Source organism: Limosilactobacillus albertensis (genome assembly GCF_014145555.1).
Taxonomy (GTDB): Bacteria; Bacillota; Bacilli; order Lactobacillales; family Lactobacillaceae; genus Limosilactobacillus; species Limosilactobacillus albertensis.
In genome coordinates, this window is record NZ_JACIVD010000055.1 from 115,344 (window position 1) to 156,218 (window position 40,875).

Annotated in this window: 46 protein-coding genes (1 of these 46 cut by a window edge); 9 read left to right on the forward strand and 37 right to left on the reverse strand. The window is 38.0% G+C overall.

What is annotated here, in order from left to right; genetic code table 11:
- Nucleotides 1-904, reverse strand: the 5' portion of a protein-coding gene (cobD, locus tag H5S41_RS03875; protein ID WP_182602409.1) for a threonine-phosphate decarboxylase CobD. It extends 185 nt beyond the left edge of the window; 904 of the gene's 1,089 nt are visible here — the first part of the coding sequence; it begins with the start codon at nt 902-904; the stop codon falls past the left edge of the window.
- A gap of 357 nt (nt 905-1,261) precedes the next feature.
- Between cobD and H5S41_RS03880 the strand changes: the two genes are divergently transcribed.
- On the forward strand, nt 1,262-1,828 hold the full coding sequence (locus H5S41_RS03880) for a cob(I)yrinic acid a,c-diamide adenosyltransferase (protein ID WP_182602410.1): 567 nt from the start codon (nt 1,262-1,264) through the stop codon (nt 1,826-1,828).
- A gap of 59 nt (nt 1,829-1,887) precedes the next feature.
- Here H5S41_RS03880 and H5S41_RS03885 read toward each other — a convergent pair whose 3' ends face one another.
- Entirely contained in the window at nt 1,888-2,727 is an 840-nt protein-coding gene (locus tag H5S41_RS03885) for a GNAT family N-acetyltransferase (protein WP_182602411.1), read from the reverse strand.
- Nucleotides 2,728-2,750: 23 nt separating this feature from the next.
- Nucleotides 2,751-3,200: a flavodoxin gene (locus H5S41_RS03890; RefSeq protein WP_003669920.1), complete on the reverse strand. Its 450-nt coding sequence runs from the start codon at nt 3,198-3,200 to the stop codon at nt 2,751-2,753.
- A gap of 107 nt (nt 3,201-3,307) precedes the next feature.
- Between H5S41_RS03890 and H5S41_RS03895 the strand changes: the two genes are divergently transcribed.
- Nucleotides 3,308-3,736 (forward strand): EutP/PduV family microcompartment system protein, encoded by a 429-nt coding sequence (locus H5S41_RS03895; protein WP_003669919.1) that lies wholly within the window; start codon nt 3,308-3,310, stop codon nt 3,734-3,736.
- Here H5S41_RS03895 and H5S41_RS03900 read toward each other — a convergent pair.
- The 21 genes from H5S41_RS03900 to H5S41_RS04000 all read right to left on the reverse strand — a co-directional run bounded on the left by H5S41_RS03900 (nt 3,729) and on the right by H5S41_RS04000 (nt 19,768).
- Complete coding sequence (locus H5S41_RS03900; protein ID WP_182598117.1) at nt 3,729-4,286, reverse strand: cadmium resistance transporter; 558 nt, start codon at nt 4,284-4,286, stop codon at nt 3,729-3,731. The genes H5S41_RS03895 and H5S41_RS03900 overlap by 8 nt on opposite strands.
- Nucleotides 4,283-4,915, reverse strand: coding sequence for a histidine phosphatase family protein (locus tag H5S41_RS03905; protein ID WP_182598118.1), 633 nt, complete (start codon nt 4,913-4,915; stop codon nt 4,283-4,285). Before H5S41_RS03905 ends, H5S41_RS03900 begins: the two co-directional genes overlap by 4 nt.
- A gap of 147 nt (nt 4,916-5,062) precedes the next feature.
- The gene (locus H5S41_RS03910) at nt 5,063-5,857 is read right to left on the reverse strand and encodes a tyrosine-protein phosphatase (protein WP_182602412.1); all 795 of its coding nucleotides are present in this window, start codon (nt 5,855-5,857) and stop codon (nt 5,063-5,065) included.
- 69 nt (nt 5,858-5,926) lie between these two features.
- The gene (locus H5S41_RS03915; RefSeq protein WP_003675166.1) at nt 5,927-6,274 is read right to left on the reverse strand and encodes a BMC domain-containing protein; all 348 of its coding nucleotides are present in this window, start codon (nt 6,272-6,274) and stop codon (nt 5,927-5,929) included.
- 15 nt (nt 6,275-6,289) lie between these two features.
- Nucleotides 6,290-7,477 (reverse strand): acetate/propionate family kinase, encoded by a 1,188-nt coding sequence (locus tag H5S41_RS03920; RefSeq protein WP_182602413.1) that lies wholly within the window; start codon nt 7,475-7,477, stop codon nt 6,290-6,292.
- 23 nt (nt 7,478-7,500) lie between these two features.
- Complete coding sequence (locus H5S41_RS03925) at nt 7,501-8,622, reverse strand: 1-propanol dehydrogenase PduQ (RefSeq protein WP_182602414.1); 1,122 nt, start codon at nt 8,620-8,622, stop codon at nt 7,501-7,503.
- Nucleotides 8,623-8,639: 17 nt separating this feature from the next.
- Nucleotides 8,640-10,067 (reverse strand): CoA-acylating propionaldehyde dehydrogenase PduP, encoded by a 1,428-nt coding sequence (gene pduP / locus H5S41_RS03930; RefSeq protein WP_182602415.1) that lies wholly within the window; start codon nt 10,065-10,067, stop codon nt 8,640-8,642.
- Between the two features lie 2 nt (nt 10,068-10,069).
- Nucleotides 10,070-10,543, reverse strand: a complete 474-nt coding sequence (locus H5S41_RS03935; protein ID WP_153709185.1) for a GlcG/HbpS family heme-binding protein — start codon at nt 10,541-10,543, stop codon at nt 10,070-10,072.
- 2 nt (nt 10,544-10,545) lie between these two features.
- Nucleotides 10,546-11,133 carry a cob(I)yrinic acid a,c-diamide adenosyltransferase gene (locus H5S41_RS03940; protein ID WP_153709186.1) on the reverse strand — a complete coding sequence of 196 codons (588 nt, stop codon included), beginning with the start codon at nt 11,131-11,133 and terminating at the stop codon, nt 10,546-10,548.
- A 20-nt stretch (nt 11,134-11,153) separates the two neighbouring features.
- Complete coding sequence (locus H5S41_RS03945; RefSeq protein ID WP_488168355.1) at nt 11,154-11,432, reverse strand: EutN/CcmL family microcompartment protein; 279 nt, start codon at nt 11,430-11,432, stop codon at nt 11,154-11,156.
- Complete coding sequence (gene pduM / locus H5S41_RS03950; protein WP_182602416.1) at nt 11,414-11,917, reverse strand: PduM family microcompartment protein; 504 nt, start codon at nt 11,915-11,917, stop codon at nt 11,414-11,416. The genes H5S41_RS03945 and pduM overlap by 19 nt, the downstream gene beginning before the upstream one ends.
- A gap of 29 nt (nt 11,918-11,946) precedes the next feature.
- A complete protein-coding gene (locus tag H5S41_RS03955; protein ID WP_153709189.1) occupies nt 11,947-12,591 on the reverse strand; it encodes a phosphate propanoyltransferase in 645 nt (214 codons plus the stop codon).
- 22 nt (nt 12,592-12,613) lie between these two features.
- A complete protein-coding gene (locus tag H5S41_RS03960; protein WP_308738375.1) occupies nt 12,614-12,904 on the reverse strand; it encodes a BMC domain-containing protein in 291 nt (96 codons plus the stop codon).
- Nucleotides 12,905-12,913: 9 nt separating this feature from the next.
- Entirely contained in the window at nt 12,914-13,489 is a 576-nt protein-coding gene (locus H5S41_RS03965) for a BMC domain-containing protein (protein WP_182602417.1), read from the reverse strand.
- A 7-nt stretch (nt 13,490-13,496) separates the two neighbouring features.
- Nucleotides 13,497-13,877: a glycerol dehydratase reactivase beta/small subunit family protein gene (locus tag H5S41_RS03970; RefSeq protein ID WP_153709192.1), complete on the reverse strand. Its 381-nt coding sequence runs from the start codon at nt 13,875-13,877 to the stop codon at nt 13,497-13,499.
- Nucleotides 13,843-15,690: a diol dehydratase reactivase subunit alpha gene (locus H5S41_RS03975; protein WP_182598125.1), complete on the reverse strand. Its 1,848-nt coding sequence runs from the start codon at nt 15,688-15,690 to the stop codon at nt 13,843-13,845. The genes H5S41_RS03970 and H5S41_RS03975 overlap by 35 nt, the downstream gene beginning before the upstream one ends.
- Before the next feature lie 27 nt (nt 15,691-15,717).
- Complete coding sequence (locus H5S41_RS03980; RefSeq protein ID WP_182598126.1) at nt 15,718-16,233, reverse strand: diol dehydratase small subunit; 516 nt, start codon at nt 16,231-16,233, stop codon at nt 15,718-15,720.
- A 13-nt stretch (nt 16,234-16,246) separates the two neighbouring features.
- On the reverse strand, nt 16,247-16,957 hold the full coding sequence (locus tag H5S41_RS03985) for a propanediol/glycerol family dehydratase medium subunit (RefSeq protein WP_153709195.1): 711 nt from the start codon (nt 16,955-16,957) through the stop codon (nt 16,247-16,249).
- A gap of 17 nt (nt 16,958-16,974) precedes the next feature.
- Nucleotides 16,975-18,651, reverse strand: coding sequence for a propanediol/glycerol family dehydratase large subunit (locus H5S41_RS03990; protein WP_153709196.1), 1,677 nt, complete (start codon nt 18,649-18,651; stop codon nt 16,975-16,977).
- A gap of 24 nt (nt 18,652-18,675) precedes the next feature.
- The gene (pduB, locus tag H5S41_RS03995) at nt 18,676-19,392 is read right to left on the reverse strand and encodes a propanediol utilization microcompartment protein PduB (RefSeq protein WP_003669200.1); all 717 of its coding nucleotides are present in this window, start codon (nt 19,390-19,392) and stop codon (nt 18,676-18,678) included.
- A gap of 97 nt (nt 19,393-19,489) precedes the next feature.
- Nucleotides 19,490-19,768 carry a BMC domain-containing protein gene (locus H5S41_RS04000; protein WP_003669890.1) on the reverse strand — a complete coding sequence of 93 codons (279 nt, stop codon included), beginning with the start codon at nt 19,766-19,768 and terminating at the stop codon, nt 19,490-19,492.
- Nucleotides 19,769-20,022: 254 nt separating this feature from the next.
- On the opposite strand from H5S41_RS04000, the gene H5S41_RS04005 reads away from it, so the two are divergent.
- A complete protein-coding gene (locus H5S41_RS04005) occupies nt 20,023-21,117 on the forward strand; it encodes a helix-turn-helix domain-containing protein (RefSeq protein ID WP_182602418.1) in 1,095 nt (364 codons plus the stop codon).
- Between the two features lie 80 nt (nt 21,118-21,197).
- On the opposite strand, the gene eutJ is transcribed toward H5S41_RS04005, so the two are convergent.
- The 3 genes from eutJ to H5S41_RS04020 all read right to left on the reverse strand — a co-directional run bounded on the left by eutJ (nt 21,198) and on the right by H5S41_RS04020 (nt 23,897).
- On the reverse strand, nt 21,198-22,031 hold the full coding sequence (eutJ, locus tag H5S41_RS04010) for an ethanolamine utilization protein EutJ (RefSeq protein WP_182602419.1): 834 nt from the start codon (nt 22,029-22,031) through the stop codon (nt 21,198-21,200).
- A gap of 72 nt (nt 22,032-22,103) precedes the next feature.
- Nucleotides 22,104-22,811: an MIP/aquaporin family protein gene (locus H5S41_RS04015; RefSeq protein WP_003675189.1), complete on the reverse strand. Its 708-nt coding sequence runs from the start codon at nt 22,809-22,811 to the stop codon at nt 22,104-22,106.
- 177 nt (nt 22,812-22,988) lie between these two features.
- Nucleotides 22,989-23,897, reverse strand: coding sequence for a hypothetical protein (locus tag H5S41_RS04020; RefSeq protein WP_182602420.1), 909 nt, complete (start codon nt 23,895-23,897; stop codon nt 22,989-22,991).
- A 98-nt stretch (nt 23,898-23,995) separates the two neighbouring features.
- Between H5S41_RS04020 and H5S41_RS04025 the strand changes: the two genes are divergently transcribed.
- Nucleotides 23,996-24,826: a sugar phosphate isomerase/epimerase family protein gene (locus H5S41_RS04025; RefSeq protein ID WP_182602421.1), complete on the forward strand. Its 831-nt coding sequence runs from the start codon at nt 23,996-23,998 to the stop codon at nt 24,824-24,826.
- An 11-nt stretch (nt 24,827-24,837) separates the two neighbouring features.
- A complete protein-coding gene (locus H5S41_RS04030; protein WP_182602422.1) occupies nt 24,838-25,932 on the forward strand; it encodes an AI-2E family transporter in 1,095 nt (364 codons plus the stop codon).
- Between the two features lie 100 nt (nt 25,933-26,032).
- Here H5S41_RS04030 and H5S41_RS04035 read toward each other — a convergent pair whose 3' ends face one another.
- From H5S41_RS04035 to H5S41_RS04070, 8 genes are all read right to left on the reverse strand, one after another.
- Nucleotides 26,033-27,820: an ABC transporter ATP-binding protein gene (locus H5S41_RS04035; protein WP_182602423.1), complete on the reverse strand. Its 1,788-nt coding sequence runs from the start codon at nt 27,818-27,820 to the stop codon at nt 26,033-26,035.
- Entirely contained in the window at nt 27,813-29,546 is a 1,734-nt protein-coding gene (locus H5S41_RS04040) for an ABC transporter ATP-binding protein (RefSeq protein ID WP_231833107.1), read from the reverse strand. Before H5S41_RS04040 ends, H5S41_RS04035 begins: the two co-directional genes overlap by 8 nt.
- Nucleotides 29,543-29,986, reverse strand: a complete 444-nt coding sequence (locus H5S41_RS04045) for a MarR family winged helix-turn-helix transcriptional regulator (RefSeq protein WP_231833106.1) — start codon at nt 29,984-29,986, stop codon at nt 29,543-29,545. Before H5S41_RS04045 ends, H5S41_RS04040 begins: the two co-directional genes overlap by 4 nt.
- 242 nt (nt 29,987-30,228) lie before the next feature.
- The gene (locus H5S41_RS04050; protein WP_182602424.1) at nt 30,229-30,954 is read right to left on the reverse strand and encodes a B3/B4 domain-containing protein; all 726 of its coding nucleotides are present in this window, start codon (nt 30,952-30,954) and stop codon (nt 30,229-30,231) included.
- 20 nt (nt 30,955-30,974) lie between these two features.
- Nucleotides 30,975-31,427 (reverse strand): MarR family winged helix-turn-helix transcriptional regulator, encoded by a 453-nt coding sequence (locus H5S41_RS04055; RefSeq protein WP_153709204.1) that lies wholly within the window; start codon nt 31,425-31,427, stop codon nt 30,975-30,977.
- Between the two features lie 67 nt (nt 31,428-31,494).
- Entirely contained in the window at nt 31,495-32,076 is a 582-nt protein-coding gene (locus H5S41_RS04060; RefSeq protein ID WP_182602425.1) for a DUF1836 domain-containing protein, read from the reverse strand.
- Nucleotides 32,039-32,563: an NAD(P)H-binding protein gene (locus H5S41_RS04065; protein WP_182602426.1), complete on the reverse strand. Its 525-nt coding sequence runs from the start codon at nt 32,561-32,563 to the stop codon at nt 32,039-32,041. The genes H5S41_RS04060 and H5S41_RS04065 overlap by 38 nt, the downstream gene beginning before the upstream one ends.
- A 19-nt stretch (nt 32,564-32,582) precedes the next feature.
- Nucleotides 32,583-33,446: a P-loop NTPase family protein gene (locus tag H5S41_RS04070; protein ID WP_182602434.1), complete on the reverse strand. Its 864-nt coding sequence runs from the start codon at nt 33,444-33,446 to the stop codon at nt 32,583-32,585.
- 172 nt (nt 33,447-33,618) lie between these two features.
- Here H5S41_RS04070 and H5S41_RS04075 point away from each other — a divergent pair, with 172 nt between their 5' ends.
- Together H5S41_RS04075 and nrdI are read left to right on the forward strand one after the other, a co-directional pair.
- Entirely contained in the window at nt 33,619-34,947 is a 1,329-nt protein-coding gene (locus H5S41_RS04075) for a hemolysin family protein (protein ID WP_182602427.1), read from the forward strand.
- A 119-nt stretch (nt 34,948-35,066) separates the two neighbouring features.
- A complete protein-coding gene (gene nrdI, locus H5S41_RS04080; RefSeq protein WP_153709209.1) occupies nt 35,067-35,534 on the forward strand; it encodes a class Ib ribonucleoside-diphosphate reductase assembly flavoprotein NrdI in 468 nt (155 codons plus the stop codon).
- Nucleotides 35,535-35,625: 91 nt separating this feature from the next.
- Here nrdI and H5S41_RS04085 read toward each other — a convergent pair whose 3' ends face one another.
- Nucleotides 35,626-36,051 carry a VOC family protein gene (locus tag H5S41_RS04085; RefSeq protein ID WP_182598136.1) on the reverse strand — a complete coding sequence of 142 codons (426 nt, stop codon included), beginning with the start codon at nt 36,049-36,051 and terminating at the stop codon, nt 35,626-35,628.
- Between the two features lie 168 nt (nt 36,052-36,219).
- Here H5S41_RS04085 and H5S41_RS04090 point away from each other — a divergent pair, with 168 nt between their 5' ends.
- Together H5S41_RS04090 and zwf are read left to right on the forward strand one after the other, a co-directional pair.
- Nucleotides 36,220-37,398, forward strand: a complete 1,179-nt coding sequence (locus H5S41_RS04090; protein ID WP_182602428.1) for a CynX/NimT family MFS transporter — start codon at nt 36,220-36,222, stop codon at nt 37,396-37,398.
- Between the two features lie 285 nt (nt 37,399-37,683).
- On the forward strand, nt 37,684-39,165 hold the full coding sequence (gene zwf / locus H5S41_RS04095; protein WP_153709212.1) for a glucose-6-phosphate dehydrogenase: 1,482 nt from the start codon (nt 37,684-37,686) through the stop codon (nt 39,163-39,165).
- Nucleotides 39,166-39,194: 29 nt separating this feature from the next.
- Here zwf and H5S41_RS04100 read toward each other — a convergent pair whose 3' ends face one another.
- Nucleotides 39,195-40,808: an IS1182 family transposase gene (locus H5S41_RS04100; RefSeq protein WP_231833099.1), complete on the reverse strand. Its 1,614-nt coding sequence runs from the start codon at nt 40,806-40,808 to the stop codon at nt 39,195-39,197.
- Nucleotides 40,809-40,875: the final 67 nt, after the last annotated feature.

Below are 40,875 nucleotides of genomic sequence, written 5' to 3' on the forward strand. Positions count from 1 at the left end.
AGAAATTGGTAACACTAGGAAAGACTTTTATTGCTTTAATTTTTCTAAGTGCTTCATATAACGCCGGTTGTTGTACATCCAGCCATTGGTGAGTTAATTCTATATATCTCTTAGCCCTAAACATATTTTGACCAAATACATCAGCGATTCCATTAACCGACCATGTATTTTCTTGGACCTTCATTAAAGCTTTCAACTTGTTATTTTTTGTAATTCCATAGCCTAGCCTTAATCCTGGTATTGCAAAAAACTTAGTTGCAGCACGAACAATGTATACTCGGTCTTGATCCGTCAACTCGGTAACAAAGCTTTGCTGGCTACCAACTGTCAAATCGATAAAAGATTCATCTAAAATTAACAATCGATGATGCTTATTGCAGAAATCGGTAAGCATCCTCAAATCTTTAGGAGAAATTACCTGACCGGTAGGATTATTAGGACTGGTTAAACAAATGACGGTTATTTCATGATGGGCCCTTAGCAAATCAAGAAGGTTATCCATCTTAAGGGTAAAATCATTCTTCTCTTGTAACTGATAATGGTGGACTTTTACTCCCGTCCGCTTAAATAAACGTTCATATTCGCCAAACGTTGGTGCTAATATTAATGCATCAGTCGCTTTTTCAGCCCTAATAGCTTCATCCAATATTTCAGTAGCGCCATTTCCAACAAATACATCATCTGCATCTACATCAAGCTGCCCTGCAATTGCCTTCTTTAATTCAGGATACTTCGGATTAGGGTATACTTCGATGTTAGCAAATGACTGTACTAATACATTCCAAAGGTCAGAAGGAAAACCTAGTGGATTAATATTTGCACTAAAGTCCTTAATCTCTTCAACAGGGACATTTAATTTTTCCGCTACTTCCTCAATATTTCCGCCATGATGAATTTTACTCACAATACCACCGCCAGTTCTATAGTAAGCGTTTTCTTATACGCTTATTAGATTACGATGTTCAATTCACAAGTTCAATAGTTAACAACAGATATGACAAAGAAAGATTAATCATATTTGGATTAGTTAAGAAAAAATAATTATTAGTTTCTTGCAGTCCCTATTTTTGTCTTTTTTTGCAAATCTATTAGTATATTTTTGTAATTTTCGTTAACCACCCTTTTATTTCGATATGATAGCATTATTTTTTTGAGCTTTTTGGTTGCTTTTAGTATTATTTAGTCTACTATTGAAAAATCAGCCGACTCATTATTGTTTAAGTAGTAAAATTAGAGCAAAATAGTGAAAGGATTAATCCAAATGAAAATCTACACCAAGAATGGCGACAAGGGTCAAACAAGAATCATTGGAAAGCAAATTCTATTCAAAAGCGATCCACGCGTTGAGGCCTATGGAGAAATCGATGAGCTTAATTCATGGGTCGGTTATACCATATCACTTTTAACCTCGCAAACAGCAAAGTTATCTAATGAACTGGAAGAAATACAACAACTACTATTTGATTGCGGTCACGATTTGGCGACTCCTGCTGAAGATGAACGACATTCATTTGAATTTCATCAAAAAGAGCCAACAGCTTGGCTTGAACAAAAGATTGACACTTATACAGAAGTGGTTCCAGCAGTTAAAAAGTTTATTCTTCCTGGTGGCAGTCAGGTAGCTTCTGCACTTCATATTGCACGAACAACTACTCGTCGCGCAGAAAGACGCATCGTTCTATTGATGCAGGAAGAAGAAATAAATCAAGATGTTTTGACCTTCATTAACCGCCTTTCTGATTACTTCTTTGCAGCCGCCCGATATGCCAACTACCTTGATCAACAACAGGATGTACTCTATCGCAACAGTAAAGACGTGTTTCATTAGTCCAACAAAAAAAGAGAAATTACACTTCAGAATTAATTAATCTGAGTGTAGTTTCTCTTTTACTTTACAAAGATATTTTGAAATTGCGGATGTGTTTCTAAATAGCTTTTAGCAAATGGGCAATTAGCCTTTACCTGGTGATCCGCCCCTTCAACAAGCCACATTAGCGTTGTCATTATCTTATTTGCAAGTCCTTGACCGCGATATTCAGAAGCCACTGTAACTTCTTCAATCACTACCGTTTTTCCCTCTGAATTATCCAGTGTGATTGTCGCAATCTTAGCTCCTGAACCATCTAATAATGCCAATTCATTGGGCGAATAACAGAAATTATGCCCCATATCAATACATGCTTGATATGGCAAGTTGCTTTCACCAATAAATTTGGCAAAATCTTTAATATCCTGAGCTAAACGTCTTGCAAGTTTTGCATCATGATTACGGCCGTCTTTGAAGACTGATTGGACATTACCAATCGCAATTGTACAATTCATTACCCTCATCCCCAAGTAGCGTAATACCTGGTGAAGGTGTGCATTAGCAATAATTCCTCCCTTTTCGCCTGCAGAATCTGTCATTGCTAATACCGGCTTTCCTATCAAATGCTGGTTGGGCGAAGGAACTGAAAGAACATCCAATGCGTTTTTCAATCCCCCTGGAATCGAATAATTATACTCCTGTGTCACAATCAGTAATGCATCAACACTATCTGTTGCTTTTCTAAATGCTTGCCATTCGATTGGCGGCTTTTTCTCTAAATCCGGATTATAGAACGGTAAGATCGAGTAATTCAACTCTACAAACTCGAGACTAGTAGGAAGAGCAGTAAAATAATCAGCTACCTTTCGACTGTATGAATCTTTACTTAAGCTACCAATTAATACCCCAACTCTTGCCATTATAACCATTCCTTTCAAACTACTTACTTAGTCGCAGTTTCAACCAATCCTTTTGCAAATGTATTTAAACGTTCAATATCTTCTTCATAAGGTTCTAAATCGATCTTCACCTTTTCAGCTCCTGATGTTGCCCCTGCCTTTTTAAATGCTTCATCAAAGTGATCTACGGTTGTATTAAAATATTCACCATAAAATTTATCACCTGAGCCTGCAACTCCATATACCTTGCCCGTTAAATCCGTTTCCTGGAGGTCATCATAGAAATCAAGTCCCTCTTCGGGCATTGCGCCTTCGTCATATGTATATGCGCATACAACTAAAATGTCCGCCTTAGCAAACTCAGTAACATCTGTCTGAGAAATCTCTGACTCAATCACCTTTACGTTTAAATTTGTTAAGCTATCACAAACAATATTTGCAACTTCCTCATTATTGCCAGTCATTGTGGCATAAACTACATGTGCCGTTAACATTTTGTATTCCTCACTTAATTATCTAATATTCCATGGCTATGTGTAACCGCTTTTATTATAATACAGTTAAATAGTATAATTTTATAGAATTTACTGGAGGTAGTAACATGAAAAGGACTATGTTTATTGGAGCCATTGCTTGTGGAAAAACGACACTTACTCAACGGTTAGAACATCAGCAAATTAGATATAACAAAACCCAAGCTGTTGAGTTCACTTCAAACATCATCGACACACCAGGTGAATACATGGAACACCACAATATGATGAGCACGCTCCGTGTAACTTCAATGGATGCGGATATCGTGGTTTTATTACAGAGTGCTGTTGATAAGCGGTTAGTTTTCCCTGCTGGTTTCTGCTCAATGTTTAGTAAGCCAACGATCGGCGTTATTACTAAGATTGATTTGGTAAATGACCCAGCTGATATTGAATATTCAAAAAAACTATTGCTTAGCGCCGGAGTCAAAAAGGTTATCCCCATCTCCGCTGTTAAAAATATTAATATCGATAAATTGCTTGCAGAACTTAATTAATCAATATCCATAAGTGATTTATTAAATGACTATTCCAAATTATATATAATCCGGCTAAAACATATACGATCTTACTTCCATAATTACCATATTTTTCTAGTAATCCTGCAATCGGGCCAAATGAAATAATTGTTTTTCCTAATAAAATAAGAATAACTGAACAAATCGTAAAAATTATTCCAATCTGGATTATTTCCAGCCACGACAAATTTACCGCCCAAGGAATATAAACAGCTAAGTTATCACCGCCAAGACTTAAGCAAAACAAGAATAATGATGTAAAACCAGTGTTAATATTCTCATTATCATCATTTTGACCGAATACTGCTAGAAAAATTAAAACAATTCCCATAAAACCTGTAATCCAGTCAGGAAAAAGCGCCGCTAACCCTTTTCCTAACACTACTCCTAGAATCCATAACGTAATTGTTGCCGTAACAAAAGCAGTAATCGGCAATCGATAGTTATAGTTTCGTAAAACGAATAATAAGGCAATGAAAGTATCAATGTTCAACCCGATAAAAATCATTAGGACTGCCAAAAGATTCATAATTTACCAATTCCTTTAAGTGGCCTGTTATAATAACATACCTTCTGCTTTCCAATCACCGGATCAACTTGAATTTTGCTAACACTCAAGTTTTGCGGGTTCTTAAAAGCAGTACCATCTGTGTTATTCAAACACAAAGAGATAATATTTTTAATTACCCAGCCGTGTGTCACAACTAGGATCGTTTGACTAGGGTATTTTCGTGAGATTTCAGTAACAAACGTCCAGACTCTCTTCCGTGCATGTGCGAAGCTTTCACCATTATTAATTTCAATCGAGTGCGGATAAACATCATTGGTCTCCGAATCAAAATACGTTGTGTACTGCCTTTTCAAGTCATCAATTGCCGTTCCGTTCCACTGTCCATATGAAATTTCTGACAGTCGTGAATCAACCCGCACATTAATATTGGTGTGATTACAAATAATTTTACTGGTTGCTAATGCCCGCTTTAACGGACTAGTGTAAGCAAAATCAATTTGGTTGTGTTTTAACACTTCTTGATAGGCTTTTGCATCTGCAATCCCACGCTCTGTCAGTGTTGCAAGCCTATTATTTAGTGTTCCCTGAATATAATTTAGCCGATTCGCATAAGTTTCACCATGGCGGATTAAAAGAAGAGTTGTCATTACTATCACCTAAAATAATTATGTATAAGTAAAGCAGTTAATAATGTTACCGCTTTACTTATTTTAATCATATCGTAAGATGGGCAAAAGCTTAACCGTAAAATTAAGCTTTTGCCCATCTTTACTCAAGTATTCAAACAACTTAAATTACTTTTCTAAGTACAGATACTTTAACTGTTCAACCATTGAATTACTAATTTGCAATACATCATGTAAATAATTTTGCATTCCGCCATATTTAGAATTGATTAGAGAGATTGCCTGATCATAATAACACTTGTTAGCTGTTGAAAGATCATAAATTGAGTGCAAGTAATTCTCACCCAAATCAGCCTCCACAGCAAAGCGCAACCGTTCCTTTATTCTTTTAACAGAAGTCTTATTAGTTAAAATATAATCCTCATAAATTGTGGATTCTGGAACACCTAACAAACTTAGCAAGTAAATAGCTGCTAACCCTGTTCGATCTTTTCCTGCCGAACAATGGAACAAAATTCCGCCTTGCGTTGAATGCAGGCATAGTTTTTTTATAAATTGATGAAAAGCTTCCTGCGCCTGCTCATCAGTAACAAATTGGCGATATACAGATAGCATCCGATTAAATCCCGCTCGCGGATCTTTGGAAAATACTTTCCGCGCTTCAATAATATCAACGTTGCTTTCAGTAATATCATTATCAAATACTGGTATTCGAATATACTTTATCAATGATGTTAATTGGTCTGGATACAATGCAACTTCTGATGTTGAGCGAAAATCAATCACTGCCCTTATACCATACCTATAAAGTTCTCGTTGCTCAAATCGATCAAAATAGGAGAGATGCGCAGAACGAACGAGATTATTCCATTTTAAGACCTGACCGTTTAGCGTCTTATACCCGCCAAGATCACGGAAATTAAAACCATTATTAAACGTCAAGATCCGCTGGTGCATCGTCATTTTGCATCCCCCTCCTTTCTAAAGAAGTGTATCCATTCATATGATTTACTGAATGAATACACTTCTAAACTATGTTCGTGTAATCTCAGGAACATCAAAACCTAGTAATGCATGTAGTTTATCAACAACATGACGCAATGCCGATTCAACCTCGGAAACTTCACCGACGATAACAACTGACCCACTAAAACGATCAATAAAGCCTAACGTAACGTTACTAGATTTTGTTGCAATATCACCAGCAATAATTGATGCTTCACTAGGCGTAATTGTTAGAATCCCAAGTGCATTTTTAGGTGTCTGAATTCCCAATTTTTCGTAAATATCTGGCGTAGGATTGGCTACAATATGGGCTAATGTCACCTGCTTACCTGGAACATATTCTTGAATTGTTCGTTGAATATCCTGTCTAGCCATAACACCATCCCTATCCTAATGTTGCTGAGTTACATTCATTACATCACGAGCAATAATGATTTCTTCGTTTGTCGGAATAACTGCAACCTTAACTTTACTATCCGGTGCTTCAATGCTAAGTGCATTCTGCTTATTCTTTTCTTCATCAATCTTAACCCCGAGATAATCAAGGTTTTTACAAATTTGACTACGAATATAAGCAGCATGTTCGCCAATTCCCGCAGTAAATACTAAGGTGTCTAATCCATCAAGGTCAGTTGTATAAGCACCAATATATTGCTGAATCGAGTGAACAAATACATCTAATGCTAACTGAGCACGTTCATTGCCATTTTTAGCCGCACTTTCAATTTCTCGTTCATCATTAGAAATCCCTGATAATCCCTTTAAACCGGAATCTTCATTCATGATTCGGCGCATTTCGTGAGAATCAATATTAAGTTCTTCTTCTAAAAATGGAATTATTTCTGGATCAATATCCCCACAACGGGTTCCCATTACAACCCCTGCTAAAGGCGTAAAGCCCATTGATGAGTTAACTGACTTCCCGTCTAAAATTGCTGAAACGCTCGATCCATTACCCAAATGGCATGTAATCATGCGGCGCGTCTTTTCTTTTCCAAATAATTCCCGTGCCTTTTCAGAAACATATTGATGGGAAGGAGCATGGAAACCATAACGACGAATTTGATATTTTTCATAAAACTCATATGGCAAAGCATACATATAAGCCTTTTTAGGAATCGTATGATGGAACGAATTATCAAAAGTAACAACTTCCTTAGCATCTGGAAGAAATTTCTCAAAAGCCTTTATTCCCGCTAAACCATTTGGATTATGGAGAGGAGATAATACCTTTAATTCATCAATTCGTTTTTCTACTTCTGGAGTGACCGCTACTGCATGTGTATAGTAGCTCCCACCATGAGAGATACGGTGCCCGACACCGTAAATTTCAGACTTATCCTTGACAACACCGCTTGTCATCAGAACATCAATTATATGGTCAATTGCTTCTGAATGATTTTTTAATGGTAGTTGTCTGGTTTCTCCAGTTTTTTCAGTTTTGTATGAAAGCTGACTTGTTGAAGAACCGAGATTTTCTGCAGAGCCGCTAATTAATAATTTTTCTTCTGGCATCAAATAAAGTTTAAATTTGATTGATGAACTACCAGAATTAATTGCAAGTATTTTTTTAGACATCTAATCACTCCAAATAAACTAAGTTAACGAATTATTGCTTCGTAAATCATCTTCAGATCATCATCTGAAGGAACAACTGGATTGCCAGGGAATGTTGCATCCTTCTTCGCATTAGCAACAACTGTATCAGCGGCTGCTTCTGCTTTTGCGTGATCAACTCCAAATGCTTGGAGGGTCATTGGACAATTCATTTGCCGTGCCATTTCACGAATCTTTGCAATCAGGCGTTTAACAGCCAAACGGTCACCAACCCCAGGTGCAGCAATTCCGGCTTTCTTAGCAGCAACTGCAAACTTATGCAAAGCCTCTTCACAGTGTTCAGCATTATATGCAACAACATATGGTAATAACATTGTGTTTGCTAAACCATGAGGAACGTGGAAGTTAGCACCCAATTGGTGGGCAATTGAATGACAAATGCCAAGTCCAGCAATATTAAAGGCTGTTCCGGCAATATTAGACGCTTCATGAACAATCTTACGTGCGTCAACATTGTCACTATGACGGTAACATTCAACAAGACATTTAGTTACCGCATCAATTGCTTCTTCTGATAATGCAACGGTAAATAAATTAGCGTCCTTAGCAACTAATGATTCAAGGGCATGAGTTAAAACATCCATTCCCGAATAAGCAGTAACACTCTTTGGTGCAGTCATAACCAATTTAGGATCAAGCAAAGCACAGTCTGGTGTCAAGTAGTCTTCAAGAATTGGAATCTTACGATGTTCTTTAGTATCAGAAATAACCGCAGTATTAGTAACTTCTGAACCAGTTCCACTTGTTGTTGGAATTGCAATATACTCATTAATCTTGCACTTACCAAGCTTTTCACCAAAGAAGCGAATTCCTTTACCGGTGTCCATTGCAGAACCACCACCGATACCAATTACAATTGTTGGTTTCAGCTTTAAGAATTGTTGAACCCCTTCCATAATCTTATCCAGCGGTGGATCTGGGACAACATCAGAGAAAATTTCGCATTTATTACTATCATTAATATGGCTTTCAATTTCCTTTAATGTGTCACTGCCTGGTAAGAATGAATCACAAACTAATAAAATTCGTTCATTATGAAGAGTTTCTAACTCTTTCAAACTATCTGTTCCCGAATAAATACGGGTTGGCATACTAAATTTTTCCATCGGCATTATGCCTCCCATTAGTACCAATTACGGACTGAGAACCCTTGTGGCGAATTCAAACGAACACGGCGAGTAAAGGTTCTTGCAGTACATGTTCCTTCACCAGTTGGCGTGGCAATTGTTAATGCTGAAGCACCTGAGTGAGCACCATTATCAGCAACACCTGTTCCAACATAGGATGGACCATTAACAACAAAGATTGAACATTGCATCCGGTGAGCAGCATTATTGATATGCTTCAAATTATTAGAATGAATAGTTGCAGTATGGTGGTTGCCTTGCTCTACTTCAACAGCAGTATTTAAGACATCGTCAAACGTTGGGCAAGAAACAACTGGCAAGATTGGCATTAACATTTCTGTCATTACTAATGGGTGTTCCTTTGGTAATTCACAGATAATTTCTACTGGATGGCCAGTGTATGGAATATTAGCTTGGTCTAAGATGTAGGTTGCATCCTTACCAACAAACTTCCGATCAGGAGCACCATTATCTTGAATGCACATATCAGCAAGTTTATCAGCCTGCTCACGGTTAACAACAAAAGCACCTTCATCTTGCATCTTCCGGATTAATTCATCCTTAATGCTGCTTTCTGCAACAACTTCCTTTTCAGCAGTACATAAAATATCATTATCAAATGAAGCTGAAGTAATAATATTATGCGCAGCTAGGTCGATATCAGCTGTAGCATCAACCATTGCTGGAGGATTACCTGGACCAGCACCAACAGCCTTCTTACCACTAGTCATTGCTTGGTGAACAACAGCAGGTCCACCGGTTACAGCAAGCATAGCAATATCTGGATGCTGCATCATCTGTTGAACGGATTCAATTGTTGGCGTTTCGATACTTACAACTAAATTGTGAAGACCAGTTGCATCAGCAATGAAGTCGTTCATCTTTTCAATCGTCCAACGAGTTATGTTCTTAGCACCAGGGTGAGCACCAAAGTATAGCGTATTTCCACCAGCAAGCATCATAATTGCATTTGCAATAACTGTTTCAGAAGGATTTGTACTTGGGCCAACAGCACCAATAACACCGTATGGTAACCGTTCATACATAACCATTCCGCCATCGCCGTTTTCAGTGACTGGTTCAAGAATTTCTGGGCCTGGAGTGTTGTATAGAGCATTATGCAATTTAGCAATCTTTGCTTCTACCGTTCCCATTCCAGTTTCTTCTTTGATATCCTTTGCCATCTTTTCAATATATGGACGGAAGCCTTCCTTGATGGCATCAATTACTTGTTGCCGAACCGCAATTGGCTTGTCACGGTATACTTCTTGGGCAGCTTTAGCAGCGACAATTGCATCATTAACATTGGTAAAAATACCGCGATGTCCATCATCGTTAGTAACTGCTGCATTATTAGAACTAGCATTATCTAATTCTTCTGCTAGGATCTTGCGAACAGCACTTTCAATATCATTGATCTGCATATCTATTTACTCTCCTTCAAGAATTCTGCAACAGCAGCTTCACAAATTGATTGATCTTCTTCAACCAATCCACCGCTAACACCAATTGAACCAATGATTTCATCATTAATCTTCAATGGAATACCACCAGCAAATGATGCTAAGCGACCATCAAGCATTGTTTCCATTTGATATAATCCGGCACCAGGTTGGATGTCTTTACTGATATCTTTTGTTGGTTCCTTCATTGCAAGTGCAGACCATGCCTTTTTAGGAGCAAGCGTACAACTTACTAAGTTAGCATTTGGCATATGGTAACTCATTTGAAGTACTTGATCAGCCTTCATAATTGCAATTGTTACGCCTACGCCAAGCTCATTAGCACGGGCAACAGCTGCATCAATTACCTTTTCCATTTTATGACGATCAAATAAGTTCTTAGAATTATTGCTATTGATTACGCTTTCAACAATCTTACTAATTTGTTCTTCATTCATTCTTAACGCACGTCCTTTTCTTCCTGATAACGTTGATAGATTTTAATTACATTATCAGTAACAGTATTTAATAAATCCTCGTAGTCCTCATCACGAGCCACAATATACAAGAAATCAGATAATCGGTTTACGTATCGCTCTAACTCAGGACGAAACTTAACATCTTTTGATAATCTGACAAATAATCTTTCGGCTCGTCGACAAATCGTCCGACAAACATGGAGTTGTGCACCAGCAGTACTTGACCCCGGTAAGATAAAGCTATGAACTGGCGGCAACTTAGCTGTATATTCATCGATTATTTTTTCTAATCGACGAGTATCTTCATCGGTAATAATTTTACTTTTGTCTGTAAAATATTGCCTTTTTTCGGTAGCTATCTCACCTTGAAGAAAAAACATCTTATATTCAACTTCTTGCAAAAGTTTTTTATTACGTTTACTCTCGCAAAATTTATCTGCCAAACTGATATTGGCATTCAATTCATCAAAAGTTCCGTAAGTTTCAACCCGCAAAGAGTCTTTAGGCACCCTTGTACCATCAAATAAGCTTGTTTCTCCTTTGTCACCACCTTTTGTGTAAATAGCCATTTTAATTCCTCCAATGTGTACTACTTATCAAAACGGTCAATTATTCCTACAATAGTACAATCATTAACATCCCTAGGTTGGTCCTCATCACGTTCTCTATCAGCACGTCTTGCACCAGCGCCTCTTACGATTAATACATTGTCACCAATCCCAGCATTTACCGTATCGGCTGCGACCTGTTCAAATCTCACCGGCTGCTGGTCTGAATTAATCTGCTGGACAATCATTAGCTTTTTCCCAACTAGAGATGGATCCTTTTGGGTTGCAACAACACTACCTACTACTCTCGCCATATACAATTTTCTTCAGTCCTAATCTTAATTTTTATTTTTTTGTAGTTACAAATATCAATCGCTTCATCAGTAATGAACTGCTTTTGATATCTGACAAGAATTGATTTATCTGGTTTAGCAGCTATTTCTCCTCTTGTAATAATTCGATTATGACTGGCAATCACTGGCGATTCATTATCAACAACAAAGAGGATTGGCCAGTCTAAAATCATCATTCGTGGAATAAAATTAACCATTTGTTCGTTAATCAAAAAATAAAATTTAACATCATAGCTAATTCCTTCTAACACCCAGTTAACCCAAGCATTAGTTTTTTCCATTGAATACAAATCCTTTACTAGACTAATTGATATATTTCTAAGAATAACTTTTCCGTTCCGCAAAAAAATTTGTTCACTAGGCGGGGCAACCTGCTGATCAAAAGAAACATCCGTACTAGTACGCTTTCGTTCTTCTAATCGGTGCATAACCTGTTGTAATAGGCTATCCATTTATTCACCCCCTCGTAATCCTTAAAGAGTTAATCTTTTTTCTTAATGATAACTTTTCCGTAAGAATTGTTACCTAGTCCAACATTTGCAGCATTGGCTTCGTCTGTATCAATATGCATTTCAAGAACGAAATCTTCACGTGGACGGGCAACAACGTCATCAAAAATTGTCTTACGTCCACCATCGCCATCAACTTCAACCTGCATGGAGTCGCCAAGCTTAACACCGAAACGTTTAGCATCTTCAAGGCTCATGTGGATGTGTCGTTTAGCAACAATTACACCTTGAATTTCAATCTCAGCGTATGGTGATCGAACCTTAATTGACGGCGTACCATCAAGATCACCTGACATCCTAATTGGCGCATCTATTCCAAGCGTAAAGTTTTCAGAACGAGCGATTTCAACTTGTGAATGTGAACGATATGGTCCCATTAATCGAACATTCTTGATTGTTCCCTTTGGTCCGATTAAATCCACTGTCTGTTTTGCAGCAAAATCAGCATGTTGCCGCAACTTCTTAAGCATTTCTATTTTCTGCCCAGGGAAGAGTTTTTGAAAATCTTCTTCGGTTAAGTGAACATGGTGATTTGAAACACCAATCGGAACGAGATTAGGATTAAGGGTTTCCTTAATAATCGCCCGAATAAGCGTCCTTAAATGTTCTTCATCCATAAATAATCTTCCTTTATTTTAACTATTCAGCGTCACTGCCTGATACTGGTAAGATCTTTTCAACTTCTTCGTGAGGACGTGGAATTACGTAAGATGATACAACTTCACCAACGCCTTCAGCAGCTTGAACCCCAGCATCAACAGCGGCTTTTACAGCACCAACATCACCACGGATCATAACAGTTACTAATCCGCTACCAATTTTTTCTTGACCTGTTAATGTAACATTAGCTGCCTTTACCATTTGATCAGCTGCTTCAATTGATGCAACTAAACCTTTAGTTTCAATCATTCCTAAAGCGTTATTCATAATATATTCCTCCTATTTTTTCTTTAATTCGTTGTAATGAATGCACTTTTTATGTGGTTCACCTAATTTTCGTGGACATTTTGGATCACCGCACATGTTGCATGTGACCTTTTCATTAGAACTTACATCCTGTTCATTATCAGGACCGTCTACTGTTTTAGAATTATCTGATGACAGTGGCTCCTCATCTTTATTAGAAGATTCTTCGACCTGTTCATCTACTTTTTCATTAATGCTATCTCTAACTGGCTCCGGTTTAATAGTCACTGTTTTCTCCATCGGTTTTTGATTAGACTCTTTCTTCTTAGGACCCTGATTTAATAAATCTGTCTTTCCTAAAGAACTTAATCCCGAAGCAGGACGACCAATAACTACTGACGTTACATACACATTCGGCAAATAATCCTTAACGGCTTCAACAGCAACCGTTACAGCAGATAGTTCACCGCTAACTTGTAATGTAACCCAGCCATTTCCCTTTGTATTTTGAATACTACTAAGGTCAACATCCGCAGTCTTTAGCATTCGATCAGCAGCAACAATAGCACCAGATAATCCATTACATTCTACATAGCCTAAAGACTTCATAACTAAATCACCTGTTTACCATTTCCTTAAAGGGAATTCCCTTTACTAATCGCGCTGCATTTGCTCCTAGAATTCGTAATTGCTTACCATCGCTAATTGTTTCATCGAATAGCGGTTTATCTTCTTTTAAATTTTTATAGTGAACGATAAAACGATCACCATCAAAAGCAATCCCAACCGATAATCGCGATGCAAGCGCCGATTGATATGCTCGGCTTACAACGTTATCAATATCGATTTCTCTGACCGCTACTGGTATTTGTTCTTCTTCAATCCCGTTGAATAGTGGTGTAGCACTCTTGGGAATAGCAGTTCCATTTTCAACACCCACGATGATTGAAGGACGCTCTGAATCATTGTTCATATTGCTTCCTTCTTTCTTCGCCATAACGGAGAATCAATCCTGTCGCAACGGCATTCCTTGGTCCTTCTATTCCACGAACATTTCCACGACCAGCAACTAAATTAAAATGCGCTAATTCATCTGTTACTAATTGTGGTATCTCGAAGTCTAAGGCAGAACCACCAACAATTACGACAAATGGAATATCACGAATGTTACCTGTCGGGCTAACGTACCTAAGAGCTCGCAATGCATTTGTTACAAACACACGCTTTTTTGCACTTTGTCGAACCAGCTTGATCTTCTCAATGCTTGGATTTCCGGTAACCGGTTCATACCCATCTGGTTTAATTACAACGACACGGGCAAACAATGACGACGGAAGCGGATCTTCAAAGAACTGTACTGATCCGTCTTCATGCCGAATTTGAAATAGGTTTTCAACTTTAGCTAATGGATAGCGTTTAATATCTTCTGCTAAGTGAATATCATTTAAGCCTAATTCAGAATTGATAATCATTGTAACCATGTCGCCGGCACCAGCTAGGTGAATTGCAACTGTCCGATCTTCATTATTAATAATTGAAGCATCAGTTGATCCGGCACCTAAGTCAAGAATTGCAATCGGTTTATCTGTTCCTGGCGTTGTTAAAGCACCACGAATTGCAGATTCAACTTCAGCACCACCAATCTCAACCTTCGTATGGAATTCATCTTCAATTAACTTAGCAATTACTTCCATTTGAAGGTGATCAGACTTAACCATCGCAGCAATTCCAACTGCCGATTCATTAGAGAACTCACCAGCTAAACCGCCACGAACTTCTACAGGTACCTGTGTATCTACAGCCAGCAAATCTTGAATAGCGATTTCACTATTCTTCTTCCCAGTTAAGTCAGCCATTGTCTGGCGAACATTTTCAAGCATTCCACCAACATTAGTCCCAGATTCCCCGGTAATATCATTAATATGACGGAAACTAGAAACCTTCTTCATAATGGCATCAGCACCCTCTGAAACTCCGACTTCTTCTTTCCCGGTATCACCGTTAATAATAATATTACCCGCTGGGATTACACGTGCTTTAACATCCCCTGCTGGGGTCTTAATAACAACGGCAGAGCGGTTACCAATTAGCGCACGTGAGACTGGAACAATGTTTTTAGTTTCTTCAGAATTTAATCCAAATAAGGTAGCAATACCATATGGATTTGAAAGCTGCGAGATAACTTGTCCAGGACCAGCAACCTCAACAGCTGCCAGCATGTCTAACGGAACTTTATCAATCATGGCAACTTCATCAACAATCGGGATTGGCTTATTCAATCGATTATCAACTAACACACCATCATCATTTTTTAAAATTGCAGCTGTAATCTTATAACCTGAAGCAACATATGCATTAATCAATTTAGCAACGTCTTCAAAATCAATATCTTTAGGAACAACAACAATATAGTTTTTATTTTTATCAGTCTTTTTTACAAGATCTAATAGTTTAACCGTTATTCCTGCTCCTGTCCCAATACCGCCTGGAGTATCAGGATTGTGCCCGATCATGGTTGACTCAGTTACGACAGTTTCAGTAATTGTTTCCATCGCTACGTCACCAATAACCGGTGTTGCCTCATTAATCCTAATAAGATCAATATCATTAATTGTTAAATTAGCCTTATTAAGAACTTGATTGATGGAATCTCTAATTCCAACTAGGTTTTGCTTTGTACCCTTGATACCAGTAGTAGGGGCTATTCCAGAGCCAATAAAGTTAATTGTTCCATTATCGGCAACATCAGCTAACGCTACTTCAGTGGAAGAATTACCAATATCAACACCAATTACCTTTTCAGTTGCCATACAAAAAACTCCCTACTTTATCAAATACTAGTTATCACCCTTGAGCTTCTTTCGGCTCTCATAGTAATCTGCAGCTTCTTCAAACCAAGCCGCACATACTTCAGCGTGATATTTATCACGAAGCTCTTTAGCAATATCTAATAATTCTTGCTTTGTCGAACGGAATGGCCGTAATGCGTCATACATTTGTAAGACACGATCATCTGGCACACGTGTTAATTCAGCAGCCCGTTGCAGGTTCTTTTGAATTGCTGGTCGACCGGCATTTGCGGCAATCTCACCTTGGAGTTTTAGAGCTTCTGGAGTAATACGTAATTCTTTTGGATCAACTTGGTTATTTACAACCTTTTGTAAGGTAATGTCATCAAGGTTTGATCCCTTTGGCGTCTTTACTAAATTACGGTGTTTTTGGTAAAGAGGATAGTCATCCGCTGTCATTTCCTTACCATTATTTACTGAAGTAGCACTTGCTGAACTGTCAGAAGATGAGCTATTTCCCATCTGTGCCATGATCTTTGCTACTAAATCATCAACTTCACTCATCTGTTATGCCTCCTTAATCGAACGTAACTTTGATTTCTTCTTCAGGCTTTCCAACAACAACTTGGTGAGTTTCACGAATATGCATAATTGCTGAAATAGCTTGGTAGTGAATACGAGCAAGTTGATCGTTCTTAGCTGGAACTGGTTCTGGAGATTCGCCTTTAGCATACATTGCTGCATTTTTACCAATTGCCCGGAAGGTTTCTGGTGTAAGAACAGGAGCCTGTGGGAATAGTTCAAGATTACCTAATGGGTCTTGATCCTTTTGGTGAATAACAGTTGTTCCTTTAGATTGGATACCAATTGCAATTCCTGAACCAGATAAGTGATCACCTTGAACAGCACAGAAAGCAACATCTGAGGTCCGGTATACCTTGATTACCCGAGCCTTAAGTCCTTCTTCTTCAATACCGGCAATTACCTGTCGAAGAACTTCTTTATGTGGAATACCAGTTTCAGTTTTATCTAAAACTGTCGCAAATGCAGGTGCAACGGCAATTACAACTTCATCCTTTGAGTAACCTGGTTTTGCTTCACCAATTGGTTGGAACCAATCAAGTTTCTTTTCAGGAACCGCCTTACTATTTGGTTGTTGAACTTCTTCGGTAGCAGTTGCAGTGCTGTTATTATCCTTGTCAAAATTGATTTTAGTATCAATTTGATTAGTCTCGTTTAAAACTTCTTTAACGATCTTACGAAGTAAATTTTCATCGATATCAGCCATAAGAGATTACCTCCTCTCTATAGTTCCAAGTGTTCTGGATCAAGTGCGAATGGAAGATCTTTAATCCGATCCCATTCTTCCTTGTCTTCATATAGACGGTATCCAGTACCTGGACCTTGGTAGTCATTTCCGTCATTTACAGCAGAAGTGATGTTCCAATTCTTATCAAAGATTGATGAAGTTTGAAGGTAATCACCAACAACCTTTTGCTTTTGAAGGTTCAATACGGCTTCAGCAACGTCCTTAAATCCGTGGTTATAAAGAGCTTTAATAATATCAACAGCAGTAATACCACGGTCCATCATATCTTGAGCGGCTTTCATATCTGCAACCATGTCACGTTTTGGCATGTCATCGTGAGTGTTAGCATATGTAGCAGCCTCAACTTCTTCATCAGTAATCTTAGGTAGTCCAAGATCTTCAAATACAGCTTGTAATGCCTTGGCAGCCTTATTACGAGCCTTAATAATTGTTTCTTCTTGAACTGGATGAATACCATAGTATTGACCTAAGTCACGTTCCATAACATACATGTCGTCATAGTCCATTGCATCAGTGTTTGAACCAGCGAATGTGTTATCGTAGTTAGGAGTTGATGAATAACCAGAGTTAATGTAATCAGTACCGGCAATAAATTGACCAATAAACCGTTCAGTCCGCCGCATATCTGAGTGTGAGTATGCTTGGTCACAACCAGAAGCACATTCAATATCACACATCATACATAATAGGTTTTCACCAAGAACTTCCCGGATACCGTTAGGAACAGCACCTGGAATTTCAATACAACTTACGGCACCGTTTTGCAATCCTTGAACACCTGAAGCCTTGGTAAGTAAAATACAACGTGCTTCAAGATATAACATTGACTTACCTTCTGGGTAACCCATCAAAACTTCTGAACCGGCACCTGAAGTAAACCGCATCTTCAAACCACGTGATGCATAACATGATGCAAGGAATCCTTTAGACCATGGTGTATCATCACCGTCAGTAAATACCCGGTCAGTACCATAAACTGAAATAGTTTCAGCATAAGCGGTAAAACCACGCATTCCCAATTGCAATTCGGTTGCTTCTTCAACAGAACATTGTGTTAATACACCAGGACGACCAGTTTGAGCACCAATCAAAATTGAAATAGCATTAAATGGTGCGTAACGGGCAACGGCAGTAGTAGTTTCTTGTTCTGGGAAGCCACGAAGTGCAGCATCGGCAGCATCGGCAGCAATTTGAACAGGGTTATCAACCGTGTTAGTAACGTGACATTGGTTATCTGGTTTCCGACGCGGACGCATCTTCTTGATAGCCATAATCATTTCACCAAAGTCAAGCTTACTGATAATTTCTTCGGCTTTCGCTGGAGTTAGTGCAGAAGTAATTTCAATAATGGATTCACGTGATACATTTGGATCAACTAACATCCGTGCAATCTTAGTTGAGTCCATATTGATAACCTTTTCAACATTGTCAACGTTAATTCCATACTTAGCAATGTAGAGGTCAATTAGGTCAAAGTCTTCCCGCTTCTTGCCATCCATTTCGACAATCTTACCGTTCTCAACTTTTACACTTGGCTTAGGGTCATTTGGACCCATCATTGCAACGAAACCTTCTTCAGGCCATTCCTTAACAAATGTATCTTGATGAATTGGTCGCTTTTCTAGTTCTTCAAAACGTTTTTGACGTTTCATAATAAAGTAGTCCTCCTTCCAGATCTACTTAATGTATGATGGGAAATCATTAACTGGTTCTTCACCAAACTGTGACAACAACTTTAATCCAACTTCTCGTCCAGCCATAACAGCTTGACGAACGGCACCTGAATCACCGGTAATGGTCAAGCATCCCTCATTTGAGAAACTTGTTCCGTGACTAGGAGAAGTAAAGTTTAGTGGTTCTACACCAGCAGTCTTCAATGCTTTATCTCCCATAACAACACCAATACCTGAAGGACAACCGCAGATTAATCCAAAAGCTTTTCCTTCAACTGCGCCTAAGCCAAGATGAGCAGCACCGGCAGCACGAGCTGTAAATTGTAGTTCAAGGTGCCCGGCTTTCGCATTATAAACATCCCCAAATGTTCGATGAAGATTATCAAGAGCAACACGAATTGCTTGGCGTGCATCAGCTGGATCGTCACCACCAATGATGATTAAACATCCGTGACCACCGCCGCCTTTGGTATCACGTGGCCATTCAACATCAATACATTCCATATTAGTAGCCTTGATACCTTCATCCATTGCCATGATTTGTGGACCAGCACCAGTACGATCACTCAAAATTCCTAGTGTCTTATATTGTTTTGTAACATGCAATTTATCTAGTAATTGTTGGTCAACACGTGGAATCACCATTCCGATAGTGTCACCAATTTCACTAGCACCGACAAATTCGGGAACTGTGCTAGTAGAATTTAGAAAGTCATTCATTTTTTTGCCTCCTGCTTATAAAAGCTCCTAATAATAAAGCTCTTATTACAGATATTTGTATCTTGCAGTCTGTATAAGGGCTTTAACCTTTAAAAACTTATTCTTTATTTGGTAAGAGCTTTTCGACTTCAGATTGAGGACGTGGAATTACGTAGTTAGAAACAACTTCCCCAATATTTTCAGCAGCCTGAACACCAGCGTCAACTGATGCTTTAACAGCACCAACATCACCACGAACCATAACAGTTACTAATCCGTGACCAATTTTTTCTTGACCGATCAATTTAACATTAGCTGCCTTAACCATTGCATCGGCAGCTTCAATTGATGCTACAAGTCCTTTAGTTTCAATTAAACCAAGTGCTTCTTGTCCCATAAAAATTGCCTCCTAAAGTATAAACACAATCAGCGATGAAAGAAATCGCTTACAATTTGGTACATGTTCATTCTATAACATGGCGTTTATAATATATTATCTTAAAAATCTGTATATTAGATAGAAAGACAAAAAAGCATAATTATATGTTACTAAATTGACAAAATAGCGCTTACTTTGCATAAATATATGCTAGTATGGTAGGGGTATAGTTGATAATAACCTCTAAATAAGATAAGTTAGGTGGATTTTTTATGTACGAATATTCATCAAAGTTTCTTAACGACATCCAAAGAGTTACTAAAACTTTTCAAGATCTCACTAAGAATAATATTGTTTTCACAAGTGTGACTGGCACTGTTGTAGATTGTAATACGCTTCTTTTTGATTCAAATGTATCCCTAGATTATTTAAGGAAACTAGGATTCAAAAACTACTTTCTTTTTCCACTGGCTGTTAATTGTTCTTTGAGCGGATTTTTTATTCTTGATGCCTCACATATTGATGTTGACTTTATTAAATTGTGTGGAAAATATATCGAAACATCACTCAAAGAAATCATTAGCGATAAATCCAATCAAATTATTATCTTAGATCCAATTGAGGCTTCTAAGGCTTCCTCATTAGCTCAATCCCTTAACAGTATTTTAAGTATCTCTGAGTCTCCAACTGGTGCTGGCGTCTATCCGCTTCCAACGAATTTCACAGTTAATGGCAATAATGCAGGAGATTCGTCACCATCTGATATTGAAAAAAATATCATGATGGCATTAAAATATATCAACTCCAATCTCGAAAAATCATTAACCCTCGAAAACGTTTCCCAAAAAATATATTTATCTCCTTCGTACTTAAGTCGAATCTTTAAGAACTACTTTAATGACAACTTCATCAATTACATTAATTTGCAAAAGATTGCTCTTGCACAAGAAAAGCTTATTTTTACAAATACGCCAATAAATAAATTAGCTCATTCGGTTGGGTTCTCACAAACAAGTTACTTTACTAAGATTTTCAAACAGAAAGTTGGAATGACACCTTCAAAATATCGCAAATATAATTCTGCAATTAAGAAAATTTATACCATCCCGCGAAATCTCCAATGGCGATCTAATAAATCTGTTTATGAAATTTCAAAAGACTTCTTTAATAAGAACGAAATTTCATTTAAAGCCCGCGATTTAAACGGGTATCCTTATATCTATTCAATCAATGATTTAAACGATGTCCGTAACAAAGCCGGTTGGGTTTATACAGTAGATTGCTCACAACCAATTATTCCTGCAAGTGAAATAAACGTTTTTGACTGTTCCGTAATACAATGGATTTATACTGAAAAAATTATTTAAAGACAGCAAAAGCTCTTTCATGTCGGCCCGAAAGTCGATTTGAGAGAGCTTTTTACGTGTATTTCACTTTACTTATTATTTTAATCGTCAAACATTGCAATACCCAATGGCGTTACAAATTGTGGATAAAGCGGCTTATAAACTTTACGTTTTAAAGTCTTACTGAATGTATTTGTAAATTCCGTAAAGTTAGTAGCACCGCCCACAACGATTACTGGGTCGATAACTTCCGCACCCATGTTTTGAACAATTGCTGCCATCTTTTCTACAACTGGTTTAATAACGGCATATACTTCAGCTTCCTTATCTTTATCACGCTTTAGTTGTTCTGCTTCGTCATTCTTAATCTTATAGCGTCCGCCCAGAACAAGCGTCATGTGGAAACCACCCGTTGCTTCATCAATAACATGAATGAGCTTATTATTCTTGAAAACACTAATTCCAGTGGTTCCTCCACCAATATCAACAACCGTACCATTAGCTAATCGCAGAAATTTAGCTGCCGCTGTTGGTTCATCTTCAATACCTGTACAAATCATACCAGTTTCTTCAATAACATTAGCAACCACTTTAGCACTTTTTTCACCAGTCTTCGGAGGAATTGCACCACAGGCTGTCTTAAGCTCACATCCTAGCACTTTCTCAGCCTTTTCCTTTAGGCGCCTTAAAATATTAACTGATTCCATAAAGTTAACTACGATACCGTCTTGAACTGCATGGTCATATTCATATGCTCCATACACAATTCTATTTTTAGAATCAAGGACCGTTAAAACAATTGAAGAAGTTCCTAAATCTACTCCTGCCTTTAGTTTTTCTTCAGGCTTAACTTTGCGCATGGGCTTATCGCCGTTAACAATCATCGCAAATTTTTTTAATTGTTCATTACTATTCTTTAATATTTCTTTTTCCATTAGCTTTCTCCTACGGGCTACCACATTTAAACTAAATAAAGAGGCTGCTTAGCCTCCTCTTTTCTATCATCATTAAACAAGTGCTGTTTGTAAAGCACATGCAAGAAGGCCCCCAACAATTGGGCCACACATTGGAACCCAAGCATACCACCATTCTGCAGCACCCTTATTTGGAACTGGCAAAATAGTATATGCCAAACGTGGTGACCAGTCACGAGCCGGATTTAAGGCAAAACCTGTTGTCGTACCAAGACATGTACCAACAACAGCAATAACCAACCCGACAATAAATGGCTTCATTCCTTGAGTAAAGTTACCAAGATTTAAAAGTACAAAAATAAATGCAAAGGTTGCAATCACTTCTGAGAGAAAGTTAAAAATTGGACTATTCACCGCTGGACGGGTAGCAAAAATACCAACACTATTTCCTTCTTCTTCATTTGGAGTTGCTTTAAATTGTGGATAAAATTGAATAATTACTAATACTGCACCAACAAATGCACCGAGGAATTGACCAAGTAAATAAGGTACCACATTACTCCATGGGAACAAGCCAAAGATAGCAAACGGAATTGTTACTGCTGGATTTAAATGTCCCAATGAACCGAGAAAACCTGCAACATAGACCCCCATCGTAACTGCTAATCCCCAGGAAATACAAATGAACCACCAGCCACTTTGTTTACCATATGTTTTGTTTAAACTATTACCAGCACAACACCCAGCTCCCAATAGGATAAGAACCATTGTGCCAAAGAATTCGCCAATAAATCCATGCATACCACAACACCAACCTTTTTAAGTTATTCCCAAATTGTATGCGCTTTCTATACAAGTATAATGTTAGCACACCTATCATATATTTTATTGTCTTTATAAGATTATTTGTTTATTAACAGCAATATTTTACAATTTAGTCTGCAATAATTTAATGTTCTTACTAGAAATAATTTTCAATTAAGCTGCCAGATAAAATCCAGCGACAATAAAAATAACTGTTATCATCATCCCACAGCAAATATACCGTTGCGGTTTTCCTTTAACGTGTCCATAGCGATAATCATTATTATAACGTTGAAGAGCACTAATCAGCAGGCCGCTTATCCCGTTAATAGGAAGACTAATTACAAAGCAATAGAGGCTAAAGATAAACCTCCGTTCAATCATACTAAAAACAAAAAATAGCACTCCGCTAATAATAGCAAGCATTGCAGACGCGAGATTTATTCCAACCAGCAATTCATACATTATGCTATTATTCACCGAACCTTTACTAAGTATCCCTGGTAAATTTTGCCAAGTTTCCCAAGTAAAATAAATTAGCAAACTACAACCACATCCCCAAAGCGGCAGTTGCCAACTATCATGCACGTTAACGCAAGCAGGAATAATAAGGCCAGATAAACATAAAGTTACTGTCGGCAAATACATTGAAGCAAGCTTTCGCCTTGTAACGGGCCGCTCAAAAAGAGTAAAGAACTCACCAAGAAGTGCTTGCAAAAAATTCAAAATAATAAAAGCGGCCACAAAAAAGTTTAAACGATTCGGTACTAAAATTGCTTTTGGCTGCCCCCATGCCATGACAATGGAAACAATTAGGACAATTGCTAATAATAATGTTCGCGGACCATACGTTGAATAATCACGGTACTGTTCAATTCGCTGAGATATTAAGAGTAAATTATAGATATTAGCTACTAAAATTGCGGCTGACATAAGTAAGATTGACTCCTGTAGTTGGACCGAATAAGGTGGCTGAATTCCTAAAACGATATAGGCAGATGCCATGCAAGCCCAGCCAGTCGTCCACATTAACGGAATAATCGGCGTTAGTATAAGCGGTTGACTTGGTAACCATTGTTTCATGTGAAACACCTCTTCCCTCAATAAGGTATCTTACCACAGCGATTGGTTAAAAATCTGGTAAGATATAACAATAGATAGTTTAATCAGGAGGCTTTTTCATGTTTCAACCACAATTAGGATTAAAGGGAAGCAGTCAGCAATCACAAATTGACAATCGGCTAAAATACAAGCCAACGACTTACGAGTTCTTTACCGCCAGTGGTGATTTTACTACAGAAGGGTATCACCGCCTATATGATGCAGTCCAACATGTTAAGGATAGCGGAATTACGCATATCGTTCTCCACCATCCAATGAATTTCCATGAGCATCATTCAGAAGTTGTTGCTCCAGAAAGACTATACCCTGACCTATATCGCTTTATTGAGATGACGACAGAAAAACTCCTCTATCTTGCAGATGATTTAGACGTTCAAGTTTTAATCCACGGCGGATATGCCGGCCCTGAATCACACTATTTTGTTTCACTTTATCCAAACGTCGAAACAGCACGAGAAACAGTCTATCAGCGTTTAGACCGTTTTGCAGCAGCTGGTGGCGATCACATTATGTTTGAAAATTCAATTGCACCAGTCTTTGCTTACGGAGATCCTGTCCAAGAAGACGAGATCCTTGCTCATAATTACAGGTTGGCTTTCGATACTTCTCATTGTTTTATTGAGCTTCACGGTGACAATCAGGGACTCCAGCAATCTTTAGAGCATCTGAAGAATAATATTGTTCATTATCATCTGGTTGATTCGATGGGGGAAACTCATGACAGCCTTACGTTAGGAACTGGTAAAATTGATTGGGCAGCTGTATTGCCTCGTCTGAACACATCTGCAACAAGTATTTATGAAATCAACCTAAAAGATCAAAATGATTGTCGTGAACAGCTTGAAAGTCACGAATATTTGCTAAATCTCTATAATAAACTTACCAACTAAGGAGCCGCGCTTTGAAACGTTATATTAATCATCACCATCTTTCTTTGGTCCTTGCCCTGTTTATTTTTTACCTAGCAATTACTTATTGGGGCAATATTGCTAAAATTATTCAAACTATTTTTTCAGCCGCAATACCACTATTAATTGGCTGCTTGATCGCTTATGTCGTTAACTTGCTATTGAATCAGTATGAGCGTTTATATACACATTTATTTTCAAAAAGTAACCAGCAAAAATTCAAACGACCTTTTGGAATCATAATGTCGTATTTAACAATCATCTTATTAGTTGCGATTGTTTTTTCGCTTGTTATTCCTGAGTTAGTCACCTGTGTTAAATTGTTAATTGCAAATCATAGTCACGTAATTAATAACTTCATTGATTATTTTGAACATAACAATGACTTTAAGGGACTTCTCAATAACTTTAACACGCGCAATATTCAATGGGAAAAGATCGGGAAATACCTTACAACTGGTGTAGGCGGCACCTTTAGAACTGTTATTTCGACAGCTTCTTCTGTTTTCTCAGCTGCTACAACTGCCGTAATCGCTATCTTCTTCTCAATCTATCTCCTGATTTATAAAGAAATGCTGCACCATCAATTTTTAAAGCTGCTTACAACATATTGCAGTCGTTATCAGGCGCAGATAATTAAGGTAGTAAGGGTGTTTGATGAAAGTTATAGCAACTACATCATTGGTCAGTGCAAAGATGCTGCCATTCTAGGAATCTCATGTTTTATTGGAATGACGATCTTAAGGATGCCCTATGCCTCAATGATTGGTGTTGTAACTGCGTTTGGCGCTTTGATTCCAATAATTGGCGCAATTCTTGGTGCAAGTATTGGTGTTATTATCATATTTGCCATCTCACCGCTTCAAGCCGGTATCTTCTTAATCTTTATTATTCTTTTACAGCAATTAGATAATCGGATCACCTATCCATTAGTCGTTGGTAAGTCAATTGGCTTACCAAGCGTATGGGTGTTTGCAGCAGTTATTATTGGTGGTGGAATTTCTGGAATCCTTGGAATGATGTTTACCGTTCCTTTCTTTGCCGCAATTTACAAATTAATACGGACTGACGCGCAAAAACGCGCATAATAAAAATAAATAAAGGGTAAAATGAGTAGTATCTTTGAGATATTTGCTTCATCTTACCCTTTTTGAGTACCTTCAAATTTTAGTATTAAATAATTTAGTTTTATTCAAATGTCATTTGACTGGTGTAAAGTTCATAATAAAAACCTTGCTCTGCCAATAACTGCTGATGTGTTCCTTGTTCAATTACCTGACCATCTTTTAGAACTACAATTTGATCAGCAGTTAATATTGTTTTTAAGCGGTGAGCGATTATGAAGCTTGTCCTTCCTGCAATTACTGTATCCATTGCCTTTTGAATTTTAGCCTCGGTTACCGTATCAACATTTGATGTTGCCTCATCCAAGATCAAGAAGACTGGGTCGGTTAAGATCGTCCGCGCAATTGAAAGCAATTGTTTTTGTCCCGTTGAAAATATTGATTGTTCATCGGAAATTTTAGTAGCATAACCATTCGGTAAACTAACAATAAAGTCATGAATTTGAGCTTCTTTCGCTACTGCTTCGACTTCCTCCTGACTAGCGGTTGGCTTACCATATTTAATATTATCTGCAATCGTTCCAGAAAAAAGTACCGAATCCTGTAAAACGATGCCAACATTATTTCTTAACGATTTTAAAGTAATATTACGCACGTCAATACCATCAAATTCAACATGCCCAGAGTTGACATCATAGAAACGATTAATTAAATTCATAATCGTCGTCTTTCCAGATCCTGTTGGTCCAACAATTGCCACGGACTTTCCCTTCTGCACAGCAATATTTATCCCGTGTAAAATCTCATGATCAGGCTGGTAGCCAAAATGAGCATCTTTAAGTTGAACATTCTCTTGTAAGCCAGTCAAGACATGACCGCTTTCTTCCTGTTTTTCTTCTGGTTGTTCTTCTATAGCATTCAATCGTCGAGCACCAGTGAGAGCTAATTGAAGCATCGAATAGATAGAAGTTAATTGCGTTAATGGTTGAAAGTAAGTTTGTGAATATGAAACAAAGGTAATAATTAATCCAAAACCAACTGCACGATCGACTTGGCCAGTGACGATCATCCATGAACCACCGGCAATTACAATTGCAAGGTTGAGTAGCGATAAACCTTGAAGAAGCGGAAAAAGCATCCCGGAGTAGAACTGCCCCTTAAACATTGCATTGCGCACCCGGTTATTATATTTCCTAAAGCTGGATACTGACTCTTGTCGCAAGCCGTTGGCAATAATTACCTGTTGACCGTTGAGTTGCTCGTTAATGTATCCATTTAACTCACCGATTCTATTCTGCTGATTATCCAGATATATTCGCGCTTTTTGCATAATAACAAGACTGATAATAAGAATCACCGGAGTTGTAGCAATTGTTAAAAACGCCATTGTGGTATTAGCATAGAACATAATGATAAGCGTACCAATAAAAAGCGTCCCTTGCGAAATAATCTCAAATACTGCTTCATTCAATGCATTAAAGATATTATCTAAGTCTGAAGTGAATAGTGAAAGAAGTTTTCCATCTTGGTGGTTATCAAAATACCGAACCGTCATCCGTTGAAACTTACTAAAAAGGTTTCCCCGCATATCATTAGTGGAATTAGCGTTAAAGCGGGACATAACCATCCAAGCAATGAAGAGCGCGATTATTCCTAAAACATACGCGCCTAGCATTAGGCCTAATGAATGGTAGAAGTACATCAAGTGCCGCTGACCATGAAAGGCAGCTGTTACAAACTGCGTTAGACTGGTTACTGCTCTCCCCATAAAAAGTGGTGCTAATATTTGTGAAAGAGTTGAAATTAAACTTAAAACTACTACAATAACTATCCCTTTCCAATAGGGTTTCAAGTAGCGATAAAAGTAATTTAACGCCTGCTTAGTAGCGCTTTTTTCTGGCTTTTTATTCATCTAGATCCGGCCTCCTTTCATTAGCCTTTTGAGTTCGATAAATTTCTTGATAAATTGGTGAAATCTTAAGCAGCTCTTCATGAGTACCTTGAGCCACTAATTTTCCCTGGTCAAGCACAAGAATTGTATCAGCATGCCGAATGGAACTAATCTTTTCTGCAATCATCAATGTCGTAGTATTGGGGAGATCGTGTTCAAGTGCTTGCTGAACTATTTTTTCTGATTCTGCATCTAAGGCTGAAGTCGAGTCATCTAAAATGAGAATTGGTGGCTGACCAATTACTCCTCGAGCAATCGAAAGCCGTTGTTTCTGTCCTCCAGAGAAGTTGGCCGACCGTTCTTCAACTTGATGATTAAAAAGTTCTGGATACTGATCAATAAACTCTTCTGCACGGGCAATCGTAGCAGCTCGTTCCAGTTCCTGAATACTTGCTGTCCTTTTTCCTTGTCTTAAATTATCAGCAATAGTTCCTGAGAAAAGAAGGGACTTTTGTAAAACAAATGCAACTGTTTGACGTAAAGTTGGTTCGCTCAATGTTTTAATATCATAACCACCAACTTTAACCGTTCCTACGGTAGGATCATAAAGACGAGAAACCAATTGAGCTAATGTTGACTTCCCCGCACCAGTAGCACCAACAATGCCAACCATCTGATGCGGTGCAATCTTAAACGAAATATCTTTTAATGTTTCTTCTGTGCTACCTGGATAAGTAAATGATACATTGTCAAACTCAATTGAACCCTCTAACTGGCCAAATTGATCCTTAGCTGGATAAATGACCGTTGGTTCAGTATTAAGAATTTCGCCAATTCGCCGTACAGAAACCATTCCCCGTGAAAATGTCATAATTACCATTCCACCAATCATGATGGCAAAAAGTAGGGTCGTGATATAAGAAACATACGGACTAATCACCGTAACATCTGTTGGATGATTGCTGATTGTAACTCCAATCAGATAAATTACAAGACTAATTACTAAGTATGTGATCAACTGGAACATTGGCATTACCGATGAGAACCAATAGCCGATTTGGATATTGGATTTATTTAATTGATCTGAGGCCTGATTAAACCGGCGAATTTCATTTTCTCCTTGATTAAACGACTTCACAACGCGTATTCCCTGTAAATTTTCCTTAACCTTCGTTGAAATTCGATCTAACTGTACTTGGTACTTAGCAAAGAGACTATTCATATTCTTTACTATCCAGACACCTGTACCAATAATTAACACCACCATTACAATTGGTGCCCACCAGTAACGAGGAATCGTAACAATTGCTAAGATAAAAGAACCAATAAGGATAATCGGAATTCGTAACAACATCATAAAAATTGTCATCATCATATTCATCACTTGGTTCATATCATTTATCAACCGGGTTGTTAATGATCCAGACGAGAAATGTTCAATATTTGCCAGTGAAAACTGCTGAATCTTAGCATAAGTTTCTTCTCGCAAATCACTCGTCACTCCTTGAGCGATGCGCACCGCAAAATACACATTAAAAATTCCCGCAATTATTGCTATCAACCCCAAGCCGACTAACCAGATTCCATTACTAAAAACTGCGTCCTGTTGATTAGCTAACAAAGCTTTTTGAATATTCTCCAATAAGCGTGGTTGCCATAATGATGCCAAAGCTGTAACCACAATGGAAAACAATGCACCAACAACATCACATTTATAGCGCCTTAAACGTTGCAATAAAATCTTCACTTATTAATTTTCTCCTTTTGTAAATTATTCCAGAAGAGTTGCCCCCACTGCTCTTGTAAATGTACCAATTGATTCATTTTTTCAGTTCCAAACTGTTTAACCGTCTTCTCTTCAAGTTCAAATAGGGGCGTTAACTTATTCTCGGCAAAAGTTCGCCCAAGCGGTGTCAGCGTACAACGCTTAACCCTTTTATCTTCAGCAACCATAGTCATGGTTAAATAATTTTTATTCAATAACTGTTTAATCGCTTTATTGACTGATTGTTTGGGATAACCAGTATGGTCGATTAACTGGTGCTGACTTTGTCCAGGGTTAAGATAGAGTTCACATAAAACAGTACTAAAGCATTCATTCATTCCGTGCTCTGCACTCCAAGTTGCATATCCCTTGCCAGCTAGGGTAATTGCTAACCATAATTTTTCAATTTTCATGTTTGACATAATATCCTCCTAAAAAGTCCCTGTGTAGACTTTTATTAAAGTAGTCTATTCAGGGACTTTTGTCAAGCTATTTTATTACTGAAATTATTCGAGAAACAACAAAAAGAGTTAAAAACGCAAATAGGGTTCTAGAGTTCGGCAAAGCCGAACTCTAGAACCCTATTTATGCACTGCTCTGTTCATATTTTATCTAAGTAAGAGGGATTATATCCCATTTTCCCTTAGGTTACTAATTTTTATTATTATAAATTCTCTGGCACTTCAGCAACCGGATGCTCTTTAGTTAAATGATAAACCTTTGATGCTTCAACACCAAAATAATGGTTAATCAGTTCGCTTAATTTTTCCATTGCTTCATTGGCCCGCTCAATCTGTTCTGAATTGGTAGCTTCCATTACAGCAACAACATCTTGTGAATCCTGCGTTAGCATAGTCCGCTGAGCTTCACGCCAATTCAAACAACGGCAAACTGCACCCTCATCATCATAATAAATTACTTCTCCTTCAAGAGCTGGCTCATCGTCTTCTGCACCAACTGGACGGAATTCTTCACCACCCTTAGCTACACCAAGATGAAGGTCCCCAGCAATTTTATTACGATCTTCAATTCCAACCGGAACACCATAGCTTAATGAAATACTGTTATATACATCAACCAGGGGTTCAATCGGTTCAAATTGCCGGCCTTGATTAGCACGTTTTAACAATGCCTCAACGGAGGAACGAGCACCCTTTTTCTTCTTAAATTGTTGGAAAGTTTTACGCCATTGGTCAACAACAGGATTTAAACGAAAAGTTTCATTAGTTAAGAATTTATCAGCTTCATGAGTAGCATCTGCTAATAATTTTTTACGTTCAGAATATGTATCCTCGTTATCATGGTTATCAATCCCATTAGCAAATAGAATATTAATTTGTACATCAGGAAAAAGTTCCCAAAAACTTGGATCAATCGTTACTTGCTTCATAAAATGATCTCCTCATTTAATTAATATTGACGTTTGCCACCATGCTTAACCGTGTCCCAATCGCCATCAATATTTTGGCGGATCCGAACAAGGTAATCATGAACTTGCTGGGCCTCTTTTTCTGAAAAACCCTTTAAAGCTTCACTATTAGAATATTGATTTTCACGAATAATGAATGGGTAAATGTCTTTCCCTTTTTGGGTTACATATAACCGCTTAATCTTCTTATTCGTTTGATCGCTTTTTCTTTCAATAAAGCCGTTCTTTTCAAGTTTCTTTACAGCACGGGCAATCGTTGTACGGTCTACCTTTATCAAGTTCGATAATTGTTCTGAAATAATCCCTGGGTGTTCATAAATCCGGACAACATAGAGATATTGACCACGTGCCAAATCAATTTGTTTAAATTCGATATTAGCAATTGAGTCTAACGCACGATCAATCATCCCGATTTCACGTAGAATATCAATCATTGATAAAAATTCTCCTTAGCATCATATTAAATCCTTTTTGTTGTAATTGCAACAAAAAAATATAAGATCATTTCTCCTCTAATGGAGCTGGCTGGGCAATTTTTTGCATTGCATTCAATAGCTGGGCAGCGTGCATTCGCGATAATACAGACTTTAATGCTAGTGTCATTAGCCGATCACTTTCCGGGTTAATCACGTTATCACTTGGAATTTCTTTTCCAGCCAGTAGTGCATTTAATATTTCAACAAAACGATCATAAGCAGCCTGTGGGTATGAATTTATTGTCACCTGTGCGATTCCTGCACGAATATCGTCTAAGGAAAAGTTAGATTTTAAGAGTCCAATAAGTAATAAGTCCACTAATTGATTTACCGCATATTTCTTTTTTATCGGTGCTTGGATGACCTTCTTTTTAACATAATTATTTACCATTGACTTCGTAAGCGGTTCAATCCCTAAATGGCTTAGCTGCTCATTTACAATTGCTACTACCTGGTCAACATACAAGCCCAGCGTCGGAAGCTCTTTCCACCGTGGAAACCGCACTCGTGCCAGGTTATTTTGCCATCTTTGATATTCCTCTAATTTATCCATATCTTTACCCACCTTTTTACGGCGCAATCCCAATCGACTGATTCTTAAAATCATCGGTAGTGACTGCTCGTTTAATCACTTGCGCTACCTGTGCCATTCCAATTCTTTCACCCTGTAATGATTTACCCTCGTCAACGATTTTCAATGTCGTTTCATCGCTAATAATTGGCAATGCTCGAACAATCGTATATGGTAATTCAAATTCATCAATCATTTTTATTGCATATTGATGCGCAAATACTATTTGGGTTGCTTGTTTCCCATACCACTCTTGCAATTGCTGATTCGTCGCATCGTCTGCTGTTCCGGCAATCGAAAGCATCACAATCTTGGCTGGCAGAAACAGTGAATGGTCAAGCAAAGCAGCTAATTCCTGTACTTCATCATCTACAGCTTCATTAACAGTAGGCAGCCAGCATAAAACATCCCCGTTTTGAATTTCAAATTTAAAATTAGTAAGTGCAACTGCTTCTGGAACCTTTTTCATAACTGTTGATACTAATTTGTCATGACGGCGGCTAACAATAACTATACGACTCATCATAACCTCCTAAGTTAAATTAATATGCCATTAGTTCATCTTCAATTGTTGCGTCCTCAATTCGGACATCAGTTATCGTGCTTTGTTCTAACAGCGGAAGCAGTGCTTGAATATTACCCGTGAAAAGGAACCTTGTTTCATCACTTGCTTCTTCCAACATATGGGCACCTAATTTTACGGCATTATCAATTGGAAAACCGGTTCCCATTACAGTAACCGTGCAGTCAACCCCGTCATTCATCGATAAGTCACGAGCAGAAGTTAAATGACTACCGCTAAAGTAATATAAAGTATCCGCAAAACGCATTAATGTCGAGACATTCTTACTTGTAAATAAGACTAACGCGTTGACTTTCTGAGTATAATCTTTGACAAGGCTACCAAGAAGCTGACGGCGGTCTTCTTCAATCTCATCAAACGCATTACTTAAAATAACAATTGGGCGTTGCCAAGCGAGCAAGATAATTACTCGCAATTCAAGCTGTTGGGATTCACTCAACTCTCCTACTACTTGATCAGGTTTTAAATTCAGCGCCTTAATCATCTCGAAAGTTTGCTCTGGTGTTAAAGCATTTTCTTTATGATGCAATGCATGTTTGACTGCCTTTTCAATTGTTTTCCCTTTTAGGACTACATCATCAATTCGGCCGATCTCATTTTTGCTTTGGCGCTTATACTTTTTGAATGGTACCCCGTTAATTGTGACATCCCCATTCAAAATTTTTCCGCGGACTGCTAGTAAATCCTCTAAAGCTGTTGCAGCCCCTGTATCATTACTACATATCCCTACTACTTGTGGTGACTTCAACTCTAATGAAACATTATCTAACTGATCTCCTGACTTGGCATCAAAAATCAAGTCGTTAATTGTAATACTACTCAACATGCGACCTCTTCTCTTAAGTTCTTTATCTTTATTAATCTTATCATTTTTTAGTTAATGAACGAAATAATCCAATATTTCTTTTTAGTTTTCTTTAACTGGTAACCTCTTCGGCGAATGGTAAAATAATACACAGGAATTATACTCATTTATCGAAACGAGGAATGTTATTTTGAATGACAGCCAGTTGTTAACTAATTTTATAATTATTATCATTACCTTTATTTTTGCGGCTTTCTTTGTTGCAGCGGAATTTGCCCTTGTTCAGGCGAGAGTTACCGCCTTAGAAGAAATGCAGGAAAAACGTGATAAACCGTCACCAAAAATCAACCGGGCAATTAAGATGGTTACCAATTTGACCGAATACCTATCAACTACCCAGGTTGGGGTTTCGATTTGCGGGATCATTCTTGGTTGGGTCGGTGAAGATACAATCGAATTTCTTTTGGCAAATGCTTTATCTTTACCAAATTGGCCATTAAATAATAGCGCCATTCATGTTATCAGTGCGATTGTCGGTGTTTTACTTCTAACATACTTTGAAGTGGTATTAACTGAAATCGTGCCAAAAAACATTAGTATCGACTTGCCAATTAAAACACTGATGTTTGTTACCACGCCGCTCCATTATTTCCACATTACTTTTTACCCATTTGTTTGGTTACTTAATTCTTCAGCCAATGGAATTGTTAAAATGCTTGGAATGAAACCAGCCGATGAAAGTCAAGACGTTTTATCGCAAAGTGAGATTATCAGTCTATCACGCAATGCCGTAAAAGGCGGTGAATTAGAACATAACGACCTGTTATACATGGAACGGGCATTTGACTTCAATGACAAAGTTGCTAAAGATATTATGATTGATCGTACCCAGCTAACGGTTATTGACATAAGCGAGACTGTTGATGACGCAATCCAGCTATACTTAAAAACAAAATATAGCCGATTGCCCGTTGTTGCCGACAATGATAAAGATAAGATTCTAGGCTATGTCTTTAACTATGATCTGATTCGGCAAAAGCAGATTAACGGCAACGTATCGCTTGCCAAAGTTCTCCGTCATTTACCCACCACTCCTGAGACGACTCCTATTACCGAAGTTCTTAAATTAATGATTAGGACACGGGTACCAATGGTCGTTGTCGTCGATGAATACGGTGGTACTAGCGGCATTATTACTGATAAAGACATTTATGAAGAACTGTTTGGAACTGTTCGTGATGAAATTGATAACGTATCAGACAATATGATTTCAAAAATTAGCGAAAACCAGTATCGGGTTGATGGTAAAACAACTGTTTATGACTTTGAAAGATTTTTTAACGTTGAGCTAAAGATTCCCGAAGACAATGATGTCGTAACATTATCAGGCTATATTTTAGATAATTATCATAACGTTCATGAGGGAGAAACCATTAAATTGGCTAGTCTATCCTTAAAAATTAAAGACTACCACCATTCTTATATCGATAGCTTTATTGTTACTACCCCGGCTCAGTAAAATTTTACATTTTGACAACAATAAGGGAATTGTTCTTTTATTTAGCACCAGATTCCACTAAAATAGTCTTTGTAAATTTTACAATTAAATTAAATCTAATCTAGAAGGAAGAAAAAAGTATGGCACCAATGAATATTATTTATATCTCACTTGAGGGAAATACCCGTTCCTTCTTAACGCGGATGCAAGGTTATGCTAAACAGCAGCACAGTATTAGCGCTGACCGACCATTACTCGAATTAAAAGAAGTTAGCGATCAGACCATTCCTGCTGACGAAACAGAGCCATTTTTCGCTTTTGTTCCTACATACTTAAATGGGGGAAATGGGATTGATTCTGGCTTTACCGAAATCATGACAAACGCATTGGGAGAATATATTTCTTACAACGACAACGCTAAGCAATGTATCGGTGTCGTTGGTAGTGGTAATAAAAACTTCAACGAACAATACTGTTTAACTGCCCGTAAGTATTCACGAGAATTTGACGCACCATTTCTCGCTGATTATGAATTACGGGGAACATCCCAAGATATTGAAAGAATTTACACTATTCTTTCAAAACGTTGGAGCGAAATTAACGCTTAAAAAGAGAGACTTGGAAAAATAAAATTTTTCCAAGTCTCTTTTCGTTTATGCAACAGGAAATTGGAAATAAATTCATTCCCTTTTACATCTGTCATCCCTGTTTACTAGCACTTATCAGCCAGGTTATCCCGTACCTATCCACTATTTGACCCATCACATTACCTAATACCCAATCGCCAAAAGGCACCGTAACTCGTTGACTTTCAGAATTCGCCAAACGATTAAACAAATCTCGCGCTTTATCTTCTTCATTCTCAAAATCAAGCAAAATAGAAATTAAAGTAGATGTCTGGGGATTTCCCATCGTTGCATCTGCACAAATAATCTTTTGCCCTGCAATTAAAAATTCGCCGCGTAACGTTGTCTGATTCAATTGGTCAATCGGCAATCCGAGATTCTCTGCTTGTTCCTTAGTTAAGGGTTCGTGATATGTAACTTGAGCGCCAAATTCTTGCTCGTAATAAGACATGGCTTCCTTAGCATTTTCAAATGTCAGGTATGGGTATATCGCCGTCATAGTGTTCCTCCGAAAAAATATTCACTGTTGATTATATGTTTTGAATCGGTTTCAGTCAAACTGGTTCTTAAATTGGATTAACTACTTCTAACCGTATATTAATCATAACTGAAAGAACATTATGATATAATTGTCTAGTCTATTATCAGGCCGATATAAAATGAAAGGATGAATTTTTTGGAAAAAGTCAAAAAGCATAGTCCGTTGTTAATCCTTGGCTTATTGCTCCTCGGTGTCTGTATGCGGATGCCGATTACAGCAATTCCCTCTGTTGTTAAAGACATTGCAGGCACATTTAATGTTGAAACAACCAGCCTTGGAATCTTAACAACAATTCCATTACTTTGTTTTGGATTATTATCTTCTCTTGTCTCTGCCCTTGCTCAACGGATCGGTAATGAATTAACAATTGAATTAGCAATGATTTTAATGTTTGTCGGTTCATACCTCCGAATTTTAAATTTCTCATCGTTAATGATCGGGACAATTTTAGTAGGGGCAGCGATTACTTGTATTAATGTATTATTACCCGCAATTATTTCCGATAAGCTGCCTAACCGTATCGGTAGTGTTACGGGAATGTACAATGTTGCCATGACCCTGTTTGCAGCAATTGGTGCTTATGCTATTACGCCAATTACTCACGCTACAAGCTGGGAAACCGCTGTGATTATCATTAGTATCATTGCCCTAATTGCAGCAGTCGTTTGGGTACCTAACCTACGATATAATCAACGAGCTGCTAGCGATGATACTGCTAACGAGCCTGAAACAAATATGTGGAAAAATGCTAATGCTTGGTGGTTGCTCTTGTTCTTCGGGGGACAATGTTTTGTATTCTATAGCATTGTTGCATGGTTACCAACAATCGCAATGGATGCCGGCTTATCCAGCGACCAAGCAAGCCTAGTAGCCGGATTGTTACAGTTATTCTCAATGCCATTTGCATTCTTGGTACCTGTAATCGCTACTAAGATGAAAAATCGTCAGCCTATTATGTTATTCGCAGGTATTGTTTCGCTTATTGGAACGGGGATGATGTTCTTCCCTGTTAATTCCTTTGTTTATTATGCATTTGTTGCGCTTTTCCTTGGAATGGGTACAACGACAACATTTGTCCTTGCCATGACCCTATTTGGACTTAAGACAAAGAGCGCCGCTGATACGCGAAACCTTTCAGGAATGGTTCAATCAATTGGTTACTTGATTGCAGCGTTAGGACCAATTGTAGTTGGTAACCTATATTCTCAAACCCATAATTGGATTGCTAGTTTAATTGTAATTGCAATTGCTGCTATCTTCTTTACAGTTTGTGGAGTTATCGCCGAACGAAAACAATTTGTTTAACTTTTTGAAGAGCGTCTAATTAGCTCTTCTTTTTCTTTTTTATTAGGTTTTTAGCAGTTAGCCTAATTAATCACAAATTTATTTTAAAAGTTTTTTGATCTAGACCACTTATTGATAATCGCTTGCCAACCACTTATTAATAAGCCATTTATCATCAATGGTCCATTTGGGTTTTCTAAGAATTCATCTCAGAAAACGTTTCCTTTACTAGTGCAGATTGTGCTTTAAGAGTATATAATTGTCACGGTATAAGAATTTTCTGAAATTTCAGAAGGAGTGAACATTTTGGCTACAGAAAATAAGGCTGTCATTACATTATTTGGTGCTACTGGTGACCTTGCAAAGCGTAAACTTTATACTGCTTTGTTCAAGTTATATCAAAAAGGCTACCTAGCTGACCACTTTGCATTATTAGGAACTTCACGTCGTCCATTAACCGACGAAGAATTCCAAAAGATTGTTCGTGAATCAATTAGTAACATTCCTGAAACTGAGAATGGTCAAGCAGATGCATTCTCAAAGCACTTTTTCTACAAATCTCATGATGTTACTAAGCCTGAACACTACGAAATTCTCAAGCAACGTCTCGCTGAATTGGATGAACAATTCGGTACTGAAGGCAACCGCCTCTTCTACATGTCAATGGCCCCACAATTCTTTGGTACTATTGCACTAAACTTGAAGAAGCAAGGATTATTAACTGACAATGGCTTCAACCGTCTTGTTATCGAAAAGCCATTTGGTCGTGACTTTGAATCTGCTAAAAAGCTTAATGATGAATTGTCACAAACATTTAGCGAAAATCAAATTTTCCGGATTGACCACTACCTTGGTAAGGAAATGGTTCAAAACATTCAAGCATTACGTTTTGGTAATACAATGATTGAATCTCTCTGGAATAACCGTTACATCGACAACATCCAGGTAACATTAAGCGAAAAGCTTGGTGTTGAAGAACGTGCTGGTTACTATGACCAATCTGGTGCTTTACGTGATATGGTACAAAACCACATCATGCAAATCGTTGCTCAATTAGCAATGGAACAACCTGTTGCATTTACTGATGCTGATGTTCGGGTTGAAAAGATTAAGGCGCTTCGTAGTCTTCGTCTTTACACTCCATCCGAAGCAGCTGCTAACTTTGTTCGTGGACAATATGATGCTGGTGAAGGAACTAACGCTTACCGTCATGAAGATGGCGTTGATCCAGAATCTGGCACTGAAACATTTGTTGCTGCTAAGTTAATGTTCGATAACTATCGTTGGTCTGGTGTACCATTCTACGTTCGGACTGGTAAGAAGTTAGCTGACAAATTTACTCGTATTGACGTTGTCTTCAAGAAACCATTAATCGATATTTTTGCCAACCCTCGTTCTGAAAGTGATCAATCCCTTAACTCCAACGTATTGACTATCTTTGTTGAACCTAACTCAGGTTTCGCAATTCAATTAAACGCCAAGCGCGCCGGTCAAGGTTTCACTACTGAACCCGTTGACTTACAATTCTTACAAAGTGATTCTGACAAGAAGGAATCTCCAGAACCATACGAACGTCTCTTCCACGATGCACTTGAAGGAAACCACACTAACTTTGCTTCATGGGCAGAAATTGCTTACGCATGGAAATTCGTTGATGTTATTCGGAAGCTTTGGGACATTGAAAAGCCTCAATTCCCTAACTACACACCAGGTTCAATGGGACCAGCAGCTTCAGATGAACTGTTAGCCCGTGATGGTCGCAAGTGGGTTTACCGTTTAAATCATTAATCATTTCAAGGGGCTGTGACATAAGTCCTTTAAATTAAGAGAACCGTTCGGAATTTCATTTGAAATTCTGAGCGGTTCTTCCTTTTCTTAAAATTAATACTAAATATGGACAGCCTCCCGGCGATCTTTTTCATATTCAGTGCCATTAGGGCAATTCCAATCTGACTTTTGGCTTTCTTGAGACCACGCACCGTGAACCTCTTGAAACCCAAATAAGCTTTCAAATTTCCAAAAACAGTTTCTACATCGTACTTGCGACGAGAATACGTAGTGGACTTTGAAAGCGACTTACGTGCTTTAGCTTTAAAATACTCCCATTGTGGATTAACCATAATATACTTAGTATTTCCACGTGGCGTTAATGCCTGAGGAATAACTTGGTGATTTTCATCGTACTTTTCGGCTTGATATACCTTAAAGTCGCGATGGAACTTATATTTATCGTTTCGGTAAGCGTATCGTTTAAAATTAAAGCGGACTCCAGCTGGATTGACATAGTAATCATCGTCTTCATGGTATTCCCAATTCATAACCTTTCGATCATCAGAGCGCCATTTGCGACTATTCTCTTTAATCATCGTGCTATAAGGAATTAGGGCGGTGCAATCAGGCAACTCATCTTCAAGATATTTATAATTACGTTCAGACCCATAACCAGCATCGGCTACAATTTCTCGTCCCAAAACTTCGTTCTGGGCGAGCTGCTTAAGAAATGGAATTAGTGTTCTCGTATCAGTGGGGTTTTGCATTAAGTCATAACCAAGCGTAAATTGCGAATTAGTCATAATTTGAAGATTATATGCCGGCTTAGTTTGTCCATTACGCATTGGATCTTCTTTAACGCGCATAAAAGTAGCTGCGTGATCTGTTTTAGAGTAGCTATTCCGTGAACCAGCGATCTGCATTTGAGTACGATATTCTAAATTTTTTTGGCGACAGTGTTCTAAAGCGCGGCGATATTTTTTGGCGTGGCGTCGTTCTTGTTTGGCCGGATTAGGCGAAACCTTAGCGGTTTCGCTTACCTGTTGATTCAATTCTTCGATACGTTGTTCAAGAAGCGCAATAATAGTATCGAGCTGATCAACGTCAAAGTTATTCTCGTCAACGTCGATTTTAACTTCAGCTTGCTTGATTTCTTGAAGCAGTTTACGGGCTTTTTCAACGTTTAATTCACTATATTTGATCGTACGCTTCTTCCAAACAAAGGAGTACTTATTTGCGTTAGCCAGAATTTTAGTGCCATCAATAAATGAAGCCTCATCAATCATTCCTTGAGCTTTCAAGTAGTCATGAAACTCCTTAAAACTGCTTTGGATCATTTCTTCTAAGTCCTTAGAAATCACAAAGCGAGCAATCGTACGGTAAGTTGGTCGCTGTTCTTGAGTTAACCACATTGCGACAATATTTTCACGAGCAAAGCGTTCAATTTTCCGACAGGAAATAATACCGTAACTGTAGGCTAAAAGGACCAATTTTAATAACATTCTCGGATCGTATTCCCTTGGTCGCCCCATAATATTAGGCTTGCGGATCGCAAGGCCTTCAACTAATTGGTTAATATAACGAGCAGGATGGTTTAATTCAGGTTCATAGGCAGTAGGTATGTTCAAACTAAGTTGATTCATGTTATAATTAGTTTCCAATGTTTTATATATCCTTTCGAGGGTATTTTGAAGACATCGACGGGCTGGTCGGTGTCTTTTTCTTTTA

Coding starts and splice junctions, on each gene's coding strand:
- H5S41_RS03880 (WP_182602410.1), top strand. CDS start 1,262: ATGAAAATCTACACCAAGAATGGCGACAAGGGTCAAACAAGAATCATT.
- H5S41_RS03885 (WP_182602411.1), bottom strand. CDS start 2,727: ATGGCAAGAGTTGGGGTATTAATTGGTAGCTTAAGTAAAGATTCATAC.
- H5S41_RS03890 (WP_003669920.1), bottom strand. CDS start 3,200: ATGTTAACGGCACATGTAGTTTATGCCACAATGACTGGCAATAATGAG.
- H5S41_RS03895 (WP_003669919.1), top strand. CDS start 3,308: ATGAAAAGGACTATGTTTATTGGAGCCATTGCTTGTGGAAAAACGACA.
- H5S41_RS03900 (WP_182598117.1), bottom strand. CDS start 4,286: ATGAATCTTTTGGCAGTCCTAATGATTTTTATCGGGTTGAACATTGAT.
- H5S41_RS03905 (WP_182598118.1), bottom strand. CDS start 4,915: ATGACAACTCTTCTTTTAATCCGCCATGGTGAAACTTATGCGAATCGG.
- H5S41_RS03910 (WP_182602412.1), bottom strand. CDS start 5,857: ATGACGATGCACCAGCGGATCTTGACGTTTAATAATGGTTTTAATTTC.
- H5S41_RS03915 (WP_003675166.1), bottom strand. CDS start 6,274: ATGGCTAGACAGGATATTCAACGAACAATTCAAGAATATGTTCCAGGT.
- H5S41_RS03920 (WP_182602413.1), bottom strand. CDS start 7,477: ATGTCTAAAAAAATACTTGCAATTAATTCTGGTAGTTCATCAATCAAA.
- H5S41_RS03925 (WP_182602414.1), bottom strand. CDS start 8,622: ATGGAAAAATTTAGTATGCCAACCCGTATTTATTCGGGAACAGATAGT.
- pduP (WP_182602415.1), bottom strand. CDS start 10,067: ATGCAGATCAATGATATTGAAAGTGCTGTTCGCAAGATCCTAGCAGAA.
- H5S41_RS03935 (WP_153709185.1), bottom strand. CDS start 10,543: ATGAATGAAGAACAAATTAGTAAGATTGTTGAAAGCGTAATCAATAGC.
- H5S41_RS03940 (WP_153709186.1), bottom strand. CDS start 11,133: ATGGCTATTTACACAAAAGGTGGTGACAAAGGAGAAACAAGCTTATTT.
- pduM (WP_182602416.1), bottom strand. CDS start 11,917: ATGGATAGCCTATTACAACAGGTTATGCACCGATTAGAAGAACGAAAG.
- H5S41_RS03955 (WP_153709189.1), bottom strand. CDS start 12,591: ATGGATGAAGAACATTTAAGGACGCTTATTCGGGCGATTATTAAGGAA.
- H5S41_RS03965 (WP_182602417.1), bottom strand. CDS start 13,489: ATGAAGTCTTTAGGCTATGTAGAATGTAATGGATTATCTGGTGCTATT.
- H5S41_RS03970 (WP_153709192.1), bottom strand. CDS start 13,877: ATGGCGAAGAAAGAAGGAAGCAATATGAACAATGATTCAGAGCGTCCT.
- H5S41_RS03975 (WP_182598125.1), bottom strand. CDS start 15,690: ATGGCAACTGAAAAGGTAATTGGTGTTGATATTGGTAATTCTTCCACT.
- H5S41_RS03980 (WP_182598126.1), bottom strand. CDS start 16,233: ATGAGTGAAGTTGATGATTTAGTAGCAAAGATCATGGCACAGATGGGA.
- H5S41_RS03985 (WP_153709195.1), bottom strand. CDS start 16,957: ATGGCTGATATCGATGAAAATTTACTTCGTAAGATCGTTAAAGAAGTT.
- H5S41_RS03990 (WP_153709196.1), bottom strand. CDS start 18,651: ATGAAACGTCAAAAACGTTTTGAAGAACTAGAAAAGCGACCAATTCAT.
- pduB (WP_003669200.1), bottom strand. CDS start 19,392: ATGAATGACTTTCTAAATTCTACTAGCACAGTTCCCGAATTTGTCGGT.
- H5S41_RS04000 (WP_003669890.1), bottom strand. CDS start 19,768: ATGGGACAAGAAGCACTTGGTTTAATTGAAACTAAAGGACTTGTAGCA.
- H5S41_RS04005 (WP_182602418.1), top strand. CDS start 20,023: ATGTACGAATATTCATCAAAGTTTCTTAACGACATCCAAAGAGTTACT.
- eutJ (WP_182602419.1), bottom strand. CDS start 22,031: ATGGAAAAAGAAATATTAAAGAATAGTAATGAACAATTAAAAAAATTT.
- H5S41_RS04015 (WP_003675189.1), bottom strand. CDS start 22,811: ATGCATGGATTTATTGGCGAATTCTTTGGCACAATGGTTCTTATCCTA.
- H5S41_RS04020 (WP_182602420.1), bottom strand. CDS start 23,897: ATGAAACAATGGTTACCAAGTCAACCGCTTATACTAACGCCGATTATT.
- H5S41_RS04025 (WP_182602421.1), top strand. CDS start 23,996: ATGTTTCAACCACAATTAGGATTAAAGGGAAGCAGTCAGCAATCACAA.
- H5S41_RS04035 (WP_182602423.1), bottom strand. CDS start 27,820: ATGAATAAAAAGCCAGAAAAAAGCGCTACTAAGCAGGCGTTAAATTAC.
- H5S41_RS04045 (WP_231833106.1), bottom strand. CDS start 29,986: ATGTCAAACATGAAAATTGAAAAATTATGGTTAGCAATTACCCTAGCT.
- H5S41_RS04050 (WP_182602424.1), bottom strand. CDS start 30,954: ATGAAGCAAGTAACGATTGATCCAAGTTTTTGGGAACTTTTTCCTGAT.
- H5S41_RS04055 (WP_153709204.1), bottom strand. CDS start 31,427: ATGATTGATATTCTACGTGAAATCGGGATGATTGATCGTGCGTTAGAC.
- H5S41_RS04060 (WP_182602425.1), bottom strand. CDS start 32,076: ATGATTTTAAGAATCAGTCGATTGGGATTGCGCCGTAAAAAGGTGGGT.
- H5S41_RS04065 (WP_182602426.1), bottom strand. CDS start 32,563: ATGAGTCGTATAGTTATTGTTAGCCGCCGTCATGACAAATTAGTATCA.
- nrdI (WP_153709209.1), top strand. CDS start 35,067: ATGGCACCAATGAATATTATTTATATCTCACTTGAGGGAAATACCCGT.
- H5S41_RS04085 (WP_182598136.1), bottom strand. CDS start 36,051: ATGACGGCGATATACCCATACCTGACATTTGAAAATGCTAAGGAAGCC.
- H5S41_RS04090 (WP_182602428.1), top strand. CDS start 36,220: ATGAATTTTTTGGAAAAAGTCAAAAAGCATAGTCCGTTGTTAATCCTT.